At 72.4% G+C, this 55,979-nt stretch carries 54 protein-coding genes, 1 tRNA gene and 1 riboswitch (2 of these 56 only partly in view); of the genes, 32 read left to right on the top strand and 23 right to left on the bottom strand.

The genetic code is table 11. The features are described from left to right. The 5 genes in view from ACFQGU_RS07115 to ACFQGU_RS07135 are tightly spaced (at most 6 nt apart) and all read right to left on the bottom strand, a layout consistent with a single transcriptional unit that may run on beyond the window. Positions 1-225, bottom strand: the 5' end (the start) of a protein-coding gene (locus ACFQGU_RS07115) for an ABC transporter ATP-binding protein (RefSeq protein ID WP_386765128.1). Its footprint begins 777 nt before the window's first position; the window shows 225 of its 1,002 coding nt (coding positions 1-225); it begins with the start codon at positions 223-225; its stop codon lies beyond the left edge, outside the window. Continuing rightward, positions 222-1,199, bottom strand: coding sequence for an ABC transporter ATP-binding protein (locus tag ACFQGU_RS07120; protein ID WP_386765130.1), 978 nt, complete (start codon positions 1,197-1,199; stop codon positions 222-224). Before ACFQGU_RS07120 ends, ACFQGU_RS07115 begins: the two co-directional genes overlap by 4 nt. Continuing rightward, entirely contained in the window at positions 1,199-2,110 is a 912-nt protein-coding gene (locus ACFQGU_RS07125) for an ABC transporter permease (RefSeq protein WP_386765132.1), read from the bottom strand. The genes ACFQGU_RS07120 and ACFQGU_RS07125 overlap by 1 nt, the downstream gene beginning before the upstream one ends. Next, a complete protein-coding gene (locus ACFQGU_RS07130) occupies positions 2,107-3,144 on the bottom strand; it encodes an ABC transporter permease (protein ID WP_386765134.1) in 1,038 nt (345 codons plus the stop codon). The genes ACFQGU_RS07125 and ACFQGU_RS07130 overlap by 4 nt, the downstream gene beginning before the upstream one ends. Before the next feature lie 6 nt (positions 3,145-3,150). Then, positions 3,151-5,031: an ABC transporter substrate-binding protein gene (locus tag ACFQGU_RS07135; protein ID WP_386765136.1), complete on the bottom strand. Its 1,881-nt coding sequence runs from the start codon at positions 5,029-5,031 to the stop codon at positions 3,151-3,153. 193 nt (positions 5,032-5,224) lie between these two features. Here ACFQGU_RS07135 and ACFQGU_RS07140 point away from each other — a divergent pair, with 193 nt between their 5' ends. Continuing rightward, on the top strand, positions 5,225-7,321 hold the full coding sequence (locus ACFQGU_RS07140; protein ID WP_386765138.1) for a prolyl oligopeptidase family serine peptidase: 2,097 nt from the start codon (positions 5,225-5,227) through the stop codon (positions 7,319-7,321). Here the strand turns inward: ACFQGU_RS07140 and ACFQGU_RS07145 are convergent. Next, entirely contained in the window at positions 7,318-7,740 is a 423-nt protein-coding gene (locus tag ACFQGU_RS07145; RefSeq protein ID WP_386765140.1) for a DUF3052 domain-containing protein, read from the bottom strand. The two genes, ACFQGU_RS07140 and ACFQGU_RS07145, sit on opposite strands and share 4 nt — an antisense overlap. Before the next feature lie 63 nt (positions 7,741-7,803). Between ACFQGU_RS07145 and ACFQGU_RS07150 the strand changes: the two genes are divergently transcribed. From ACFQGU_RS07150 to ACFQGU_RS07160, 3 genes are all read left to right on the top strand, one after another. After that, a complete protein-coding gene (locus ACFQGU_RS07150) occupies positions 7,804-7,962 on the top strand; it encodes a hypothetical protein (RefSeq protein ID WP_386765142.1) in 159 nt (52 codons plus the stop codon). Positions 7,963-8,063: 101 nt separating this feature from the next. Then, positions 8,064-8,963 (top strand): phenylalanine 4-monooxygenase, encoded by a 900-nt coding sequence (locus tag ACFQGU_RS07155; protein WP_386765144.1) that lies wholly within the window; start codon positions 8,064-8,066, stop codon positions 8,961-8,963. Between the two features lie 29 nt (positions 8,964-8,992). Continuing rightward, positions 8,993-9,208, top strand: a complete 216-nt coding sequence (locus ACFQGU_RS07160; RefSeq protein WP_386765146.1) for a hypothetical protein — start codon at positions 8,993-8,995, stop codon at positions 9,206-9,208. 6 nt (positions 9,209-9,214) lie between these two features. Here ACFQGU_RS07160 and ACFQGU_RS07165 read toward each other — a convergent pair whose 3' ends face one another. The 10 genes from ACFQGU_RS07165 to ACFQGU_RS07210 all read right to left on the bottom strand — a co-directional run bounded on the left by ACFQGU_RS07165 (position 9,215) and on the right by ACFQGU_RS07210 (position 19,662). Continuing rightward, complete coding sequence (locus tag ACFQGU_RS07165; RefSeq protein ID WP_386765148.1) at positions 9,215-10,120, bottom strand: hypothetical protein; 906 nt, start codon at positions 10,118-10,120, stop codon at positions 9,215-9,217. A gap of 137 nt (positions 10,121-10,257) precedes the next feature. Further along, positions 10,258-10,890 (bottom strand): sirohydrochlorin chelatase, encoded by a 633-nt coding sequence (locus tag ACFQGU_RS07170; RefSeq protein WP_386765150.1) that lies wholly within the window; start codon positions 10,888-10,890, stop codon positions 10,258-10,260. Positions 10,891-10,915: 25 nt separating this feature from the next. Further along, positions 10,916-12,151 carry a uroporphyrinogen-III C-methyltransferase gene (gene cobA, locus ACFQGU_RS07175; protein ID WP_386765152.1) on the bottom strand — a complete coding sequence of 412 codons (1,236 nt, stop codon included), beginning with the start codon at positions 12,149-12,151 and terminating at the stop codon, positions 10,916-10,918. Next, positions 12,151-13,035 carry an ABC transporter permease gene (locus ACFQGU_RS07180; RefSeq protein ID WP_386765154.1) on the bottom strand — a complete coding sequence of 295 codons (885 nt, stop codon included), beginning with the start codon at positions 13,033-13,035 and terminating at the stop codon, positions 12,151-12,153. Before ACFQGU_RS07180 ends, cobA begins: the two co-directional genes overlap by 1 nt. After that, positions 13,032-13,874 carry an ABC transporter ATP-binding protein gene (locus ACFQGU_RS07185; RefSeq protein ID WP_386765156.1) on the bottom strand — a complete coding sequence of 281 codons (843 nt, stop codon included), beginning with the start codon at positions 13,872-13,874 and terminating at the stop codon, positions 13,032-13,034. The genes ACFQGU_RS07180 and ACFQGU_RS07185 overlap by 4 nt, the downstream gene beginning before the upstream one ends. A 7-nt stretch (positions 13,875-13,881) precedes the next feature. After that, entirely contained in the window at positions 13,882-14,979 is a 1,098-nt protein-coding gene (locus ACFQGU_RS07190; RefSeq protein WP_386765158.1) for an ABC transporter substrate-binding protein, read from the bottom strand. A gap of 54 nt (positions 14,980-15,033) precedes the next feature. Beyond that, positions 15,034-16,356: a sulfate adenylyltransferase subunit 1 gene (locus ACFQGU_RS07195; RefSeq protein ID WP_386765160.1), complete on the bottom strand. Its 1,323-nt coding sequence runs from the start codon at positions 16,354-16,356 to the stop codon at positions 15,034-15,036. A gap of 2 nt (positions 16,357-16,358) precedes the next feature. Continuing rightward, positions 16,359-17,270: a sulfate adenylyltransferase subunit CysD gene (gene cysD, locus ACFQGU_RS07200; protein WP_386765163.1), complete on the bottom strand. Its 912-nt coding sequence runs from the start codon at positions 17,268-17,270 to the stop codon at positions 16,359-16,361. Then, positions 17,267-17,980, bottom strand: coding sequence for a phosphoadenylyl-sulfate reductase (locus ACFQGU_RS07205; protein WP_386765165.1), 714 nt, complete (start codon positions 17,978-17,980; stop codon positions 17,267-17,269). The genes cysD and ACFQGU_RS07205 overlap by 4 nt, the downstream gene beginning before the upstream one ends. Then, positions 17,977-19,662: a nitrite/sulfite reductase gene (locus ACFQGU_RS07210; RefSeq protein WP_386765167.1), complete on the bottom strand. Its 1,686-nt coding sequence runs from the start codon at positions 19,660-19,662 to the stop codon at positions 17,977-17,979. The genes ACFQGU_RS07205 and ACFQGU_RS07210 overlap by 4 nt, the downstream gene beginning before the upstream one ends. 409 nt (positions 19,663-20,071) lie before the next feature. On the opposite strand from ACFQGU_RS07210, the gene ACFQGU_RS07215 reads away from it, so the two are divergent. Continuing rightward, the gene (locus tag ACFQGU_RS07215; RefSeq protein ID WP_386765169.1) at positions 20,072-21,526 is read left to right on the top strand and encodes an aldehyde dehydrogenase family protein; all 1,455 of its coding nucleotides are present in this window, start codon (positions 20,072-20,074) and stop codon (positions 21,524-21,526) included. Between the two features lie 82 nt (positions 21,527-21,608). Here the strand turns inward: ACFQGU_RS07215 and ACFQGU_RS07220 are convergent, their stop codons facing one another. After that, a complete protein-coding gene (locus tag ACFQGU_RS07220) occupies positions 21,609-22,271 on the bottom strand; it encodes a nitroreductase family protein (RefSeq protein ID WP_386765171.1) in 663 nt (220 codons plus the stop codon). Between the two features lie 221 nt (positions 22,272-22,492). On the opposite strand from ACFQGU_RS07220, the gene ACFQGU_RS07225 reads away from it, so the two are divergent. Together ACFQGU_RS07225 and ACFQGU_RS07230 are read left to right on the top strand one after the other, a co-directional pair. Continuing rightward, complete coding sequence (locus ACFQGU_RS07225) at positions 22,493-23,383, top strand: L,D-transpeptidase (protein ID WP_386765173.1); 891 nt, start codon at positions 22,493-22,495, stop codon at positions 23,381-23,383. A 188-nt stretch (positions 23,384-23,571) separates the two neighbouring features. Beyond that, positions 23,572-24,561, top strand: a complete 990-nt coding sequence (locus ACFQGU_RS07230) for a L,D-transpeptidase (protein WP_386765175.1) — start codon at positions 23,572-23,574, stop codon at positions 24,559-24,561. Positions 24,562-24,579: 18 nt separating this feature from the next. Here ACFQGU_RS07230 and ACFQGU_RS07235 read toward each other — a convergent pair whose 3' ends face one another. From ACFQGU_RS07235 to ACFQGU_RS07245, 3 genes are all read right to left on the bottom strand, one after another. Then, entirely contained in the window at positions 24,580-26,571 is a 1,992-nt protein-coding gene (locus tag ACFQGU_RS07235) for a putative bifunctional diguanylate cyclase/phosphodiesterase (protein ID WP_386765177.1), read from the bottom strand. 100 nt (positions 26,572-26,671) lie between these two features. Continuing rightward, entirely contained in the window at positions 26,672-27,583 is a 912-nt protein-coding gene (locus tag ACFQGU_RS07240) for a diacylglycerol/lipid kinase family protein (protein ID WP_386765179.1), read from the bottom strand. A 140-nt stretch (positions 27,584-27,723) separates the two neighbouring features. Next, on the bottom strand, positions 27,724-27,915 hold the full coding sequence (locus ACFQGU_RS07245; protein ID WP_386765181.1) for a hypothetical protein: 192 nt from the start codon (positions 27,913-27,915) through the stop codon (positions 27,724-27,726). 112 nt (positions 27,916-28,027) lie between these two features. On the opposite strand from ACFQGU_RS07245, the gene ACFQGU_RS07250 reads away from it, so the two are divergent. After that, positions 28,028-28,846 carry a hypothetical protein gene (locus ACFQGU_RS07250; RefSeq protein ID WP_386765183.1) on the top strand — a complete coding sequence of 273 codons (819 nt, stop codon included), beginning with the start codon at positions 28,028-28,030 and terminating at the stop codon, positions 28,844-28,846. A gap of 3 nt (positions 28,847-28,849) precedes the next feature. Here ACFQGU_RS07250 and ACFQGU_RS07255 read toward each other — a convergent pair whose 3' ends face one another. Next, entirely contained in the window at positions 28,850-29,569 is a 720-nt protein-coding gene (locus tag ACFQGU_RS07255) for a dienelactone hydrolase family protein (RefSeq protein WP_386765185.1), read from the bottom strand. A 406-nt stretch (positions 29,570-29,975) separates the two neighbouring features. Then, positions 29,976-30,150: riboswitch (cyclic di-AMP (ydaO/yuaA leader) on the top strand. On the opposite strand from ACFQGU_RS07255, the gene ACFQGU_RS07260 reads away from it, so the two are divergent. Then, a complete protein-coding gene (locus ACFQGU_RS07260) occupies positions 30,151-31,047 on the top strand; it encodes a transglycosylase family protein (RefSeq protein WP_386765187.1) in 897 nt (298 codons plus the stop codon). Between the two features lie 58 nt (positions 31,048-31,105). Here ACFQGU_RS07260 and trmB read toward each other — a convergent pair whose 3' ends face one another. Together trmB and ACFQGU_RS07270 are read right to left on the bottom strand one after the other, a co-directional pair. Continuing rightward, on the bottom strand, positions 31,106-31,780 hold the full coding sequence (gene trmB, locus ACFQGU_RS07265; RefSeq protein ID WP_386765189.1) for a tRNA (guanosine(46)-N7)-methyltransferase TrmB: 675 nt from the start codon (positions 31,778-31,780) through the stop codon (positions 31,106-31,108). Between the two features lie 261 nt (positions 31,781-32,041). After that, a tRNA-Arg gene (locus ACFQGU_RS07270) sits at positions 32,042-32,113 on the bottom strand. A gap of 121 nt (positions 32,114-32,234) precedes the next feature. On the opposite strand from ACFQGU_RS07270, the gene argS reads away from it, so the two are divergent. From argS to atpD, 23 genes are all read left to right on the top strand, one after another. After that, positions 32,235-33,902: an arginine--tRNA ligase gene (argS, locus tag ACFQGU_RS07275; RefSeq protein ID WP_386765191.1), complete on the top strand. Its 1,668-nt coding sequence runs from the start codon at positions 32,235-32,237 to the stop codon at positions 33,900-33,902. Between the two features lie 135 nt (positions 33,903-34,037). Continuing rightward, positions 34,038-35,480 (top strand): diaminopimelate decarboxylase, encoded by a 1,443-nt coding sequence (lysA, locus tag ACFQGU_RS07280; protein WP_386765193.1) that lies wholly within the window; start codon positions 34,038-34,040, stop codon positions 35,478-35,480. Between the two features lie 85 nt (positions 35,481-35,565). Beyond that, positions 35,566-36,876: a homoserine dehydrogenase gene (locus ACFQGU_RS07285; protein ID WP_386765195.1), complete on the top strand. Its 1,311-nt coding sequence runs from the start codon at positions 35,566-35,568 to the stop codon at positions 36,874-36,876. After that, the gene (thrC, locus tag ACFQGU_RS07290) at positions 36,873-37,955 is read left to right on the top strand and encodes a threonine synthase (RefSeq protein WP_386765197.1); all 1,083 of its coding nucleotides are present in this window, start codon (positions 36,873-36,875) and stop codon (positions 37,953-37,955) included. Before ACFQGU_RS07285 ends, thrC begins: the two co-directional genes overlap by 4 nt. Beyond that, a complete protein-coding gene (thrB, locus tag ACFQGU_RS07295; RefSeq protein WP_386765199.1) occupies positions 37,952-38,896 on the top strand; it encodes a homoserine kinase in 945 nt (314 codons plus the stop codon). Before thrC ends, thrB begins: the two co-directional genes overlap by 4 nt. A gap of 322 nt (positions 38,897-39,218) precedes the next feature. Beyond that, positions 39,219-41,036, top strand: a complete 1,818-nt coding sequence (rho, locus tag ACFQGU_RS07300; RefSeq protein ID WP_386768189.1) for a transcription termination factor Rho — start codon at positions 39,219-39,221, stop codon at positions 41,034-41,036. 224 nt (positions 41,037-41,260) lie between these two features. Further along, a complete protein-coding gene (locus tag ACFQGU_RS07305) occupies positions 41,261-41,902 on the top strand; it encodes a hypothetical protein (RefSeq protein WP_386765201.1) in 642 nt (213 codons plus the stop codon). A gap of 219 nt (positions 41,903-42,121) precedes the next feature. Continuing rightward, the gene (locus ACFQGU_RS07310) at positions 42,122-43,705 is read left to right on the top strand and encodes a LamG-like jellyroll fold domain-containing protein (RefSeq protein ID WP_386765203.1); all 1,584 of its coding nucleotides are present in this window, start codon (positions 42,122-42,124) and stop codon (positions 43,703-43,705) included. Positions 43,706-43,895: 190 nt separating this feature from the next. Then, positions 43,896-44,111, top strand: coding sequence for a 50S ribosomal protein L31 (gene rpmE / locus ACFQGU_RS07315; RefSeq protein WP_386765205.1), 216 nt, complete (start codon positions 43,896-43,898; stop codon positions 44,109-44,111). A 93-nt stretch (positions 44,112-44,204) separates the two neighbouring features. Beyond that, the gene (prfA, locus tag ACFQGU_RS07320) at positions 44,205-45,284 is read left to right on the top strand and encodes a peptide chain release factor 1 (protein WP_386765207.1); all 1,080 of its coding nucleotides are present in this window, start codon (positions 44,205-44,207) and stop codon (positions 45,282-45,284) included. 20 nt (positions 45,285-45,304) lie between these two features. After that, positions 45,305-46,201, top strand: a complete 897-nt coding sequence (prmC, locus tag ACFQGU_RS07325; protein WP_386765209.1) for a peptide chain release factor N(5)-glutamine methyltransferase — start codon at positions 45,305-45,307, stop codon at positions 46,199-46,201. 15 nt (positions 46,202-46,216) lie between these two features. Next, positions 46,217-46,861 (top strand): L-threonylcarbamoyladenylate synthase, encoded by a 645-nt coding sequence (locus tag ACFQGU_RS07330; RefSeq protein WP_386765211.1) that lies wholly within the window; start codon positions 46,217-46,219, stop codon positions 46,859-46,861. An 11-nt stretch (positions 46,862-46,872) separates the two neighbouring features. Next, the gene (locus ACFQGU_RS07335; RefSeq protein ID WP_386765213.1) at positions 46,873-48,138 is read left to right on the top strand and encodes a serine hydroxymethyltransferase; all 1,266 of its coding nucleotides are present in this window, start codon (positions 46,873-46,875) and stop codon (positions 48,136-48,138) included. Positions 48,139-48,153: 15 nt separating this feature from the next. Continuing rightward, positions 48,154-49,251 carry a glycosyltransferase family 4 protein gene (locus tag ACFQGU_RS07340; protein ID WP_386765215.1) on the top strand — a complete coding sequence of 366 codons (1,098 nt, stop codon included), beginning with the start codon at positions 48,154-48,156 and terminating at the stop codon, positions 49,249-49,251. Between the two features lie 68 nt (positions 49,252-49,319). Further along, positions 49,320-49,796, top strand: coding sequence for a hypothetical protein (locus tag ACFQGU_RS07345; protein WP_386765216.1), 477 nt, complete (start codon positions 49,320-49,322; stop codon positions 49,794-49,796). After that, positions 49,793-50,146 carry a hypothetical protein gene (locus tag ACFQGU_RS07350; protein WP_386765218.1) on the top strand — a complete coding sequence of 118 codons (354 nt, stop codon included), beginning with the start codon at positions 49,793-49,795 and terminating at the stop codon, positions 50,144-50,146. Before ACFQGU_RS07345 ends, ACFQGU_RS07350 begins: the two co-directional genes overlap by 4 nt. A 69-nt stretch (positions 50,147-50,215) precedes the next feature. Beyond that, on the top strand, positions 50,216-51,067 hold the full coding sequence (atpB, locus tag ACFQGU_RS07355; protein ID WP_386765220.1) for a F0F1 ATP synthase subunit A: 852 nt from the start codon (positions 50,216-50,218) through the stop codon (positions 51,065-51,067). 96 nt (positions 51,068-51,163) lie between these two features. Next, entirely contained in the window at positions 51,164-51,394 is a 231-nt protein-coding gene (gene atpE, locus ACFQGU_RS07360) for an ATP synthase F0 subunit C (protein WP_386765222.1), read from the top strand. 46 nt (positions 51,395-51,440) lie between these two features. Further along, entirely contained in the window at positions 51,441-51,983 is a 543-nt protein-coding gene (locus tag ACFQGU_RS07365) for a F0F1 ATP synthase subunit B (protein WP_386765224.1), read from the top strand. Continuing rightward, positions 51,983-52,792, top strand: coding sequence for a F0F1 ATP synthase subunit delta (locus tag ACFQGU_RS07370; RefSeq protein ID WP_386765226.1), 810 nt, complete (start codon positions 51,983-51,985; stop codon positions 52,790-52,792). The genes ACFQGU_RS07365 and ACFQGU_RS07370 overlap by 1 nt, the downstream gene beginning before the upstream one ends. Before the next feature lie 80 nt (positions 52,793-52,872). After that, positions 52,873-54,507: a F0F1 ATP synthase subunit alpha gene (gene atpA, locus ACFQGU_RS07375; RefSeq protein WP_386765228.1), complete on the top strand. Its 1,635-nt coding sequence runs from the start codon at positions 52,873-52,875 to the stop codon at positions 54,505-54,507. A gap of 12 nt (positions 54,508-54,519) precedes the next feature. Next, positions 54,520-55,431: a F0F1 ATP synthase subunit gamma gene (locus ACFQGU_RS07380; protein WP_386765230.1), complete on the top strand. Its 912-nt coding sequence runs from the start codon at positions 54,520-54,522 to the stop codon at positions 55,429-55,431. A 15-nt stretch (positions 55,432-55,446) separates the two neighbouring features. After that, positions 55,447-55,979, top strand: the 5' end (the start) of a protein-coding gene (gene atpD, locus ACFQGU_RS07385; protein WP_386765232.1) for a F0F1 ATP synthase subunit beta. Its footprint extends 904 nt past the window's final position; only the first 533 of its 1,437 coding nucleotides appear in the window; its start codon is at positions 55,447-55,449; its stop codon lies off the right edge, out of view.

Raw genomic sequence — 55,979 nt, forward strand, 5'->3', positions numbered from 1 at the left:
GCCGTCGACGAGGACGTCGCCGGCCGTCGACTTCTGCAGGGCCAGGATCGTGCGCGCGAGGGTCGTCTTGCCGCAGCCGCTCTCGCCGACGAGCGCCACGATCTCGCCGCGGCCGAGCACGAGGTCGACGCCGTCCACGGCACGGGCTGCCGCTCCGCTGCCGCGCCCGCGGAAGCTCACCTCGAGGCCGCGCGTCTCGAGCGCCGCGGGTGCGTCCGGGGTCATGCCCGCACCTCCGCGAGGTGGCACGCGGCCCGGCGGTCCGCGCCGGGCCGCGTGAGCTGCAGCAGCGCGGGCTCCTCGGCCCGGCACCGGTCGATCGCACGGGGGCAGCGCGGATGGAACGAGCAGCCGTCGGGGACCTCGCCCGGGAACGGCGGGTCGCCGGGCAGCCCGGACGGCGCATAGCGGAAGCGCGCGTCGCCGATGCGCGGGAACGCGCCCGCGAGCGCGCCGGAGTAGGGATGGGCCGGGGAGTCGAAGACCTGCGTGGCCGGGCCCTCCTCGACGATCTGCCCGGCGTACATCACCGCGATGCGGTCGCAGGCGGACGACAGAACGGACAGGTCGTGGCTGATGAGCACCATCGCGAGGCCGAGGTCCTTGACCAGCGACGCCATGAGGTCGAGCACCTGCGCCTGCACCATCACGTCGAGCGCGGTGGTCGGCTCGTCCGCGACCACGAGCTGCGGGCCGCAGGCGAGCGCCATCGCGATCATGACGCGCTGCTTCTGACCGCCGGAGAGCTGGTGCGGGTAGGCGTCGGCCCGGCGGGCGGGCAGTCCCACCATCTCGAGCAGCTCACCCACCCGCTTGTCCGCGGACGCGTGGGTGGCCTTCTTGTCGTGCAGGAGGATCGGCTCGGCGATCTGCACGCCGATCTTCTGCACCGGGTTGAGCGCGTGCATCGCACCCTGGAACACCATCGAGGCCTGGGCCCAGCGCAGCGCACGGACCTTGCCCCACGTCATGGTGGTGACGTCCTTGCCGTCGACGAGCACCTCGCCCGTGACCGTGGCGCTCTTCGGCTGCATGCGCAGCACGGTGCTCGTGAGCGTCGACTTCCCGCAGCCGGACTCGCCCGCGATCCCGAGGGTCTCGCCGGAGTCGACCGACAGCGTGACCCCCCGGACGGCCGGCACGTCGAGACCTCCGGTGCGGTAGGTGACGCTGACGTCGCGCATCTCGAGGAGGGCCATCACTCACCCTCCCCGCGCGGGTCGAGGATCGACTCGACAGCGCGGCCGACGAGGTTGAACGACAGCACCACGAGCACGACGCAGAGGCCGGGCGGGGCCAGCACCCACCACGCGCCCTGCGAGATGGCTCCCGAGGCGAAGCCCTCCTCGAGGATCGAGCCCCAGGAGACGGTGAGCGGGTCGCTGAGGCCGAGGAACGACAGCGTGGTCTCGGCCAGGATCGACAGCGACACCGCCAGCGTGGTGTTGGCCAGCACGAGCGGCATGACGTTCGGCAGCACGTGCTTGGTCATCTGGTGCACGTGGCCGCCGCCGAGCGCGCGGGCCCGCTCGAGGTAGGGCCGGCCCTCGATCGCGAGCGTCTGCGCGCGGATGAGGCGCGCGGTGGCCGGCCACGAGGTCACGCCGATCACGATGATGATGTTGAGCATCGACTTGCCCAGCACGGTCGCGAGGACGATTGCCAGCGGCAGGTAGGGGATGACGAGGAACCAGTCGGTGACGCGGTCGAGCGTGCCGCCGAAGACGCCGCGGTAGTGCCCCGACGCGATGCCCACGGCGGTGCCGATCACCATCGCGATGACCGTGGCGGCCAGGCCGACGGTCAGCGAGACGCGGGCGCCCCAGGCGACGAGCGCGAGGACGCTGCGACCTGTGTCGTCGGTGCCGAGCGGGAACGTCAAGGAGGGCGGCTCGAACGAGTCGCCGGTGGCCTGCGTGACCTCGAGCATCGACCGCGGGAACAGCAGGGGTGCGGTGATGGCCACCAGGGCGAAGAACGCGAGGATCGCGACGCCGGCCATCCCGCTGCGGCTGCGGGCGAACGACCGGCCGAACCGGCGTACGGAGGCACGGCGCCGGTCGCGCGCGACCCGGCGACCGCTGACCGCGGCCGAGGCGCCGGCGCTCATGAGCGCACCCGCGGGTCGAAGTAGCCGTAGAGCAGGTCGGCGACGAGGTTGGCGAAGATGACGGCGCCGGAGAACAGCAGGAAGAGCGCCTGCAGCAGGGGCACGTCAGGACCGGTGAGCGCGTCGACCGTCAGCGACCCGAGGCCGTTGATGGAGAAGACCTTCTCGATCGTGATCGCGCCGCCGACGACGAATCCGAGGTTGAGGAAGACCAGGGTCATGGTGGGGAGCAGCGCGTTGGGAACGGCGTGGCGGCGTCGGACCATCTTGTCCATGAGGCCCTTGGCGCGTGCGGTGCGCACGTAGTCCTGGCCTGTCTCCTCGATGAGCGAGGCGCGCATGACCAGGGAGTACTCCGCGAGGTAGATCACCGCGAGGGTCGTGACCGGTAGGACCAGATGCCACGCGACGTCGAGCACGCCCAGGAGCGACGTCGAGTCCACCCCGGGCGTCGAGAGACCGCCGATCGGGAAGACGCCGGGGAACGGTCCGATGCCGACGGCGAAGACGATCAGCACGATCATGCCGAACCAGAACTCCGGCATGGAGTAGAGGAACAGCGTGATGCTGGTGGCCCGACGGTCGAACTTCCCCCCGCGGTTCCAGCCGGCCCGGATGCCGAGCCACACGCCGATGGTGGTGGCGAGCAGCGTCGCCGTACCCACGAGGAGGAGCGTCGGCCACACGCGGGGGAGGATCACGTCCCACACCGGGGCGCTGTACTTCACCGACGGGCCGTTCCCCGTGAACGGGTTGGCCAGGTAGGCGAGGAACTGCTCGCCCAGCGGCTTGTTGAGCGCTGCCCGCAGCTTCGCGATCTGCTCGGGGTCGACGTTGCGGCCGCGGGTGTAGAGCGCGATCGGGTCGCCCGGCATCACCCGGAACAGGAAGAAGTTGAACACCAGGACGAACAGGAACGTGCCGAACGCCGACAGCGTGCGGCCGAGCCCGTAGCGCACCGTCGGGTTGGACGGGCCCCACGATCCCGAACGTCGGGACCGTGGGGCCGTGCCGACCTCATGGAGGATCGCCACGAGGCGCTACTCCTTGTCGTCGTCCGATGAACCGCCGCCGCCGCGGCGGCCCACTGCGACGCCGATGCCGAGGACGACGAGCAGCGCCACGACGCCTCCGATGATCAGCGGCAGGTTGGACGAGCCGCCGTCGCTGTCGCCCGAGCCCGTTCCGGGGCTCGCCGACGCCGACCCGCTCGGGGTCTCGTCGGAGACCGGCTTCACGTTCTCGTACGACCAGGTGCCGTACTGGAACAGGAGCGAGCCGGTCTCGGCCGGCTGCGGCACGAAGCCGGTGAACCGGTCGGAGCGGTACGCCTCGAGGTTGTCGTAGTAGTAGGTGACGATGTACGGCGCGTCGTCGTACAGCTTCTGCTGCATCTGCTTGACCAGGTCGGCACGCTTGGCCGAATCGGTCTCGGCACCCTGCTGGTCGAAGAGCGCGTCGTAGGCCTCGTCGCAGTAGAACGAGTCGGACAGGTTGGCGAGGATCGAGTCGCCGTCCTTGTACGACCGGTTCGCGCAGGTGAAGGTCGAGAGCTGGTAGTTGGGGTCGGGCTCGACGACCCAGCCCCACTCGAACATGTCGAAGTTGCCCTGGCCGATGATCTCGGTGAGCGCGTCGGACGACACGGCCTTGACCTCGGTCTCGACACCGACGGCCGCGAGGTAGCCCTTGATGAACTCGACGCTCTTCACGGAGTTGTCGGAGTCGCTGCGGGCGAACAGGCGGAACGAGAGGCGGTTGCCCTCAGCGTCCTGGCGGATGCCGTCGTCGCCGACCGTGTAGCCGGCCGCGTCGAGCAGCTGCTTGGCCTTCTCCGGGTCGTACGTGACGGGGTTGGCCGGGTCGAGGTGGAGGGTCGAGTAGATCGGCGGGATGATCGTCGAGCCGACGCTGCCGCTGCCGCCGAGGACGCGGTCGACGAGGGCCTGCCGGTCGATCGACCAGCCGAGGGCCTGGCGCAGCTTGACGTCCTTGAGCAACGGGCTGCCGTCACCGATCGGCGTGCCGTCGTCGAGGGCTGCACCGGTGTTGAACGCCAGCTGGTTGAAGCCCGAGTAGGTGGCCGAGACCTTGGTGATGCCGGGCTCGCCCTCGAGCGACTCCCAGACGTTGGCCTCCATCGAGTCGGCGAAGTCGATCTCACCCTTCTTCAGCGCCTGCCCGAGCGCGTCGGCGTTGCCGTAGATCCGGAAGACGACCTCGTCCACCGCGGGACGTCCGCCGAAGAAGGAATCGTTGGCCTTGAGGCGGATGAACTGCCCCACCTGGCGCTCGACCATCACGAAGGGACCGGCTCCGACCGTGGGCTCGGCCTCGGTGCCCTCGTTCTTGAACGACTGCACCTCCTTCTCGTCGATGTCCTTCCAGATGTGCTCCGGGAGGATGTAGACGGCGAGGCGCTCCATGATCGGGGACGGCGTGCCGACGGTCATGACCACCGTGGTGTCGTCGGTGGCCTCGACCTTGGTGATGTTGGCCGTGTACGAGCCGAAGTTGGTCTGCTCGTACTCGCCGTCGATGATGCGGTTGAAGGTGTAGGCGACGTCCTTGGCCGTCAGCGGCGCCCCGTCGCTCCACGTGAGACCGGCCCGGATCTTGTAGGTCCAGGTCTTCCTGTCGGCCGACTCCTCCCACGACTCGGCGAGGCCCGCGACGGGGGTGAAGTCCTCGGCCGAGGACGACAGCAGCGTCGGGTACTGGAGCTGGTAGATCTCGTAGGCCTCGGCGACGATGCCGGTGAACGGGTTCGCCGAGTCGATGTCCTGGGTGATGCCGATGGTGAGCACGACGGGGTCGTCGGCGGCGGAGGCTCCGGCGCTGGCGCCCGAGCCGATCGTGACTCCGAGCGCGAGGGCGGCCGCGCCCGCTGCCGCCAGGATCCGGGTACGACGAGTCGTCACGTGATGCCCCTTCGGTCGACGCCGGCCGCGGCCCACCCCGCGGACGTCCTGACCGGTCAGTCAGGTCGGCGTGGCGCATTCCTACCCCACCGATGCGCGAATCGGGACATTTGTGACCTGATCGTTTCAGGCGCGACATCTTCCGGCACGGACCGCGCGACGACGGAGCCCCTGCGTCGGTTAGCGTCCCGGCATGCTCCAGCCTCCTGCGGCCGCCGTACGCCCCCGCACCACCGTGCTCCACGGCGAGGAGCGGGTGGACCCGTACGCCTGGATCGCCGACCCTGAGGACCCCGAGGTGCTCGCGTACCTCGAGTCGGAGCGGGCGTACTACGACGCCCGGGTGGCGGGCCTGGCCTCGGCCCGTGAGGTGCTGTCGGCCGAGATGCGCTCCCGCCTGCCCGAGGTGGAGCCGAGCGCGCCGTGGGAGGCGGGCGGCTGGCGATACCGGCACGTGACGCCCGAGGGATCGGAGTACGAGCGGCTCGTGCGCCGGCCGGAAGCCTCACCGGACGAGCCCGAGGGGGTGCTGCTCGACCTGCAGGCGGTGCACGACCTCGGGGGGACGGGGTACGCCCGCGACGGCGTGCTCGAGGTGAGCCCCGACGGCCGGTGGCTCGCCTGGTCCGTAGACCTCGACGGCGACGAGGTCTACGCCCTGCGCTTCCGCGACCTCTCGACCGGAGCCGACCTCGACGAGGTCGTGCCGCGCACCTACTACGGCGGCGCGTGGTCCGCGGACTCGTCGGCGTTCCTCTACACCGTGCACGACGACACGTACCGCCCGTTCCAGGTGTGGCGGCACGTGCTCGGTACCCCGGTCACGGACGACGTGCTCGTGCTCGAGGACCTCGATGAGCGGCTCGAGATCGAGCTGCATGCGTCACGGTCCGGGGAGTACGCCGTGATCTCGTTGCTGGGCAGGAGCTTCCGTGAGGAGCACCTGCTGCGCCTCGACTCGCCGAGCGCGACGCCGGTGCTCGTGCGGGCGCGCGAGGTCGGCGTCGAGTACGAGCTCGAGCACGCCCCGGGCCTCGGCCCCGACGGCGGCGACGGCTTCCTCGTCACCACCAACCTCGGGGCGCCGGAGTTCCGCGTGATGTGGGCGCCGGCGTCGGACCCCACGACGTGGACGCCGCTGATCGACGAGGAGCCGACCGTCCGCGTGTGGGGCGCCGACGCGTTCGCCGACGGCTTCGTGCTGTCCCTGCGCCGCGACGGCGAGGCGATGCTCCGCTTCGTGCCGCGTGAGGGGCAGCCGTTCGACGTGCTGCCGGACGACGCCGGCGGCATGGTGCGGATCGGGCGCACCGAGGACCACTCGGCCTCGGCCGTGACCGTCGTGGTCGACTCGTTCATCCGCCCGACCGTCTGGACCGACGTGACGTGGAGCGGCGCGCGCACGCAGCGGCACGTGCGCTCGACGGTCGGTGTCGACGCCGACGACTACGTGACCGAGCGGCGGCTCGCTCCGAGCGCCGACGGCACGCCTGTGCCCGTGATCCTGGTGCGGCACAAGGACACTCCGCTCGATGGAACTGCGCCGTGCCTGCTCTACGGGTACGGCTCGTACGAGGTGTGCCTCGATCCCGACTGGGACTTCGAGCGGCCGCTGCCCTCGCTGCTCGACCGCGGCGTGGTCTACGCGCTCGGCCACCCGCGCGGTGGCGGCGAGATGGGCCGGCGCTGGTGGGAGGACGGGCACCTCGCGGCGAAGCAGAACACGTTCACCGACTTCGGCGCGGTGGCGGCGTACCTCCGCGACGGCGTGGTGTCGTCGGTGGTCACGCGGGGCCTGTCGGCGGGCGGTCTGCTGCAGGGTGCGATGTACGCGCAGTTCCCCCGGCTGTTCGCCGGGGTCGTGGCCGAGGTGCCGTTCGTCGATGTCGTGACGTCGATGCTCGACGCGTCGCTGCCGCTGACCGCGCAGGAGTGGCTCGAGTGGGGCGATCCGCGCGACCCGGTGCAGTGCGAATGGCTCGCGGCGTACGCGCCGATGGGCAACCTGCCGGCGCTGGCCGACCGCCCGCCGCTGCTCGTGACCGGGGCCGTGCACGACCCGCGCGTGCTCGTGCGCGAGCCGGCCCGCTGGGTGGCGAGGCTGCGCGCGTCGGACCCTGCGGCTGGTGCCGGCGACGACCCGTCGTCGCCGGTGTCGGCGCGCACGGTGCTGTTCCGGCCGGAGACGGGGGCGGGCGCCCACGGCGGGCCGAGCGGGCGCTTCGCCGAGCTCGACTACGAGGCCGAGGTCTACGCCTGGGTGCTGGCGGCGCTGGGCGTGCCGGTCTAGCGGTCGGCGACCCGGCGGACGAACGCGAGGCCGCTCCAGGTCTCGTCGATGGCGCAGACCTTGATGTCGACGACGCCGGCGCCGAGGCCCTCCTCGCGGACGACGTCGCCGGTGAGGTCGGTGGCGACGCCGCTCGCCTTCTTCGGCCACGCGAGCCAGAGCCGACCGGGTGTGGTGGTGCGGGCGATGTCGCGGGGGAGGTGCTTGATCAGCGTGCGCGCGTCGGTGCGGAAGGCGACGACCACGTCGTACGGCGCCCTCCCGGCACGGCGGTGGATCTCGACGCCGTCGGGGAGAGGCGCGAGGTGCGTGCTCTCGAACCCCTCGGGCGCACCGTCGAGCAGCACCCGGCTGCCCGGCCTGATGCCGAGCTTGTCCGGCAGCGGCGTGCCGGAGTAGCCAGCCGGCGGAGTCGTCACCTTCGGGACGCTAGCGCGGCGAAAGGCCTGCGCGCCGGTGCTCGGAGGTGCACACTCCCGCGCATGGATCCGGCCCACCCCGTCACCGCGCCCCTCGCGGACCTCTGCGACGGCGACCCGCTCGACCTCGAGGCCGATCCCCGGCTGCGGCTCGAGCGGCCCGCGCCGCCGGAGCCGTGCGGCCCCCTCTGCACCCCGTGGTGCCTGGCGTCGCACGCCTGAGCCTGGGCAGATCGACGCTCCTGCTCCGACGTGACTGGACAACATGTCCAGTGCGGCGATCCGTGGTTGAGCATCCGGCCGGTCGGTGCTGCCCTAGGGCGATGTTCACCGAGGCCCAGCTCTACGCCCCCGTGGTGACCCGCGCCGACGGCGACGTCGTCGTCGAGCTCGGCGCCGACCACCCCGGCGTCGGCGACCCGGCGTACCGCGCCCGGCGCAACGCCATCGCGGCGCTCGCGCTCGACTGGCGCCCGGGGGAGCCCGTGCCGGCGGCGCCGTACACCGCCGAGGAGCACGAGGTGTGGCGGGTGGTGAGCGCCGAGCTCGAGCGCAAGCACGAGCGGCTCGCCTGCGCCGCCGCGCGCGAGGGGCGCGCACGGCTCGCGCTGCCGGTCGACCACATCCCGCAGCTCACCGACGTCACGGCAGCCCTCGCCCCGCTCACCGGGTTCACCTACCTCCCGGCCGCGGGTCTCGTGCCGCTGCGCGAGTTCTACGGGTCGCTGGCCGACCGCTGCTTCTGGTCGACGCAGTACATCCGGCACCACTCCGTGCCGCTCTACACGCCTGAGCCGGACGTCGTCCACGAGGTGATCGGCCACGCGATCACGCTCGCGGAGCCGTCGTACGCCGCGCTCTACGTCGCCGCCGGTCGCGCGGCGCGACGGGTCGAGTCGGCCGAGGCGCTCGAGCTGGTGTCGAAGGTGTTCTGGTTCTCCCTGGAGTTCGGCGTCGTGCGCGAGGGTGGCGAGCCCCGGGCGTACGGCGCGGGCCTGCTGTCGTCGTACGGCGAGATCGAGGAGTTCGCGCACGCCGACCTGCGCCCGCTCGACGTGGCGCGGATGGGTACGCAGACGTACGACATCACGCACTACCAGCCCGTGCTGTTCGCGGCCGAGTCGTGGCAGCAGGTGCACGACGTGGTCGGCGGCTTCTTCGACACCGTCGACGACGACCTCGCCGAGCGGCTGCTGCGCGAGGCCTCGACCGCCGCACGCTGACCGGCGTACCGTCGACGCAGGAGGCTCGCATGAACAGCTGGGGCTGGGTGCTGCCGCTCGTGCTGCTCGGGATCGGATCCGGCATCGCGTGGGCGTTCTTCTACGCATCGGTCGGCAGGCGCGGTGACGCGCTGCGCAAGGACGACCCGACGGCGGCCGGCGTGCACGATGCGGCGTTCATGCAGATGGCGAACCCGGCCGTGCTGCCGATGCGCGACCGCTCGTTCGACAAGCCCAAGCACTGACCGGCGTCAGGCCCCCTCGGCGAGCAGTGCGGCGCGCTCGGCGTCGGCTGCCGCCTTCTCCTCCTGCACTCGCGTGCGCACCTCGGTGAGCTTCACGGCCATGCGGCCGAGGTCCGCGCGCAGGCGGCGAACGCCGTCGAGGCTGTCGGCGATGCGGCTCTGGGTGGCCCAGTCCGACCAGAAGTTGTCGAACCAGATGTCGAAGGTGCGCCAGTCGTCGGTGCGCGCGAGGGCCGGGTTGGCGAGCGCCAGCTTCACGTCGGCGAGCTCGGCATGCGCGTGCTCGAGCGCGCGAGAGACGCGGGCCATCGCGCCCTTCGCGTCGTCGATGCGGTCGTGCTTGATGGCGCTGCTGATCATGCCGCCGCCGAAGAACGTGTCGTAGGTGCCCCAGTCCTTCGCCGAGGTCAGGCGCGTCTCGGCGAGGCGCACCTCCTCGGACGCCGCCGACACCGCGACGCTTGCCTCGTAGAGCTCGACGAGCTGCTGGTCGGCGGCGGCGATGCGCGCGTCGCAGGCATCGATCTGCGCGGCACGGGGATCGCCGGCAGCGCGCCAGGCCTCGTGCCGGGAGCGCTGCGCTGCGGCCAGCTCCTCCGCGCGGTCGGCGTACGCCCGCTCGAGCTGTACGCGGACGCCGTCGCGGTCGGAGAGCGTGCGGTCGATGCGGACGTGCGCGTCGCGCAGCCGGGTCGCGGCCAGCTCGAGCTCGGCCGCAGCGGCCTCGCGCCGTGCCCGGCGACCTCCGCTGAGCAGCGCCTTGAACGCAGTCCAGCGCGGCAGCTCGAGCGACTGCGCGGTCTCCTGCGCCTCGGCGTACCTCGCGGCAGCGGCGTCGTACGCCGCGTCGTCGGCCGCCACCTGCGCGTCGAGCCTTCGTGCGGTGCCGAGCAGGTCGTCGATCTCGTTCATGGTTCCCCCGGTGTGCTCGCGCCCATCCTGCCGAGCGCTTCGGGCGTTGGGGGTCGACACGCGCTCTCTGCGACGCGTATCGACCCCAGCTCCGCCCGATTCGGTAGTGGAATCTCGCGGCGGAGCGCGAGATTCCACTACCGAATCAGGCGGGCGGCGATGGCGTCGAGCATCGTGGGCTCGTCGAGGAGGGGGCCGCCGGCGACGGCGTACGGCGACTCCGCAGCGGCGGCGAGCACCGAGTCGAGCAGCCGCCCGGGCGCGAGCAGCCACGGAACGACCACGGTGCCCGGAGCCGACTCGGCGAGCCGCGCGCCCGGGCCGGTCGCGAACGCCGCGGATGCCGGCACGCCGGTGCGCGCCGACGCCACAGCGACCGCGTCGGCGAACGCCGCGCGCTCGTCGTCGACCTTCGTGCCCGCCGCAACCACTACGCATGAGGCGCCGGCCCGCAGCAGCGCGGCGTCGAGCACCTCCGGCGGATGGCCGAGCGGGTCGAGCAGCGTCACCGGTCGGGGGAGCGCAGCCACCGCAGCGGGGACGTCGACCCGCGCGTGGAACGCGGCCGACAGCAGCAGCGGCAGCACCACGACCTCGTCGTCGGCGCCGGCCGAAGCGACCGCGTCGTCCAGGCGCGGGAAGTCGTGGTCGAGGAACGCGCCGACCACGGGGAACCCCGCGCGGTCCGAGGCGCCGGCGGCCGCGCACGCCACCCAGCGCGCCGACCGCGGGTCGGGCGAGCCGTGCGCGAGCAGCACTCCGAGGGTCATCGCATCACCGTGCCACAGAGCACGATCAGTCGAGCTCTGGGGAGAACGGGCCGAGCCGGGAGCGGAGGGCGACGACGTCGCCCACCACGACGACCGCGGGCGACTCGACGCCGCGCGCCTCGGCGAGGTCGGCGATGTCGGCCAGCGTGCCGACCGTGGTGCGCTGCGACGCCGTCCAGCCCCGCTCGACGATCGCGACCGGCGTCGAGGCAGGGCGTCCTGCCTCGATCAGCGCGGCGCAGGACGAGCGCAGCAGCCGCACTCCCATGAGCAGCACGAGAGTGGTCGACACCGAGTGCGAGCGAGCAGCCTCGACCACAGGGTCGATTCCGTCATGCGCCGACACCAGAGCGAACGACGTCGTCACGCCGCGATGCGTCACCGGGATCCCGGCCGCGGCGGGCACCGAGACCACCGACGTCACGCCAGGCACGACGGTGACGGGCACACCGGCCGCGTGGCAGTAGAGCGCCTCCTCGCCGCCGCGGCCCAGCACGAACGGGTCGCCGCCCTTGAGCCGTACGACGGTCAGCCCCTGCCGCGCGCGGTCGACCAGCACCTCGTTGATCTGGTCCTGCGTGAGCTGGTGGTGGCCGGGGGTCTTGCCGCAGTCGATCACCTCGACGTCGGCCGCGAGCGAAGCCAGCACCGACCGCGGCGCGAGCCGGTCGACCACGACCACGTCGGCCTGCGCCAGCAGGCGACGGCCTCGCACGGTCAGCAGCTCCTCGTCGCCGGGTCCGCCGCCCACGAGATGCACGACGCCGACGGCGGGAGCAGCGGCTGCGCGGGTACGCCGTACCGGCAGCGTGCCGGCGTCGAGCGCGGCGGCAACGGCGTCGCGCACGGCACGCGCACGTCCGGGATCGCCGCCGCCCGAGACCGCGAGCACCACGCCGTCGGCGCCGCGGGCGACCGCCGGAGTCCAGGCGGCAGAACGGGATGCGTCGTCAGCGCGCACGCACCAGACCCGCGCGGCCTCGGCGTCGGCGGCCACGGCGTCGTCAACCAGCCGGTCGCCGGTCGCGGTGTGCACGAACCAGGCGCCGTCCAGATCACCGGCGGCGTACTCGCGCGCGTGCCACTCCACCCGGCGGTCGGCCACGAGCAGCGCGAGGTCCTCGCACAGCCACGGCGCCACGACTTCGACCAGTGCACCCGACTCGACGAGCGAAGCAGCACGACGCGCCGCGACGGGACCACCGCCGACCACCAGCGTGCGGCGACCGGCGAGGTCGAGGAAGACCGGGTACGTCGCCATCAGCGCTGCCCGGTCGTGAGGCCGCGCGAGCGCAGCAGCCGGCGCTCGATCGGGGAGAACACCAGCAGCTCGATGCCCACGCCGACGATGAGGATCATGAGGATCGCCGCGAACACCAGGCTCATGTCGGAGAGCTCGCGGCCGATCTGCAGCACCTGACCGAGCGACGTGCCGAGCGCGGGGGAGAACGTGATGAGCTCGGCGGCCATCAGCGAGCGCCAGGCGAAGGCCCAGCCCTGGCGCAGGCCCGCGAGGTAGCCGGGCATCGCAGCCGGGAGCACGACGTACCGGATCGAGGCCCAGCCCCTCGCGCCGAGCACTCGCCCGACCCGCAGGTAGAGCGGAGGCACCTGCGAGACGCCGGCGAGCAGGCCGTTGGCGATCGACGGCACCGCGCCGAGCAGCACCACCATGTAGATCGCGGCGTCGGTGAGGCCGAACCAGATGATCGCAGCGGGCACCCAGGCCACCGAAGGGAGCGACTGCAGGCCCGACACGAGCGGCCCGATCGCCGTGCGCACGAAGCGGAACTGCGCGAGCAGCAGGCCGAGCGCGGTGCCGATCACGACCGACGCAGCGAAGCCCACGAACGCGCGGCGCAGCGAGTTCCACACCGCTTCCTGGACGGCCCCCTGCTGCCAGTAGGTGAGGAACGTGTCCCACACCATCTCCGGCGACGGGACGACGTACGTCGGCCTCACGTTCAACGCGACGACCACCGCCCACACCGCGACGAAGAACAGCACCGCCACGATGGGCGGGAGCACCGAGCGGCCGAGGCGCTTCCCGAGCGGGTCGCGGGCCTGGGTGGGGGTGTCGAGGGCGTCGAGGCCGGCCTCGAGCGAGGCGACGTCGTCGCGGTCGTCGATCGTGCCCTGGCTCATGACCGCACCTCCGAGGACGGGGTCGGGACGGCGTGGCGACGGATCTCGCGGCGCAGGTCGTCGGTGATCTCCTTGGAGAGCTCGGACACCCCGGCCGACTCGATGCGTCGCGGGCCCTCGATCTCGACCTCCCAGCGACGCACGAAGCGGCCCGGGCGCGACGACATGAGCTCGACCCGCTGGCCCAGGCGCACCGCTTCCCGGACGTTGTGGGTCACGAACACCACCGACAGCCCGGTGGCCTCCCACACACGGATGAGCTCCTCGTGCAGCACGTCGCGCGTGATGGCATCGAGGGACGCGAACGGCTCGTCCATGAGGAGGATGCGGGCGTCCTGCCCGAGCGCGCGAGCGAGCGCGACGCGCTGGCGCATGCCGCCCGACAGCTCGTGCACCCGGGACTTGTGCTGGCCGGCGAGGTGGACGACGTCGAGCAGCCTCTCGGCCTCGTCGCGGCGCTCGGCGCGCGGGACGCCGCGCAGCTTCAGCGCCAGCTCGATGTTCTGCCCGGCGGTGAGCCACGGGAACAGCGCCGACTCCTGGAACATGAGCGCCGCGTGGCCGCCGGGGGTGGCGACCGTGCCGCTCGTCGGGGCCTCGAGACCCGCGACGAGCGCCAGCAGCGTCGACTTCCCGCAGCCCGAGGCTCCGAGCAGCGAGACGAACTCCCCCTCCGCCACGGTGAGCGACACGTCCTGCAGCACCGCGGGGCGTGAGCCGTCGCGGTCGAAGCGCTTCGTGACGCGGTCCAGGACGATCGCGGCCTGCACCGTGGGCGGGGGCACATCGGCCCTCGCCCACGGCTCATGCCGCTCGTCGCCCACCGTGGCAGGGGTCATGACGTGATCACTCCGTCCCGAGACCTGCGGCCGAGACCGCTGCACCGCCGCGCGCCTTGAGCACGGCGTTGAGCAGGGCCAGGTCGTAGATGCCGTTGAGGTCGGCCTTGGTGGTGGTGCCGACCTCGACACCGTGGTCGGCGGAGACCTGCAGCGTCGAGGCGATCGGGTCGAGCGTGAGGGTGAGGTTCTCCCACGCCCGGTCGAGCACCTCGGGCTTGAGCTGCTTGCCGGTGAGCTCGAGCAGTGCGGCGTTCGCCGACTCCTTGGCCTTCGCGGCGTCCTTGGTCACGGCGTCGAGGGTGTCGGCCTCGGCCGTGAGCAGCTTCGTGATCGTGCCGGGGTACTTCTTCAGGTACTCGGTCGAGACGATGAGGTGCGTGGTGACGAAGGCGCCGTCCGGCCACAGGTCCTTCTCGTCCACGAGCACCTTGCCGCCGCCCTCGAGCACGAGGCGCGACGCCCACGGCTCCGGCACCCAGGCACCGGCGATGTCGCCCGCCTTGAACAGGTCGAGGGTCTGGGCGTTCTCCTGCGGCGCCACGGTCACGTCGCCGGCACCCTGCACCGGGGCCGACAGGCCCTGCTGCTTCAGCCAGTAGCGCAGGGCGACGTCCTGCGTGCCGCCGAGCTGCGGGGTGGCGACCGTCTTGCCCTTGAGGTCGGCCGCGCTCGTGATGTCCGGCTGGACGACGAGCTGGGCGCCGCCGCTCGAGGCTCCCGCGACGATGCGGACGGCCTCGCCGTTGCTCTTCACGAAGGCGTTGATGGCCGGGTTGGGGCCGATGTACGTCGCGTCGAGGGCGCCGGCGAACAGCGCCTCGACGGCAGCCGGGCCCGCGTTGAAGATCTGGGTCTCGAGCTTGGTGGAGCCGAGAGCCTTCGCGTATGTGCCGTCCTGGACGCCGACGAGCGGCAGGGCGTGCGTGATGTTCGCGAAGTAGCCGAGGCGCAGCGTCTCGGCCTCACCGTTCCCGCTCACCGCGACGTCGTCGGCGCTCGACGTGCCGCAGGCGGCGAGGCCCACGGCGACGAGCAGGGCGGCGGCGGACGCGGCGAGCGTGCGTCGGAGACGGGACCCCGGAGTTCTGGTGGTGCTGGTCATCTGGATCGAACCTTTCGTACGGACGGATGGGATGTCGTGCGCGAAGAGGACCTGTCAGTCCTCGGTACATCGCGCGACGACGGCCATGCCGGCCGCGAGGGTCGAGCCCTCCTGGTCGTCGACGAGCAGGAAGGCGCCCGTACGACGGAGCCGCGAGTAGTCGTCCGCGGCGACCGGCTCGGCGAGCCGGAGGGTGATGCGTCCGATGTCGTTCAGCACCAGCGCCTGGTCGTACGGCGAGGCCTGCAGGGTCTCGAGGTCGAGGCGCGACACGACCGACTGCACCCGGGCCCGCACGGTGCGGGTGCCGTGGCGCAGCAGCACACGGTCGCCTGCGGCGATCGCACGCTCGGACAGCACGCAGACGTCGCCCTCGAGGTCCGGCGACGCCGTGGCGGCGTCGTCGGACGCGGCGATGAGGTCGCCGCGCGAGATGTCGACGTCGTCGGTGAGGCGCAGCGACACCGACTGCGGCGCGAACGCCTCGAGGAGAGGTCCGTCGAGCCCGTCGATGGCGGCCACGGTGGTGGTCCGCCCCGACGGCAGGACGACGACGGGATCTCCGACGCGCACGACCCCGTGCGCCACGCGGCCCGCATAGCCGCGGTGGTCGGGGTGCTCCTCGGTCTGAGGACGGATGACGTACTGGACCGGGAAGCGGAAGGGCTCTGCCGCAGGGTCCTCGCCGACCGGGACGGCCTCGAGGTGCTGGAGCAGCGTCGGGCCGTCGTACCAGGGGGTGCGCCCCGAGCGGTCGACCACGTTGTCGCCCTGGAGCGCCGAGAGCGGGATGGCGACGACGTCCTGCACCCCGAGGGTGGCGGCCAGGGCGACGAACTCGTCGCGGATCGCGGTGAACACGGCCTCGTCGAAGCCGACGAGGTCCATCTTGTTCACCGCGAGCGCGACGTGCCGCACCCCGAGGAGTGCGGCGGCGGCGGCGTGCCGGCGGGTCTGCTCGACGACGCCGTGCCGCGCGTCGACGAGCACGAGCGCGAGCTCGGCGGTCGAGGCACCCGTGACCATGTTGCGCGTGTACTGCACGTGCCCCGGGGTGTCGGCGAGGATGAACGACCGCGTCGCCGTCGTGAAGTAGCGGTAGGCGACGTCGATCGTGATGCCCTGCTCGCGCTCGGCGCGGAGGCCGTCGGTGAGCAGCGCGAGGTCGGCGCCGTCGAAGCCCTTGGCCAGCGACGCGCGCTCGACCGCGGCGAGGGTGTCGGCGAGCACCGACTTCGTGTCGTGCAGCAGCCGGCCGACGAGGGTCGACTTGCCGTCGTCGACCGAGCCGGCGGTGGCGAACCGCAGGAGCTCGTGCGGAGCGTCGCCGGCCCCGTGGCTGAGCAGGTCGGCCGCGTTCTCGTGGAGTGCGGTCATGGCTAGAAGTACCCCTCGCGCTTGCGGTCTTCCATGGCTGCCTCGGTGAGGCGGTCGTCGGCGCGGGTGGCGCCGCGCTCGGTGATGGTGCTGACGGCGACCTCGGCGATCACCTCGGCGACGCTGGACGCCGTCGAGTCGACCGCGCCCGTGCAGGACATGTCGCCGACCGTGCGGTAGCGGATCGTGCGGCGCTGCACGACCTCGTCGCCCTGGGGGCCGCCCCACCCGCCGGCGGTGAGCCACATGCCGTCGCGCAGGAACACGTCGCGCTCGTGCGCGTAGTAGATCGACGGCAGCTCGATGCCCTCGCGGAGCACGTACTCCCAGATGTCGACCTCGGTCCAGTTCGACAGCGGGAAGACGCGCACGTGCTCCCCGGCGCGGTGGCGGCCGTTGTAGAGGTCCCACAGCTCGGGGCGCTGGCGGCGCGGGTCCCACTGGCCGAACTCATCGCGCAGGGAGAACACGCGCTCCTTGGCGCGCGCCTTCTCCTCGTCGCGCCGCCCGCCGCCGAAGACGGAGTCGAACTTCCCGCCCTCGATCGCGTCGAGCAGCGGCACGGTCTGCAGGGGGTTGCGCGTGCCGTCCGGGCGCTCGCGCAGCTTCCCGTTGTCGATGTAGTCCTGCACCGACTGCACGATCAGGCGCACGCCGTAGCGCTCGACGGCCTCGTCGCGGAAGGCGATGACCTCGGGGAAGTTGTGGCCGGTGTCGACGTGCAGCACCGGGAACGGCACCGCCGCGGGCGCGAACGCCTTCGCCGCGAGATGCAGCATCACGACCGAGTCCTTGCCGCCGCTGAACAGCAGCACCGGTCGCTCGAGCTCGCCCGCGACCTCGCGGATGATGTGCACCGCCTCGGCCTCGAGGGTGTCGAGCTGGCTGAGGCGGCGCGTCGACGTCGCGCTCACGTGTGCAGCCCGCACTCGGTCTTGCCGGTGCCGCTCCAGCGGCCCGCGCGGGGGTCCTCGCCCTCGGCCACGGGCCGGGTGCACGGTGCGCAGCCGATCGACGCGTAGCCGATCTGGCGCAGCGGGTTCATGAGCACGCCGTTCGCCGCGGCGTACGCGTCGACGTCGTCCTGCGTCCAGGCGGCGAGCGGGTTGAGCTTCACCTTGTCGCGGCGCGCATCCCAGCCCACGACGTCGATGTCCTTGCGGGTCGGGGCGTCCTCGCGGCGCATGCCCGTGACCCAGGCGTCGTACGGCGACAGCCCGCGCTCGAGCGGCTCGACCTTGCGGATCGCGCAGCACGCGTCGGGGTCGCGCGCGAACAGGTCCTCGCCGTGCAGGCGGGCCTGCTGCTCGATGCTCAGCAGCGGCAGGATCGTCTTCACGTGGATGTCGTAGACCGCGTCGACGGCGTCGCGCGTGCCGATCGTCTCCGGAAAGTGGTACCCCGTGTCGAGGAACAGGACGTCGACTCCGGGCGCGTCGACCGACGCGAGGTGCACGAGCACCTCGTCGCCCATCGAGCTCGCGACGACGAGGTTGTCGCCGAAGGTCTGGCGCGCCCAGCGCAGCGACACCTTCGCCTGCTCGACGACGTCGTCGCCGACCGCGGCGACCAGCGCGGCGCCGTCCTGCACCTGCGAGCGCAGCGTCTCGGTGGGAGCGGTCATGCCAGTGCCTCCTCGTCGGCACGGCGGGCCCACGAGCCGAACGACTCGTCGCCCTCGCGCTGCTCGGTGAAGCGGCCCACCACGCGCTCGACGTAGTCGGGCAGCTCGGCCGCGCTCACCTTGAGGCCGCGGGGCTTGCGGCCGAGACCGGCGTCGGGCCCGAGCTCGCCGCCGAGGTGCACCTGGAAGCCCTCGGCCTGGTTGCCGTCGGCGTCGGTGACGAGCATCCCCTTGAGGCCGATGTCGGCCACCTGGATGCGGGCGCACGAGTTGGGGCAGCCGTTCACGTGGATCGACAGGGGCGAGTCGAAGGTGGGCAGCCGGTCCTCGAGCTGTGCGACGAGAGAGGCCGCGTTGCCCTTGGTCTCGACGATCGCGAGCTTGCAGAACTCGATGCCGGTGCAGGCCATCGTGCCGCGGCGGAACTCGCTCGGGCGCACCTCGAGCCCGAGCTCGTGGAGCCCGGCAACGAGCGGCTCGACCTCGGCCTCGGGGACGTCGAGCACCACGAGCTTCTGCTGCGCGGTGAGGCGGATGCGTCCGGTCCCGTGCGCCTCGGCGAGGTCGGCGATGCGGTGCAGCACGGTGCCGCTGACGCGGCCGACCGTGGGTGCGGCGCCGACGTACGACAGGCCGTCCTGCTGCGGGTAGACGCCGACGTGGTCGCGGCGGCCCGGGTACGGCGCGGCAGCGGGCCCGTCGAGCAGCGTGCGCTTCAGGTACTGCGTCTCGATGACCTCGCGCACCTTCGCGGCGCCCCAGTCCGAGACGAGGAACTTCAGGCGGGCACGGGTGCGCAGTCGGCGGTAGCCGTAGTCGCGGAAGACCGAGATCACGGCCTCCCACACGTCGGCGACCTCCTCGAGCGGGACCCACACGCCGAGGCGCTGGGCGAGCAACGGGTTGGTCGAGAGCCCGCCGCCGACGTACACGTCGAACCCGGGGCCGTGCTCGGGGTGGACGACACCGATGAACGAGACGTCGTTGATCTCGTGCGCGACGTCCTGGCGCGGCGATCCCGAGACCGCCGACTTGAACTTGCGCGGGAGGTTCGAGAAGCGCGGGTCGCCGACGTACCGGCGCACGATCTCCTCGATCGCGGGGGTGCCGTCGATGATCTCGTCGGCCGCGACGCCGGCCACGGGGGAGCCGAGGACCACGCGAGGCGTGTCGCCGCACGCCTCGCTGGTGGTGAGGCCGACGCCCTCGAGCCGCTGCCAGATCGCGGGCACGTCCTCGATGCGCACCCAGTGCAGCTGCACGTTCTGGCGGTCGGTGATGTCGGCGGTGTCGCGTGCGTAGGTCTGCGACACGTCCGCGATGGCGCGCAGCTGCTCGGGGGAGAGGATGCCGCCGTCGCTGCGGATGCGGAGCATGAAGTACTCGTCGTCGAGCTCGTCCGGCTCGAGCGAGGCCGTCCTGCCGCCGTCGATCCCGGGCTTGCGCTGGGTGTAGAGCCCCCACCAGCGCATCCGCCCGCGCAGGTCGCTCGGGTCGATCGAGGCGAACCCGGCGTCGGCGTAGGTGCCCTCGATGCGGGCGCGCACGTTGAGGCCGTCGTCCTCGCGCTTGAACGTCTCGTTCGCGTTCAGGGGCGCGGTCTCGCCGAGGCCCCACTGGCCGTGACCGCCCTCGGGGCGGGCCTTCGGCGTACGGGCGGGTGCGGTGGGCTCAGGGGCCACGGGATCTCCTCGATGGGGACGAGGAGGACGTCGCGGAGCAGCAGGGGTCGGCGCGTCGTGGGAGGACGGCTACCCGGGCCCGGACGGCATCGCTCGTCCAGTGCCAGGGCAGGCGGGGACGGTCAGCCGACGGGCAGACACATCGCGCTGGCAACACGCATGTGGTCGACATGACGTCGAACCACGAGGGCGTTGTGCGCGGACATGGGACCCACAGTGAGGGTCGCCTCACCTGCGATCAACTCCCGGACGGCTTCGTCTCGCACTCCGGACCGGTGCTGGCCGTCGGCGTCAGGTGCGAAGACTTCGCAGGACCGCAGCCAGGGTGTCCCGGGCGGCGAGCAGGTGTGAGGAGACCTTCCGTGCGGGCGGGTCCCGCACCCTCGACACGGGCGCTAGGTTCGCCGCCATGAGCACTCCCACCATCCCCGGCATCGACGCCGGCACCGTCACCCCTGTCCCGATCGACGGCGAGCTCGTCGCCGGCACCGAGGCGATCGAGGTGCGCGCGCCGTACGACGGCACGCTGCTCGGCTCGGTCCCGGCCCTCGGCGCCGAGGAGGTCGACCGCGCGGTCGCCGCGGCGAAGAAGGCCCTGCACGAGAACCCGCTGCCTCAGTGGAAGCGGGCGGAGATCCTGGACAAGGCGGCGCTGCTGCTCGCCGAGCGCGAGGAGGAGTTCGCCCGCTGCATCGCGCTCGAGGCGGCCAAGCCGATCCGCACGGCGCGCGCCGAGGCGCAACGGGCGGTGTCGACGCTGCAGTTCTCCGCGGCGGTCGCGCGCACCCTCGCCGGCGAGGTCGTGCCGATGGAGGCGTCGGCCGCGGGCATGGGGAAGCTCGCGTTCATCCTGCGCGTGCCGGTGGGCGTGGTGGGGGCGATCGCGCCGTTCAACTTCCCGCTGAACCTCGTGGCCCACAAGCTCGGTCCGGCGATCGCGGCGGGCTGCCCGGTGGTGCTCAAGCCGGCGAGCCAGACGCCGTTCTCCTCGATCCTGCTGGCGCGGGTGCTGTTCGAGGCGGGCCTTCCCGCGGGCTACCTGCACGTGGTCACCGGCGGCGGATCCAAGGTCGGCAACCCGATCGTCGACCACGAGGACATCGCGCTCATCACGTTCACGGGCTCGCCCGAGGTGGGCTGGGGCATCCGGGCCCGGGCGCCGCGCAAGCGGGTCGGGCTGGAGCTGGGCAACAACGCGCCGCTGATCCTGGAGGCGGACGGCGACTGGCGCACGGCGGTGGCGAAGGTGAAGGTCGCGGGGTTCAGCCACGCGGGGCAGTCGTGCATCTCCACCCAGCGCCTGTTCGTGCACGAGTCGATCGCCGACGAGGTCGTGTCCGAGCTCGCGGCCGCGGTGAGGACGATCGTGGTGGGCGACCCGCTCGACGAGGCCACCGACGTGTCGGCGCTGATCAACACCGGTGAGCGCGACCGCGTGGCCGGCTGGGTCAAGGAGGCGGCCGAGCAGGGCGCCACCGTGGCGGCGGGCGGGGAGATCGGCGCCGACGGCGTCCTGCTCCCCACGCTGGTCGACGGCGCGACTCCGGACATGAAGGTCTGCTCGCAGGAGGTCTTCGGCCCGGTCGTCGCCGTCATCCGGTACAGCGACTTCGACGACGCCCTGCGTCAGGCCAACGACACCCGCTACGGCCTGCAGGCCGGGGTGTTCACGTCGGACATCACCAAGGGCCTGCGCGCCGCGCGCACCCTGGACTTCGGCGGAGTCGTCATCAACGAGGTGCCGACCTTCCGCGCCGACCAGCAGCCCTACGGCGGCCTGCGCGACTCCGGCAACACCAAGGAGGGCCCGGCCTGGTCCGTCCGGGAGATGACCGAGGAACGCCTCATCATCCTCAACGGCTGAGGCACCACCGAGCGCGTCGAAGGGCCGGCACCCGTCACGGGTGCCGGCCCTTCGCACGTCGGTGCGGGCACGGGCGGCGGGCTCAGGCGGCGGCGCTGCCGGCGTCCTCGCTGCCGAGGCCGTCGAAGGCCTGGCCGAAGCGGCCCGCGAATGCGAGCTCCTCGAGGCCGAGGCGGCTGCGTGCGGCACCCTCGCGGGCCCGGGCCCAGCCGGGGAGGCCCGCGGCATCGCCGAGACGGCCCACGGCGAGGACGGCGACGGGCCGGTAGCCCACGGGCACCTCGAACGCGTCGACCACGGCCTCGGCGTCGAAGCCGCCGATCTGGTGGACGTGCAGACCCAGCGACTCCGCCTGCACCGTCAGCTGCGCGACGGCGAGGCCGAGCTCGTACGGCCCGACGGCGCGAGCGCTGCCGTCGTCCTCGACGACTCGGGTGAGCGCGGCAACGAGCACCGGCGCGCGATGGGCCCAGGCCCGGTTCGGCGGGGCCAGCGTGCCGAGCAGCCCGGTGTGGGTCGCGTCCGGGCCGTCCTCGGTGGTGCGGCCGACGAGGAACCGCCACGGCTGGGCATTCATCGCGCTCGGCGCCCAGCGGGCAGCCTCGAGAAGGGACACGACCTCGGCGTCGGGAAGCGGAGCGGCGTCGAAGGCGCGCGGGCTCCACCGGTCGGCGACGAGCGGGTGCACCGCGGTGGCGCCGGTGCGTCCGTGCGCGGTTCCGGGTCGGGTGCTGGTCGTGCTCACGGTGCCCTCCAGGGTCTGTGATCTAGTTGAACGCTCAACAACTGGAGGCGTCGACGCATTCCCGCGGGTCGGCGGCGTGTCGGCGCGGCCGTTGCGGGGCTGCGCGGCACACTCGACCTGTCGATCGGCAGCGGGCCCTCGGGTGCCGCTGCGGGGAAGCGCTCGGCCCGGCCGCCTGGACAGGCGGGCGGCGCCGCATGCCCGCTTCCCTGGAGCCCTCTGTGCCCCTCGACCTCGAGGACCTCGCCGCTCTGCGCGACCTCACCGCGTCCGCCGAGCCGCGTCCGCTGCCGCGCCCCGACCGGGGATCCGGCGACGGCGACGGCGAGGCCCAGCGCGAGACGGACGCCGCCCCGGCAGGCGCCCTCTCCCGTCGGCGGCTCGCCTCCCTCGCTGCCGCGGCCGCAGCGGCCGGCCTGCTCTGCGGCCTCGTCGGGCCGAGCCCCTCCGCCCTCGCCCAGCCCCTGACCAGCGCCGTCCGCGGGACCCTGTTCGCCAGCGCGTCCCCCGTGGCCGCGCCGACGCCCGCACCGGCGCCCTCCGAGCCGACCGCGCACACCGAGGCCCAGCCGTCCTCCGCGGCCGAGGCGATCGCCGCGGTCGCCGTGGCGCTCCCTCTCGGGCTCGGCCCCGGCGACCTCGCGGCACCCCGACCCGGTGCCGCGCCGAGCCCTGCGGTGAAGAAGGCCTGGGTCCCGACCCGCAGCCTCCCGAAGAACAGCGGGACCGGCCGGCGGATCGTGTACGCGGAGCAGGCGGCGCACCTGTGGATCGTGGCCGCCGACGGCAGGGTGCTGCGCGACTACAAGGTGACGGGCCGGCCCGGGCGCCCGGGGCCGGGCACCTACCGCGTGTTCTCGAAGTCGCCGACGGCGGTGAACCCAGGGCAGAAGCTGCGCTTCGAGCTCATGGTGCGGTTCACCCACGGCGTGACCGGTGCGGCGATCGGCTTCCACACGATCCCGGAGACCTACCAGGGCGTGCCGATCCAGAAGGCGTCCGACCTCGGCAAGGCGATCGGGTCGGGCGGCTGCGTGAGGCAGAAGCGCGAGGACGCGCGCTGGCTCTACCGCTGGGTCAAGGTCGGCGACACCGTGGTCGTCCTGCGCTGACCCGGACGGGTGGCCGGACCGATCACGCAGCGTCCACGGACGGGTCCGCACGGGCGACCTGTGTCCCGCGGAGCGGACATCGTGAGGGCACCGGTGCGGCGGATCCGGCCCCGGCCGACGTACAGTCGTCCCTGGCGGCTGCCGCGCACGTGCGGCGTCGCCCTTCCCCGCCAGCAGGAGGTACCGCCGTGGACGTGCGGCGCGCGCATCCCCGCCGCGCCTCGACGCGCGCCGTCGTCGCTGCGAGCACCCTCGGTCTCGTGCTCGGCCTGGTCGCCGCTGTGCCCGCGCGCGCCGAGAGCGGCTCGACCGGCGGCACCACTCCCGGCGGCATCACGACCACCCCGATCGCGCCGCCCCCGGCGTCCAAGCCCACGACGGCGATCACGGCCACCGCGAGCCCCTACCAGGGTGCGGTCATGGGCATCGCTCAGCCGATCTTCGTGCGGTTCTCGAGCCCCGTCGCCTTCAAGGCGCGAGCCGAGAAGAACATGCGCGTGTACGTCTCGGGCGTCCTGTCGAGCGGTGCGTGGCACTGGAAGGACTCGCAGACCGCGGTCTTCCGGCCGCAGACGTTCTGGAAGTCGCGCAGCACCATCGCGATCAAGATGACGATGAAGGGCGTGGTGCTCGCCGAGTCGTCGAGCCGCACGTTCGTCGGGGCGACCACCAAGGTGCACTGGTTCAAGACCAGCCGCTCGTTCGTCGCGAAGGTCGACGACGCGACGCACCGCATGAAGGTCTACCTCGACGGCAAGGTCGTGCGGACCATCCCGGTGTCACTGGGCAAGCCCGGGTTCGAGACGCGGTCGGGCGTCAAGGTCGTGCAGGAGAAGTACGAGACCCGACGCATGACCAGCGTGGGCGCGGGGATCACCGACCCCAACGACCAGTACGACGTGACGGCCACGTGGGCGGTGCGCATCACGCCCACCGGCGAGTTCGTGCACGGCGCGCCGTGGGCCGCCGGACGCATCGGCCGGTACAACGGCTCGCACGGCTGCACCAACGTGCTCGAGGTCGACGGCAAGTGGTTCTACGACCGCGTCCTGCCGGGCGACCCCGTCGTGACGGTCGGGACCGGCCGCGCGATGGAGTACTGGAACGGCCCGGGCGGCCCGTGGAACATGCCGTGGAAGTTCTGGCTGGCCAAGTCCGCCACGGGCCCCCAGCGCTGACCGGGCAGGAACGCCGGCTCAGTCGAGCAGGACGGCCGGCGTGAGCATCCCGTACGTCGCGAGAACGTCCGGGAGCTCCGAGGCCGGCACCGGCCGCGCGTAGAGGAACCCCTGTGCGATGTCGCAGCCGAGCAGACGCAGCCGCTCCGCGGTCTCGGGCAGCTCGACGCCCTCGGCGACCGCGACCATCGAGAACTCGTGCGCGAGGTCGGTGACCACCTTCACGAGGACCTCGTTGCCGTTCGTCATGTCGCTGATGAACGAGCGGTCGATCTTCAGGGTGTCGATCGGGAGGTCGCGCAGCTGCGAGATCGAGGTGTTGCCGATCCCGAAGTCGTCGAGCGCGATGGTGGATCCCATGGCTGCGATGCGCCGCAGCGTCTCCGCGGCGCGCTCGGGGTCCTGCATGATCGCCGACTCGGTGATCTCGAACTCGAGCAGGCGCGCGGGGACGTCGTACTCCTCGAGCAGGCGGGCGATGCGCCGGTCGAGCTCGGGCTCGGCGAGGTTGAGCGCGGACAGGTTCACGGCGACGGGGATCTCGAGCCCCTCGTCGATCCAGGCCCGCTGCTGGGTCAGGACCATGCGCATCACGCGGTCGGTGACCGTGTGCACCAGGCCCGTCTGCTCCGCGAGAGGGATGAACTCGCTCGGGGGCACCATGCCGCGCAGCGGGTGGTTCCACCGGAGCAGGGCCTCGAGGCCGACGACGGTCTTGGACTCCAGGTCGAGCTTGGCCTGGTAGTGGACCGAGAGCTGGTCGCCCGAGTCGAGCGCCCGGCGCAGGTCGCCCAGCAGGATCAGGCGTGCGGGCGAGTTGGTGTCGCCGTCCGCCTCGTACACGCTCATGCCGCGTCGGCCCGCCTTCGCGATGTACATCGCGACGTCCGCGAGCTTGAGCAGCGACTGCATGTCGTCGGCGTGGTCCGGGAAGAGCGCGAGGCCGATCGAGGTCTCGACGTGCAGCACCAGGCCGTCGATCTCGTACGGCGCGTCGAACACCTCGAGCACCCGCTCGGCGAACATCACGCCGTCCGCGACGCTGCGGACCGTCTTGAGCAGGATCGCGAACTCGTCGCCGCCGAGCCGCGCGACGGTGTCGGTCTCGCGGACGATCGCGCGCAGCCTGTCGGCGGCCTGCACGAGCAGCTGGTCGCCCCGGTCGTGGCCGAGCGAGTCGTTGATCTCCTTGAACCGGTCGATGTCGAGCAGGAGGAGGCCGACGTGCTTGCCGTCGCGCAGGGCGTCCGACACGGCCGTCTCGAGCCGCTCGTTGAGCAGTCGACGGTTGGGCAGGCCGGTGAGCGGGTCGAGGAGGGCGAGCCGCGCGTTCTCCTCGGACGACGCGCGCAGGCGCCGGCTCGCGTTGTGCACCGTGCGGAACAGCAGCGCCCACACGAGCCCGAGGCCGAGGATCGTGATGATCCCGATCGTGACGACGGCATCACGCGTGGCGGCGAGGGTCGGCGAGTAGTCGAGCACCACCTCGGCCGCGCCGACCGGCTGGTACTTCGCAGCGGGATCGACGCGCATCGCGGTGTCGTAGATCGGCACGTAGACGCTCAGCACCTGCTCGAGGCCCATCGAGGTCGAGGGCACGACGCCGGCGAAGTCGCCGCTCGCCACGAGCTCGGTGCTCAGCTGCCCGTCCACGGTGGCGGCGGCCAGCCGGGCGTGGTTCGGCTCGTCGTCGGTGCTCGCGTCGCTGTCGAAGAGGTTCGTGGCGTCGTGCGTCCAGAGCTGGAGGCGGATCATCGTCGCGTCGGGGTGCAGGTTCTTGCGCAACGACGTGACCACGGGCGGGTCGATCTGTCCCGTCTGCCAGTTGGCCAGGGACACGCGCTCGCCGACACCGGCCGACACGTACGCCTGCGCGGTGCGGACGGCGTGCTCGAGCGCCTGCCGCTGCAGGAGCTGGGCCATGGACGCTACGAGGGCGGCGCCGAGCACGGCGAGGGCCACCAGGCTGACGGCCGCGAAGGTGGCGGTCAGCGACAGCCGTCGGCGCATCTCGTCATCCCTCCCATTCCGGCGAGAAGCACCGTCCCCCGACGGCACCCATCCGGGCGTCTCCAGAGGTCATCGGCACGTCCCCGCGCCGCTTGAGGGATCAGCCGCCGCTGGTGCCCGGGACCCGCACGGTGAGCGACCCGGGCCGCACCCGTGCCTCGAGCTTGCGGCCCTCCGCGACGACGTCGCCGTCCACCTGCCGCGGTGCCGTGGTCTGCGAGACGACCCAGGCCGAGCGGCCCGACAGGTGGATCCGGGAGTCATCCTGGCGGGGCCGCCGCCGCACCAGGTGGGCCGCCGTGCGGGCCCAGTCCAGGGGCCTGTCGAGCGGCAGGACGATCACGTGCAGGAGCCCGTCGGAGGCGTCCGACTCGGGCGCGACGTCGAGCCCGGCGATGAGGCCGCCCACGTTGGCGACGAGCACGCTGCGGGCGGTGTACCAGCGAGGCTGACCCCCGTCCATGGCGACGGCGACCCGCATGGACTCGCTGGTGAGCAGCTTCACGGAGTTGGCGACGTACGCGGCCGGGCCGATCGCGTTCTTCAGCTCCTCCGGCGCGTCGATGAGCGATGCGTCGAGGCCCATGCCGGCGATCACCGTACTGACCATGACCGATCCACCGAGACCGATCTCGACGACGTCGATCCTGCGGTCCTGGCCCGTGAGCGCGACGCGCGCTGCGCCGTCGAGGTCGAGCGGTATGCCGAGGTTGCGGGCGAGGAGGTTGCCCGTGCCGCCGGGGATGATGCCGAGCGCCGTGCCGCTGCCGAGAAGGCCCGTGGCGATCGCGTTGAGGGTGCCGTCACCGCCCCACGACAGGACGAGGTCGGCGCCCGCCTCGACGGCCTCGCGCGCCTGCGCCGTGCCGGGCTGCTCGGCCGTGGTGGGGACGAGGTGCGGCGTCGGTACGCCGGCGGCGTGGGCCCAGCCGGCCAGCCGTTCGGCTGCCTCGCCGAGATCGCCGGCCTTGCCGGGATGGACGATCGCCACCGTCTCGGCGGAGCCCGTCATCGTGCCTCCTGGTGGGCGGTGTCACTGAGCAGGGACGACGTCCCACGCGAGGTCGCCCGTGTCGCCGGTCACCGGAGGACGGTAGCGCGCGCAGGCGGGCGCCCGCCCCGGGTCGGGGTCGCCGGTCCGCCGGAGGCGCGTCAGGACGCGGTGGCGTAGCGGTGGTCGGAGGCGGCGCGCTCGCACTCGCGCACCGTGTGGAACCCGGACTCGTACCGGCAGTCGTGGCACACGGCGATGGAGGCGCTGCCCAGGTGCACGACCTCGACGCTGTGCGGGCTGCAGCTGCGGTCCGCATGCGCGTGGTCGCGCCGGTGCACCGCTGCGAGCATGGCCCGCACGATGGGTTCCGGACTGTTGGGCGTCATGCCGTGGTTATCGGTCGCGCAGATCCGGACCTGAGGATCTCGGGTGGGCAATCCGCGACTTCTATAGGGTCCCCGCATGAGTCCGGTGTCTCGCCGGCGTCCCGGTGCCGGCCGCCCTGCTCCCGTAGCGTCCGCTCTGCGCGCGAACGAGGCGCGCAAGATGCGCGGCGAGATGCCGCTCGATGCGCTCACCTCGCGCATCCGCAAGCTCGACGTCCACTCCGACGGGTTCGCCGCCGAGGCGGTGGTGTCGTGGGTGTTCGAGGTGCTCGGATCGCGGGGCCCCGACGCCGACGAGGTGCTCGCACGGTTCTGCCGCGCCGCGGTCTCCGACCCCCGAGCGGGGACGACGGCCCTCGGGCTCCAGGCGATGGCGGTGCTGGCCCTGCACGGGCACCGCAGCGTTCGGGGCGAGGCCTCCCATCTCGTTGCGGGGGCGGACGAGGAGCTGCGCGCGTCCCTGCCGTCCTGGGTCGCGCACGTCGGTGCCGTTCGGGTCGTGGAGACGGGTGTGCTCGCGACCGCGGACGGCACCGAGACGGTCCTGCACCTGCTGCTCGACCACGTGGATCCGGCGGCGGGCCCCCGGCACCTGGTGACGCTCGCGGTGCATCACGGCGACAGCCGGGTGCACCTGCTCGACGTCCGTGCCCGTCGCGACGACGAGGTGCTCGCGCCGATGGGCGAGAAGTACGCCGGATCCAGCGATCCCGTGTGGTCGTGGGGCGACGCCGACGCCGTACGGGCTGCCGCCGTCCCCGCCCTGGGGGTGACCGCGGAGCACGCGCCGACGCAGTGGCCGGTGCTCGGGGTCGAGGGCGGCGAGACGCTCACCTGGACCCTCGGCGTCCACCGCCTCGGGCAGGCCGCCGGTCTGGACCTCCTGCAGCCGTAGGGGTCAGCCGCGCAGCGCCGTGCTGAACAGGGCGTCGATGCGCGCCCAGCTGTCCTCTGCCGCGGTGTCGACGTAGCCGACGTGCAGGACGCGGCGCGACACCGGACGCAGCCACGCCGGCGCGTCCTTCTCCGAGTGCGTCATGAAGGAGTGCCCGGCGTCCGGGTACTCCTTCACGTCGTGCTCGACCCCGGCGGCGGACAGCGCCCGCTCGAGCTTGGCCGCCGCGCCGCGCAGGCTGCGGTCCTTCCCGCCGTACGACGCCACCACGGGGCACGCGCCGTCGAAGACCGACTCGAGCCGCTGGGGCAGCTGCCCGTACATCGCGGCGCTGGCCTCGAAGCCCTGGGTGGCCATGAGCATGGCGAAGGCGCCGCCGAGGCAGAAGCCGGCGATGCCGACGCGGCCGGTCGAGTCCTCGCGCTCGGCGATCCACTGCCGGGCGGCGTGGATCTCGTCGTACACGCGCCCCTCGCCCGAGTTCATCGAGCGGGCGATGGCCACGAGGCAGCGGGCGCTGCCGGCGTACGACATCAGGTCGGGTGCGACCGCGTTGTAGCCGCGTGCGGCGAGGTGGTCGGCAGCCTCGCGCATCGCGTCGGTGAGACCGAACGCCTCGTGGATGACGACGACCCCGGGCGCGGGGCCGTCGACCCCCTGCGCGGGGGAGTAGTAGGCGGGGATCGTGCCGAAGCCCGTCACCTCGATGCTCAGATCCGGCATGCCGTCCCGTCCTGTCCGGCCACCGGTCGGTGGCGGCCCCAGGGTAGGGCGGCTCGGGTCCCGCCGCCGGTCGCCTCATGTCACGTCCCGGAGGCCCTGGGCGGGCCATGCACGGACCGCGCCCGCAACCTCCACCCGACATCGAGGCTCAACCCGAGGTCGAGGGTTGTGGCGCGGCGCCGCGGGACCGGGTTCGCGCGGCCGCGTCGGCAGGGTCCGAGGGCCTCGCCGACCGCCTCCGACGGCGAGAGTCACATCACACGATCCGCCGCGTGGCGGGGCGGAACACGGGCACGGCCCACGCACGGGACGTGGCCTGGCGCACGTCCCGCGCTGTGGGCAGCCGGTCGACAGGCACGCGGGCGTCCGGATAGCGTCGTGACGTCCTGCGGGGAAGCAGGGCACCACGACCGGACCGCCGAGTCCCGTCCACGGCCGTGGTCATCCGCACTTGGACGGGAGCGGGGGACCCACTTCGCCGGCCTGCACGTCGGGCCGGCTCGGGGTGAAGCCACGAGAGTGGCCGGCCTTCCTCGGGCCGAACCCGACAGCTCACCTCGCAGGCGGCGGAGGAACACGACATGACCACCGTCATGCCGACCCATGCCCGCACGGGCATGGAGCGCACCAGGGCACGAGTCACGTTCGGCGTGCTCTCGGCCGCCCTCGGGCTGTCGCTCCTGACCCCTGCCCCGGCTGGTGCCGCCCCGCTCGCACCCACCCACCTCGTCGGTGGCGGCGCGTCCGCCTTCGTCGACGACACGGCGTTCCCCGACACGCTGCCGGCCACCGGCACCACGTCCGCGGCACCGGCGCGCGTCGTCTCGACCGAGGTCCTGCGCGGCGGGCACAACGGCGCGAAGGTGCGCTGGGTCCAGCGCATCCTCGGCCTGCCGCAGACGGGCTTCTTCGGCCCCGCCACGCGCGACGCCGTCATCCGCTTCCAGGAGGCGCTCGGCGCGACGAAGGGCACCGGCATCGTCGGCCCGATCACGCGACGCCAGCTCCAGGAGTTCGGCGAGCAGCAGGCGGCCAAGGCCGTGCGCAAGGCCGCCGCGGCCAAGAGGGCCGCCGCCGCTGCCGAGGCCGCCCGCAAGGCCGCTGCGCGCAAGGCCGCGGAGCAGGCGGCCACCCGGGGCACCACCCGGTCGGCGCCGGCTCCCTCGGCGTCCAACGGCGACCCGACCATGACCGCGGCCGCCCGCGGCTCGCGTGCCGCGCGCCAGGCCGTGCCGTTCGCGGTGTGGCGCAGCTCCGCCCACGCCCGCATGATCGTGGCGCGCGAGTCCGGTGGCAGCTGCACCGCGGTGTCGCCCACCGGCGCCTACCGCGGCGCGTGGCAGATGGGCGCCCCGTTCTGGCGCTCGTTCGGCGGCCTCACGTTCGCGCCCACGCCCGACCAGGCCACCTGCGGCGAGCAGGACTACGTCGCCTACCGCGGCTGGATCGCCGCGTGGTGGTCGCCCTGGGGCGGCTGAGCCTCCGCTCGACCCTCCGGCGCCGCCGGTCCTCCGGGACCGGCGGCGCCGTCGTCGTTCAGACGCGGGTGCGGACCAGGTCGCGGACGACGTGGCCCTTCTCGACGCCCTGCCGCTCGAACTTCGTGAGCGGCCGCTCGAGCCGCGGTGCCCAGCCGTCGTAGGGATCGAGGAGCAGCGGCTCGGCGTCGAGCACCTCGCGCATCGCCTCGGCGTACGGCTCCCAGTCGGTCGCGCAGTGCAGGACTCCGCCCGGCGCAAGGCGCGTGGCCATGAGGTGCACCAGGTCGGGCCGGACGATGCGGCGCTTGTGGTGCCGGGCCTTGGGCCACGGGTCGGGGAAGAAGACGCGGATCGCGGCGAGCGAGCCCTCGGCCACCCTGTCCGTGAGCAGGTCGACCGCATCGCCGAGCTCGACCCGCACGGTGGTGAGGCCCCGGCGCTCGATCTCGGCGAGCAGGCGTGCGACGCCCGGGGTGTGGACGTCGACGGCGACGATCCCGGTGCCGGGGTCCTCGAGCGCCATCTCGACCGTCGCGTGCCCGAGCCCGAACCCGATCTCCAGCGCCACGGGCAGGCCGCCGAACAGAGTGCCGGTGTCGAGCGGCCCCGGGGGGAGGCCGTGGCGGGGGAGCAGCGTGGTGACGGCGTCGCGCTGCGCGTCGGTCATCCGCCCCCGCCGCGGATGGAACGTGAGGATGTGCCGGTGCTCCTCGGCCACGTCCTCCTCCACGCCCAGAGCCTAGGTCCGCCGCTGCGCGGCGCGTGCAGGCATCGTGACGACGTACCGCGCCCCCGGCAGGAGCCGTCTCAGGCCGGCGCGCGGGGGTTCCTCCCGAATCAGCGGAGGGGGTCACTCGCAGAGGGAGGCCCTTCGGGCCTGGAGATCACGTGCCCCCGGCAGGAGCCGTCTCGGGCCGGCGCGCGGGGGTTCCTCCCGAATCAGCGGAGGGGGTCACTCGCAGAGGGAGGCCCTTCGGGCCTGGAGATCACGTGCCCCCGGCAGGATTCGAACCTGCGCGCATGCCTCCGGAGGGCACCGCTCTATCCCCTGAGCTACGGGGGCCAGGGCAGGCACCGACACTACCAGCGGCCGACGGTGCGCTCGACACGGCCGCTGCGGGCGACCGGGCGCGGGCCGGATACGTCGTGAAGCCGCGCGGACCTGCGCCGATAGGCTCCCGCGCATGACGCCCGACCAGATCGCCGCCGAGGTCCGCGCAGCAGTGCTCGCTGCCGTGGCCGACGGCGAGCTCGCCCTCGACCCCGCGCTCGTCCCGGCCGAGGTCACCGTCGAGCGTCCGCGCAACGCCGACCACGGCGACTACGCCACCAACATCGCGCTGCAGCTGGCCAAGCCGGCCGGCACCAACCCGCGCGCGGTGGCCGAGCTCGTGGCCGCCCGCCTGCGGGCCCTCGACGGCGTCGCGAGCGTCGACATCGCCGGCCCCGGGTTCCTCAACATCACCCTCGACGCCGCCTCGCTCGGCGAGACGGCGCGCACGGTGGTCGTCGCCGGCGACCAGTACGGCCGGATCGACCGGTACGCCGGCATGCGCTTCAACGTCGAATTCATCTCGGCCAACCCCACGGGCCCGCTGCACCTCGGCCACACCCGCTGGGCCGCTGTGGGCGATGCGATCGCGCGGGTCCTCGAGGCGGCCGGCGCCGACGCCGAGCGCGAGTTCTACGTCAACGACCGCGGCGTCCAGATGGACAAGTTCGGCATGTCGCTGGAGGCTCGGGCGCTCGGCACCGACGTGCCCGAGGGCGGCTACCAGGGCGCGTACGTCGACGACCTCGCGCAACAGATCGTGGCGGCCGACCCGGGCATCGTGGGCCTGCCCGCCGACGAGCGGATGGTCGCCTTCCGCGAGGCGGGGTACGCCCTGCAGCTGCAGCAGCAGAAGGACACGCTCGACGGCTTCAACACGCACTTCGACGTCTGGTACTCCGAGCGCACGCTGCACTCCAGCGGCGCCGTCGACCGCGGCTTCGACAAGCTGCGCGAGCAGGGCCACATGTACGAGGCCGACGGCGCGGTGTGGCTGCGCACCACCGACTTCGACGACGACAAGGACCGCGTGCTCGTCAAGGCCGACGGCGAGCTCACGTACTTCGCCAGCGACACGGCGTACTACCTCGACAAGCGCGCCCGCGGTTTCGACGTCTGCATCTACCTGCTCGGCGCCGACCACCACGGCTACGTCAACCGGCTGCGCGCCGTCGCGGCCTGCGCGGGCGACGACCCCGACCTCAACATCGAGGTGCTCATCGGGCAGCTCGTGAAGATGTACAAGGGCGGCGAGGAGGTTCGGCTCTCCAAGCGCGCCGGCAACATCATCACGCTCGAGGACCTCGTCGAGGAGGTCGGTGTCGACGCCGCCCGCTACTCGCTCATCCGCTACCCCGTCGACAGCCCGCTGACGCTCGACCTCGACCTGCTCGTGCAGCGCAGCAACGACAACCCGGTGTTCTACGTGCAGTACGCGCACGCCCGGATCAGCTCCGTCCTGCGCGGCGCGGCCGACCTCGGCATCGACTGGCGTGCCGCCGAGCCCGACCTCTCGCTGCTCGACCACGAGCGCGAGACGGCGCTGCTCGGCGCCATCGGCGAGCTGCCGCGCATCGTCGGGTCGGCGGCCGAGCTGCGCGAGCCGCACCGCGTCGCGCGCTACCTCGAGGAGCTGGCGACGTCGTACCACAAGTTCTACGACGTCTGCCGCGTGCTGCCGATGAGCGACGCCGAGGTCGAGCCGATCAACGTCGCGCGCCTGTGGCTGTGCGGCGCAGCGCGGCAGACCCTCGCGAACGGCCTCGACATGCTCGGAGTCAGCGCTCCCGACCGCATGTAGGGATCCGAGTTACTGCCACAGTGGGGTGATAGAACGCGCCAACACCCCGCTGTGGGCAGTAGCTCGAGGCACGTGGGGTGTCCAGGGGCTGGAACTCCCGGGGGCGGGGGTGAGGCGCGTCGGTAGCCTTGCCCCATGCGCGCACACCCCGCCGGGCCACGCTTCGGCGAGATCCTCGCCCCTGCCGGTGCCCCTGCGGCTCCGGCCGACGTCGAGGCGATGCACGCGCTCGACCCCGTCGTGTGGCCGAGCACCGCGGTGCGCTCCGGCGGCGACGCCCTAGAGCAGCGGGCGGTGACCATCGCGGGCATCGACGTCCGCGACCTCGCCGCCGAGCACGGCACCCCGCTCTACGTCCTCGACGAGGTCGACTTCCGGGCTCGGGCGGCGGCCTTCCGCGACGCGTACGCCGACCCCGACGTGCCGGCCGATGTCTTCTACGCGGGCAAGGCCTTCCTCTCGACGATCGTGGCGCGCTGGGTGCAGGAGGAGGGTCTCGGCCTCGACGTCTGCACCGGAGGCGAGATCCTCACCGCCGTCCGTGCCGGCTTCCCCACCGCCCGCATGGCCTTCCACGGCAACAACAAGTCGGTGGCCGAGCTCGATCTGGCGCTCGAGCACGGCATCGGCCGGTACGTCGTCGACTCGTTCGAGGAGATCGTCCGGCTCGCCGCCGCCGCCGAGGCCCGCGGCGTGGTGGCCAAGGTCCTCGTGCGCGTCACCGTCGGCGTCGAGGCGCACACCCACGAGTTCATCGCCACCGCGCACGAGGACCAGAAGTTCGGGCTCTCGCTCTCGGGCGGTCAGGCCGAGGAGGCCGTACGCCGGATCCTGAAGCTGCCGTCGCTGCGGCTCGTCGGCCTGCACTCGCACATCGGCTCGCAGATCTTCGACACCGCCGGGTTCGAGGTGTCGGCCCACCGTCTCGTCGCGCTCGCGGGCAAGGTCCGCGACGAGCACGGCATCGAGGTGGCCGAGCTCGACCTCGGCGGCGGCATGGGCATCGCCTACGGCTCGGACGACGACCCCATGACGCCGAAGGAGATGGCCGAGCTCCTGCGCGGCATCGTCGTCCGCGAGTGCCGGGCCCTGGGTCTCGACGTCCCGCGCATCGCCGTCGAGCCCGGACGGGCGATCGTCGGGCCGTCGATGGTCACCGTCTACGAGGTCGGCACGGTGAAGCAGGTCGACCTCGGCAACGGCCACGTGCGCCAGTACGTGAGCGTCGACGGCGGCATGAGCGACAACATCCGCACCGCGCTGTACGACGCCGAGTACACCGTGCGGCTCGTCTCCCGCGTGTCCGAGGCCGCTCCGGTCCTCGCGCGCGTCGTCGGGAAGCACTGCGAGAGCGGCGACATCGTCGTCCGCGACTGCTGGCTGCCCGGCGACCTCGCCCCCGGCGACCTGCTCGGCGTTGCCGCGACCGGCGCCTACTGCCGGGCGATGGCCTCCAACTACAACCACGTGCCCCGACCTCCGGTGGTCTCGGTCCGCGACGGCGTGAGCCGCGTGGTCGTGCGCCGCGAGACGCCCGACGACCTGCTGGCGCTCGACGCCGGCCTCGAGTCCGACTGACCAGGCAGTAGCCGCGCCCGGACCTGCGCGGCGCCGCCCCCGGCGGGGGTGGCACGCTAGGCCGGACACCCCCGGAGGGAACCCCATGACGACGCCCGACGCGCCGCCCCGCGAGCTCACCGTCGCACTCCTCGGCGGCGGCACCGTCGGCAGCCAGGTCGCCCGCCTTCTCCGCGAGTCCGCCGACGATCTCGCCGCCCGTGCCGGCGCCGCTCTGCGACTCACGGGCGTCGGCGTGCGCGACGCCGCGAAGCCCCGCGAGGGCATCGCTCCCGAGCTCCTGACCGACGACCTCGAGGGGCTCGCGTCGTCCGGCGCCGACATCGTCGTCGAGGTCATGGGCGGCATCGAGCCGGCGCGCTCGCTGATCCTCGCCGCGATGGCGGCCGGCTCCTCGGTCGTCACCGCCAACAAGGCGCTCCTCGCCGAGGACGGCGGCACCCTCCACGCCGCGGCCGAGAAGCACGGCGTCGACCTCTACTACGAGGCCTCGGTCGCCGGCGCCATCCCGCTGCTGCGACCGCTGCGCGAGAGCCTCGCCGGCGACAAGGTCCGCCGCGTGCTCGGCATCGTCAACGGCACCACGAACTTCATCCTCACCAAGATGGACGAGGACGGCGCCGACTACGCCGACGTGCTCGCCGAGGCCCAGGCCCTCGGGTACGCCGAGGCCGACCCGACCGCCGACGTCGAGGGCTACGACGCCGCAGCCAAGGCCGCGATCCTCGCGGGCCTCGCGTTCCACACCCGGGTGCGGGGCGACGACGTGCACCGCGAGGGCATCACGAGCGTGTCCGCGCAGGACGTCGCGGCCGCTCGCGACATGGGATTCGTCATCAAGCTCCTCGCCGTCGCCGAGCTGGTCGACGACGAGAAGGGCGTGGTCGTCCGCGTCCACCCCGCGATGGTCCCGAGGACGCACCCGCTCGCGGGCGTGCGCGGCGCGTTCAACGCGGTCTTCGTCGAGGCCGAGTCGGCCGGCGACATGATGTTCTACGGCCGTGGCGCCGGCGGAGCGCCCACGGCGTCCGCCGTCCTCGGCGACATCGTGGCCGTGGCGCGGCATCGGCTCGCCGGCTCGCGCGGCCCGGGGGAGTCGACCTACGCGCACCTCGACGTGCTGCCGATCGGCGACGCCACCACGCGCTACTACGTCAACCTCGACGTCGCCGACCGCCCGGGCGTCCTTGCGGCGGTGGCCCAGGCGTTCGCCGACAACGGAGTCAGCATCCAGAACGTGCGCCAGGACGGGCACGGCGACGACGCCCGGCTCGTCGTGCGCACGCACACCGCCGCCGACTCCGCGCTCGCCGCGACGATCGAGCGGCTCCGGTCGAACGACGCCGTGCGCAACGTCGTCGGCGTCATGCGGGTCGAGGGCGAGGACGAGCGATGAGCGCCACCACCGCCGAGGGCACCAGCCGCCAGTGGCGTGGCCTCATCGAGGAGTACCGCTCGCGGCTCCCGGTCAGCGACAAGACCCCTGTCGTGACGCTGCGCGAGGGCGGCACGCCGCTCGTGTACGCCTGCGTGCTCTCGGAGATGACCGGCTGCGAGGTCTGGATCAAGGTCGAGGGCGCCAACCCGACCGGGTCGTTCAAGGACCGCGGCATGACGATGGCGATCTCCAAGGCCGCGGAGGAGGGCGCCAAGGCTGTCATCTGCGCGTCCACCGGCAACACCTCCGCCTCGGCCGCGGCGTACGCCGTCAAGGCGGGCATGGTCTGCGCGGTGCTCGTGCCCAGCGGCAAGATCGCGCTCGGCAAGATGGCGCAGGCCCTCGTGCACGGCGCGAAGATCCTGCAGGTCGACGGCAACTTCGACGACTGCCTCACCCTCGCGCGCAAGCTCTCCGAGAGCTACCCCGTCTCGCTCGTGAACTCGGTCAACCCCTTCCGCATCGAGGGCCAGAAGACGGGTGCGTTCGAGATCGTCGACTTCCTCGGCGACGCGCCGGACATCCACTGCCTCCCCGTGGGCAACGCCGGCAACATCACCGCCTACTGGAAGGGCTTCGTGGAGTACGCCACCGACGGCGTCGCCACCAAGCGCCCGCGCGAGTGGGGGTTCCAGGCGGCCGGCGCCGCGCCGATCGTGAACGGCGCGCCCGTCATGCACCCGTCGACCATCGCCACGGCGATCCGCATCGGCAACCCCGCGTCGTGGGAGCAGGCCGTCGCCGCGCGCGACGAGTCCGGCGGCCTCATCGACGCCGTGACCGACCGCGAGATCCTCTCGGCCTACCGTCTCCTCGCGGCGAAGGAGGCGGTATTCGTCGAGCCCGCATCCGCCGCGTCGGTGGCGGGGCTGCTGAAGAAGCACAAGGAGGGCCTCCTCGACCCGGGCCAGACCGTGGTCTGCACGGTGACGGGCAACGGGCTCAAGGACCCGGAGTGGGCGATCGCCGGTGCGCCTCAGCCCACCCATGTGGCCGTCGACGCGTACGCCGCCGCCCTCCAGCTGGGCCTCGCGTGACACCGCCGCCCTCGGGCCGCCCGGTCTTCCGCGCAGCGGCCGTCCGAGTCCGCGTGCCCGCGACGTCGGCGAACCTCGGCCCCGGGTTCGACAGCCTGGGGCTCGCCCTCGGGCTCCACGACGACGTCGTCGCGCAGGTCTCGGACGACTCCGGCGTCCGCGTCGACGTGCACGGCGAGGGTGCGGACTCCGTCCCGCGCGACCACCGGCACCTCGTCGCGAAGTCGATGCTCAAGGCGTTCGACGCACTCGGTGGGCGGCCGCGTGGCCTGGATCTGGTGTGCGCCAACAGGATCCCGCACAGCCGCGGACTCGGGTCGTCGGCTGCGGCCATCGTCTCCGGGCTCGTCCTCGCGCGCGCGCTCGTCGTCGGCGGCGACGAGCGGATGCCCGACGACGCGCTGCTCGAGCTCGCGTCGTCGATCGAGGGTCACCCCGACAACGTCGCCGCGTGCCTGCACGGCGGCGCCACGATCGCCTGGACCCGGGGCACCGTTCCCGCGTCCACGGGAGTGCTCGACCTCGTGCCGGCTGCGTCGATCGTGCCGGTGGTGTGCGTGCCGTCGTCCGCCGTGGCCACGAAGAAGGCGCGTGCGCTGCTCCCCGAGACCGTTCCGCATGCCGATGCGGCATGGAACGCCGCGCGCGCGGCGCTGCTCGTGCAGGCCCTCACGGTGCGCCCCGACCTGCTGCTCGAGGCCACCGACGACCGCCTGCACCAGCCCTACCGCCGGCCGGCGTACCCGCGCACCACCGACCTGGTCGCCAAGCTGCGGGCTGCCGGGATCCCGGCAGCCGTCAGCGGTGCGGGGCCGACCGTGCTCGCGCTCGCCGACTCCACGAGCGCCCCGCGGGTGGCCGGGCTGGCCGGCGCACGGTTCGCGACGTCCGTGCTCGAGGTCGACCGCGAGGGTGCACGGGTCCTTCCCCTCGAGGGCTGAACGGCGCGCCGACCTCCCTCGTACGGGTGGTGTTGGACGTGGACCCGCCCCCGGGTGTTACCCTCGTCGTATCCGGGGCCCGCACCGTCCGTCGTTCTGACGGGTGGACGCCCGTCGGGGCCTCTCGCGACATCCCACCGCAGTCGCCCCTCTGCGCCGCCCCCGGACACCCGTGCTGCCGTTCGCTTCCTCACGAACCTTGCCGCGGCACGTCCGCCCGTCCGTCTCCCGACGGACGACCTCTCGATGCAGAACGAGGCACTCGGTGACCGAGACCACCCAGACCACCCCGTCCGCCCGCAAGGGCGGCGGACTCAGCTCGATGCTCCTGCCGGAGCTCAAGGCCCTCGCCGGCCAGCTCGGCATCAGCGGGGCGTCGGGCATGCGCAAGGCCGACCTCGTGAGCGCCATCGGCGCCCGCCAGGTCGGTGGCTCCGGCGGCGCCGCCAAGGCCGACCGCCCGGCCCGCGAGGACCGTGCCCCCCGCGAGGAGCGTGCCCCCCGCGAGGAGCGCGCCGAGGCTCCCGCCGACGGCGGCGACCGCCCGGCTCGCGAGGACCGCCCCGCGCGCGAGGACCGCGGCGACCGCGGACCGCGTCAGGACCGACAGGACCGCGGACCGCGCCAGGACCGTCAGGACCGTGGCGACCGCCCGGAGCGCGAGGACCGCGGCGACCGCCAGCAGGGCCAGAACCGCGACCAGAACCGGGACCATAACCAGGGCGAGCGCGCCGCCGGCCAGGGCAGCCAGAACCAGGGCAGCCAGAACCAGGGCGGCAACCAGAACCGCGACCAGAACCAGGGCAACCAGGGCGGCGACTTCGACGACGAGCGCGGCGGCCGCAGCAGCCGTCGGCGCCGCCGGGGCCGCGACCGCGACCGTCCCGGGTTCGACCGCGACGACCGCGGCCCGCGCAACGACCGGCAGGGGCGCAACAACCGCGGCCCGCGCGGGTTCGAGGGCGATGTCGAGGTCACCGAGGACGACGTGCTCCTGCCCGTCGCCGGAATCCTCGACATCATGGACAGCTACGCGTTCGTGCGCACGAGCGGCTACCTGCCCGGCCACAACGACGTGTACGTCTCGCTCCAGATGGCCAAGCGCTACGGCCTGCGCAAGGGCGACGCGGTCACCGGTGTCGTGCGCCAGCCCCGCGACGGCGAGAAGGCCCAGAAGTTCAACCCGCTCGTGCGGGTCGAGACCGTCAACGGCGCCGACCCCGAGCTGTCCCGCAACCGCATCGAGTTCGGCAAGCTGACGCCGCTCTACCCGCAGGAGCGCCTGCGGCTCGAGACCGACGGGTCCAACCTCGTCACCCGCGTGATCGACCTCGTCGCCCCGATCGGCAAGGGCCAGCGCGGCCTCATCGTGTCGCCGCCGAAGGCGGGCAAGACGATGGTGCTCCAGGCCATCGCCAACGCGATCACCCAGAACAACCCCGAGGTCCACCTCATGGTCGTGCTCGTCGACGAGCGGCCCGAGGAGGTCACCGACATGCAGCGCTCGGTGAAGGGCGAGGTCATCGCCTCGACCTTCGACCGGCCGGCGGAGGACCACACCACCGTCGCCGAGCTCGCCATCGAGCGGGCCAAGCGCCTCGTGGAGCTCGGGCACGACGTCGTGGTCCTGCTCGACTCGATGACGCGTCTCGGCCGTGCCTACAACCTCGCGGCGCCGGCCTCCGGCCGCATCCTCTCCGGCGGTGTCGACTCGGCCGCCCTCTACCCGCCGAAGCGGTTCTTCGGTGCCGCCCGCAACATCGAGAACGGCGGGTCGCTCACGATCCTCGCGACCGCCCTCGTCGAGACCGGGTCCCGCATGGACGAGGTCATCTTCGAGGAGTTCAAGGGCACCGGAAACATGGAGCTCAAGCTCGACCGCAAGCTCGCGGACAAGCGCATCTTCCCCGCGGTCGACGTCGACGCCTCCGGCACGCGCAAGGAGGAGATCCTCATGGCGCCGGACGAGCTCAAGACCGTCTGGAAGCTGCGCCGGGTGCTGCACGCGCTCGACCAGCAGCAGGCCATCGAGCTCCTGCTCGGCAAGCTGCGCGAGACCAAGAGCAACTTCGAGTTCCTGCTGCAGGTGCAGAAGACCACCCCCATGGCGGTCGGCTCCTCCAGCGACGACGACGACTGACCGCCCGGTCGTCCCCGGCCCGACGCAGAAGGCCCGCCCCCTCCGGGGCGGGCCTTCTGCCTGTCTTGAGCCTCGGCGTCGTTTCGGAGCGTGTTTCACCCGTTCGGCTCGCGGATCCGGCCGATCTTTTCCTCTCGATGGGCTCAAGGAGTGACGTCAGGGGCCGATGACTGCTCTGCACGGGGGTGTGTGTCATCGCAGTTATTTCCTGGAGGGGAACCATCATGAGCACCACCACCCGTAAGCGCGCCGTCCGCGCCGTGGCGCCGGTCGCCGGCCTCCTGGCCGCCGGCCTCCTGGTCTGGCAGGGCAGCTACGCCGCCTTCAGCGCCACCACCGACAACACCGACGACGCCTGGTCCACCGGCACCATGGCCCTGACCAACAACGGCGGCGGCACCGCGTTCGCCGGCAGCACCACCGCGCTGTTCACCGAGGACGACCTCAACTTCGGCGACTTCGCCGAGAAGTGCATCACCGTGGAGAGCAACGGCTCGCTCGGCGGCGACCTCGCCCTCTACCGCGGCACCGTCACCGGGGCAGCCGCCAACGGCGACCCGTCGGTCGTCCTCGGCAACCAGCTGCGCCTCACCGTCGACGCCGCCCCGCTCGCGTCGGCGACCGACAACGTCGCGGCCGACTGCACCGGCTTCCCGGCCCTCGCCACGACGGTCGTGAACAACGTGACGCTCAACGCCTTCCCGTCGGCGTACGGCCCGGCTGCGAAGGTCGCTGTCTCTGACGGCGCCACCACGCGCGTCGCCTACCGCATCTCCTGGACGCTCCAGTCGACCGGGTCGGCGCTGACCGACAACCCGCTGCAGGGCTACTCGGTCGTCGCGGACCTCAACTGGGAGCTCCAGTAGTCGTCGACGTCACCGGGGGCGTCGCCTGAGGGCGACGAGACCGTGACGTGACACGCCGTCGGTGTGCCCCCTGCGGGGGGCATGGGGCACACCGGCGGGCTCCGTCGACGACGGGGCCGTCCGGTGGGGGCCGGACGGTGCCGTGGCTGACGGGCCGCATCTCAGAAACCTGATGCACGGGGAACCCGAACCACGGATCGCGTGGGCAGGAGGATCGACATGGCCATCCCGGCCTGGGCACCCATGCCCGGTGACGAGGCGCCGTCGACCCCCCGCACGCCCCGCCGCTCCTCGACCCCGATGTTCCTGCTCGGCATCCTCAGCCGGACCTGGCTCTGGTTCGTCGCGGGCTGCGTGCTGGTCACGATCGTGCCCATGCTGTTCGGCTGGCGCCCGTACGTCGTCCAGAGCGGGTCGATGATGCCGCGCATCGCCGTGGGCGACGTCGTCCTCGCCTCGCCGGTGGACGACCCGGCGCTGCTCCTCGGCCGCGTGACGGTCTTCCGCGACCCCAGCACGCCCGCCATCACCAAGACCCACCGCGTGATGAGCATCGACGGCGACGGGCGGATGATCACCAAGGGCGACGCCAACACGTCGGTCGACTCGACCCCGATCACCATCGCCGACGTCGAGGGCATGGGACGTCTCCTCGTGCAGTTCGTCGGCCTCCCGCTGATCTGGGTCAGCACCCAGCAGTGGGTCTACCTCGGGGCGCTCGTGCTGAGCCTCCTCCTGGCCGCGTGGGTCACCGCGCGGGACCGCGACGAGGACGTGGACGAGGACGAGGACGACCCCGACGGCGGCGGACCACCGGGCGGGGACCTCCTGCCGCTTCCGCGGCCGGCCGGGGGCTCCGGTGCCACCGCCGTCGCCGCCAGCACCCCGATGGATCCCCGGCTCCGCCGCGAGGCCGGCAAGCGCTGGGCGCAGCGGGCCGGCTACGGCGTGGTGCTCACCGGCGCCCTGACCCTGCCCACCGTCAACGCCGCCTTCGCCGCCACCACCGCCACGACCGCCAACAGCTGGCGCGTGGCGGCTCCGTCGTACTCGGACGTGGTCACCGGCCTGCGCCCGTGGATGTGGTGGAAGCTCGACGAGACCGGCACGGGCAGCACCGCGGCCGACTCCTCGGGCAACGGCCGGGCGGGCAGCTTCGTCACCGACGGATCCTCGACGTACGTCACGAAGGGCGTCGTCGGCGCCATCCCGAGCGAGACGCCCAACCGAGCCGTGACGCTGACCAACGCGGACTCCTGCGTCGTGACCACATCGACCAGCGGGACCTCCTCGCCCGGCAACCTCACCGCGGTCGCCTGGTTCCGCACCACGACCACGTCCGGCGGCACGCTGCTGGGCTTCGAGTCGCCGCGCACCGGCGTGACGGCCTATGCCTCCGGCGGGCGCTACGGGCGCCAGCTGTACATGGACGCGCGGGGCACCGTGTGGTTCGGCACGTCCACCAACCAGACGATCCGCGGGCTGCAGTCGCCCACCGCGCTCAACGACGGCCAGTGGCACATGGCCGCCGGCGTGCTGTCGTCGGCGGGCATGCGGCTCTACATCGACGGCGCCCTCGTGGGCTCCAACACCGTCTCGAGCGTGAGCAGCTACACCGGCTGGTGGCGGGCGGGCTGCGGCAACCTGTCCGGCTGGGGCTCGCTCTGGGACGGCGGAAGCTCCCCGTCGGCGTCGTGGAACCAGCCGCGCAACTTCCCGTTCGCGGGGTCCCTGGACGAGGTCTCGGTGTGGAACCAGCCCCTCACGGCCACGGACATCGCCGCTCTGTGGGCGGCCCGCTGACCGGCTGACCTGCGGCGCGGCACCCGGGGGAATGCGGGGGAGCACCCGCCGGTTTGGAGGGTGCGTCGATCGGGTGGCAGACTGGACCGCTGGTACCCCGGCTTCCCGGTCGGAGCAGTCCCACCCACGGTGTCCGGTTCACGTGCCGCCCCGCGCGAGCACGACCCGGTCACGACACGAGGAGAGCGACATGAAGGCCGACATCCACCCGGCGTACGGCGAGACCACGGTGCACTGCGCCTGCGGGTCCACGTTCACCACGCGCAGCACCGCCAAGAACGGCGTCATCCACGCCGAGGTCTGCAGCCAGTGCCACCCGTTCTACACGGGCAAGCAGAAGATCCTCGACACCGGCGGCCGCGTCGCCAAGTTCGAGAAGCGTTTCGGCAAGAAGGCCGACGCCTAGCACTCCCGTCGAGGGCGCTCCTGCACCGCTGCACGCGGTCGCGGGGGCGCCCTCAGCGCATGTCAGGCAGCCGCAGCGATCAGGGAGAACCCGATGTTCGAGTCCGTCGAGGCCCTCGAGGCCGAGTACGCCGACCTCGAGCGCCGGCTCGCCGACCCCGACATCCACGGCGACCAGGCGGCCGCCCGCAAGGTCGGACGCCGGTACGCCGAGCTCCGCCCCGTCGTCGCCACCTACCGCGAGTGGAAGGCCACGGGCGACGACCTCGAGGCCGCGCTCGAGCTGGCGGGCGACGACTCCGCGTTCCGCATCGAGGCGGAGCAGCTCGAGGCGCACCGCGCCGAGCTCGCCGACCGGCTGCAGGTGCTGCTCATCCCGCGCGACCCGCTCGACGACTCGGACGTGATCCTCGAGATCAAGGCGGGCGAGGGCGGCGAGGAGTCGGCGCTGTTCGCCGGCGACCTCCTGCGGATGTACCTCCGGTACGCCGAGCGCCGGGGATGGAAGGCCGAGGTGCTCGAGGCCGAGCAGTCCGACCTCGGGGGCTACAAGGACGTCACGGTCGCGGTGAAGGCGCGCGGCTCGGTGGAGCCCGGCGAGGCGCCGTACGCCCGGCTGAAGTTCGAGGGCGGCGTCCACCGCGTGCAGCGGGTGCCGGCGACGGAGTCTCAGGGCCGCATCCACACCAGCGCCGCCGGTGTGCTCGTGCTTCCCGAGACCGAGGACGTCGAGGTCGAGATCGACGCCAACGACCTGCGCATCGACGTCTACCGCTCGAGCGGCCCGGGCGGGCAGAGCGTCAACACCACCGACTCCGCCGTGCGCATCACGCACATCCCCACCGGCGTCGTGGTCAGCTGCCAGAACGAGAAGAGCCAGCTGCAGAACAAGGAGTCGGCGATGCGCATCCTGCGCGCCCGGCTCGTCGCCCTCGCGGAGGAGGCCGCCGCGAAGGAGGCCTCCGACGTACGCCGCTCGCAGGTGCGCACGGTCGACCGCTCCGAGCGCATCCGCACGTACAACTTCCCCGAGAACCGCATCAGCGACCACCGGGTCGGCTTCAAGGCGTACAACCTCGACGCCGTGCTCGACGGCGAGATCGAGACGCTCGTGCAGGCCTGCGTCGACGCCGACCTCGCGGCTCGCATGGCCTCGCTCGGGACCGAGTCCTGATGGCGCGGTATACCGCTCCCGTGCGCACGCTGCGCGACGTCCTCGTGGACGCCGAGCGCCGGCTCGCCATCGCCGACGTCCCGTCGCCGCGCGTCGACGCCGAGCTCCTGCTCGCGCACGTGCTCGACGTGCCACGCGGCCGCATGTTCCTGTCGGACCCGGCCGACCCCTCCGACGTCCTGCGGTTCGAGGCGCTGCTCGTGAAGCGCGTCGCCCGCGTGCCGCTCCAGCACCTGCTGGGCGAGGCCCCGTTCCGCCACCTGACCCTCGCCGTCGGCCGGGGCGTGTTCGTCCCGCGGCCCGAGACCGAGAGCGTGGCCGAGCTCGCCATCCGCATGCTGCGCGATGTCACCGAGGGCTCGCGCGTCGCCGTCGACCTCTGCACCGGCTCGGGCGCCATCGCCCTGGCGGTGGCCACCGAGGTGCCCGGCACCGTGGTGCACGCCGTCGAGCTCGACGAGGCGGCCGCCGCGTGGGCGCGCCGCAACGTCGAGGAGAACGCCGCGGCCGTCGCCGCGGTCGGCTCGTCCCTCGAGCTGCATATCGGCGACGCGACGGTGGCCCACCTCGGCGCCCTGGCGCCGCTGGTCGGCCTCGTCGACGTCGTCGTGACCAACCCGCCGTACATCCCGGACGCCGCGGTGCCGCGCGATCCCGAGGTGGCGCAGCACGACCCGCCGCGCGCGCTCTTCGGCGGACCGGACGGCCTCGACGTCGTCCGGGGCCTCGCCGTCGCCGCGGCCGCGCTGCTGCGCCCCGGAGGCGTCCTCGTCGTCGAGCACGGCGACGAGCAGGGCGAGCGCGGGGGAGCGGCCGGAGTGCCGCACGTGCTGCGCGAGCACGGTGCCTTCCGCGACGTCGACGACCACGTCGACCTCGGCGGACGCGACCGCGCCACGACCGCCGTCCGGGTCTGAGGGAGGATCGGCCGCGTGAGCCTCGAGTTCGACATGGCCGACCCGGCCGCGCGCCCGCGCGGTCTGGATGCCGCCGCCAGCGCCGCCCGGCGCGGCGACCTCGTCGTCCTGCCGACCGACACGGTCTACGGGCTGGCCACCGACGCCTTCAACCCGCGCGGGGTCGCTGCCATCCGTGCCGCCAAGGGCCGCGGGCGCGACCTCCCCCTGCAGGTGCTCGTCGGCAGCCCCGACACGGTCGAGGGCCTCGGCTACGGGCTCACCAAGGCCGCGCGCGAGCTCGTCCAGGGCTTCTGGCCCGGCGGCCTCACCCTCGTCGTGCGCCAGCAGCCCACGCTCGCGTGGGACCTCGGCGACTCCTCCGGCACGGTCGCGCTCCGGATGCCGCTGCACCCGGTGGCGATCGAGCTGCTCCGCATCACCGGCCCGCTCGCGGTGTCCGGCGCGAACGCCGCAGGCGGTGCCCCGGCCGCCTCGCTGTCCGAGGCCCGGGAGCAGCTCGGCGACCTCGTGGCCATCTACCTCGACGGCGGCCCGAGCCTGGACGCCGTCCCGAGCACCGTCGTGGACGTCTCCGGCCAGGTGCCCCGGCTCCTGCGGCCCGGCGCCATCGACCTCGACACCCTCCGCACCGTCTGCCCGGAGATCCTTCCCGGCTAGGCTCACGTGCCATGACCTCTGCCACGCCCTTCGGCGCCGACTTCGGCGCGCTCGAGGCCACCGACCCCGAGATCGCCCGGATCCTCCTGGCCGAGCGCGACCGCCTGAACGACGGCCTGCAGCTCATCGCCAGCGAGAACTTCACCTCGCCCGCGGTGCTCGCCGCGCTCGGCTCGACGCTGTCGAACAAGTACGCCGAGGGCTACCCCGGCCGCCGCTACTACGGCGGCTGCGAGGTCGTCGACCAGGCCGAGACCCTCGGCATCGAGCGGGCGAAGGCGCTCTTCGGCGCCGATCACGCCAACCTCCAGCCGCACAGCGGCGCCAGCGCCAACCTCGCGGTGTACGGAGCGTTCCTGCAGCCGGGCGACACGCTGCTGGCCATGAGCCTGCCGCACGGCGGCCATCTGACCCACGGCACGAAGGTCTCGTTCTCCGGCAAGTGGTTCAACGCCGTGCACTACGGCGTCAGCCAGGAGACCGAGGACATCGACTACGACCAGATGCGCAGCCTGGCCCGCGAGCACCGCCCGAAGATGATCATCTGCGGCGGCTCGGCGATCCCGCGCCTCATCGACTTCGCGGCGTTCCGCGAGGTGGCCGACGAGGTCGGCGCGATCCTGTTCGTCGACGCCGCCCACTTCATCGGTCTCGTCGCCGGCAAGGCGATCCCGAGCCCGGTGCCGTACGCCGACGTCGTCACGTTCACCACGCACAAGGTCCTGCGCGGGCCCCGCGGCGGCATGCTCGTGTGCAAGGCCGAGCACGCGGCCGCGCTCGACAAGGCTGTGTTCCCGATGATGCAGGGCGGTCCGCTCATGCACGCCGTGGCCGCCAAGGCCGTCGCCCTCAAGGAGTGCGCGACGCCGGAGTACCAGGCCTACGCGAAGCAGGTCATCGCCAACTCCCAGGCGCTGACGGCGGCGCTCGCGGAGGAGGGGATGCGCCCGATCACCGGCGGCACCGACACGCACCTGTCGCTGCTCGACCTCCAGGGCATCGGCGTCACGGGTGCCGAGGCCGAGGCCCGCGCCGGCGCCGCGAGGATCGTGCTCAACAAGAACGCGATCCCCTACGACCCGCAGCCGCCGAGCATCGCGTCCGGCATCCGGGTGGGCACGCCCGCCACCACCACTCAGGGGCTCGACGAGGCCGACATGAGGGTGGTCGCCTCGCTCATCTCCCGCGCGGTGAAGGACGCCGACGGGTCCGAGACGGCCGCCGTGGCCGCCGAGGTGCACGAGCTGGTCAAGAACAAGCCGGCGTACGCCTCCTGAGGGCGCTGGCCTCCCGTGCGCGAATACCTCCTCTGCCTCACCATCGCGGCGGCGGTGACCTACCTGGTCACCCCGCTCGCGCGGCGCTTCGCGCTGCGGTGGGGCGCGATGGCGGAGGTGCGCGACCGGGACGTGCATGACGAGCCGACCCCGCGCCTCGGCGGGCTCGGGATGCTGGGCGGCCTCCTGGCCGCGATGCTCGTCGCGAGCCAGCTGCCGCTCATGCGATCGGTGTTCGAAGGGTCCAGCGAGCCGCTCGCGCTGCTGTCGGCCGCCGCGATCCTGGTCGTGCTCGGGATGCTCGACGACAAGTACGGCCTCGACGCCCCGACCAAGTTCGCCGGTCAGGCGCTCGCCGGCGCGGTGATGGCGCTGCAGGGCATCGCGATCGTCTGGCTGCCGATCGGCGGCACGCTCGTGCTCGACCCGCTCACCTCGGTGGTGCTCACCGTCCTCGTCGTGGTCGTGGCGGTGAACGCGATCAACTTCGTCGACGGCCTCGACGGCCTGGCTGCCGGGATCGTCGGCATCGGCGCGCTCGCGTTCTTCGCGTACTCCTACCTGCTGTCGTTCGAGTACGGCTTCACCCGGGCCACGATCGCGGCGCTCGTCTCGGCGATCCTCGCCGGCATGTGCGCGGGCTTCCTGCCCCACAACCTCAACCCGGCCCGGGTGTTCATGGGCGACACCGGCTCGATGCTCATCGGCCTGCTCATGGCGAGCTCGGTGATCACCCTGGTCGGCCAGCTCGACCCCAACGTCGTGCCCGGCCCCACCTTCGTGCCCGCGCTGCTCCCGATCCTGCTGCCCGCAGCGGTCATGGCCGTGCCGCTGCTCGACATGCTGCTGGCCGTCGTACGCCGGACCCGCGCCGGCCGGAGCCCGTTCTCGCCCGACAAGCAGCACCTGCACCACCGTCTGCTCGAGATCGGCCACAGCCAGCGCCGCGCCGTCCTGCTCATGTACGGCTGGACCGGTCTGCTCGCCTTCACCGCCGTCGGGCTGGCCTTCGTGCCGGCAGGCGTCGCCATGGTCTGGTTCGTCTGCGGGGCCGCGATCCTCTTCGTCGCCGTCCGGTGGCCGAGGATGCGCGAGGCCCGGCGCGGGGCGTGACGCGGATCATCGCTGGCCGGTACCGCTTTCATTTGGGCGGCTACCGTCCGTTCATCTAGGCTGCGGACATGCCCGCCGCCACCGACGGACAACCCCTCGGCCCCACTCAGGCGTCTGCCGTCGCCCTCCGCACCGCTGCGATCCCTGCGGCCCTGGTCGGCGTGGCCGCCGTGGCGCTCGGCTGGTGGTTCAAGGGGCCGAACGGCGCCCTCGGTGCGGCTCTCGGAGCCATCGTCGCCATCGCGTTCTTCGCGATCGGCCAGTACGTCCTCGGCCGCATCCTCGACGGCAACCCCGACTTCGCGCTGTCGGCGGGGCTCCTGCTGTACCTGACGCAGGTCCTCGTCCTGTTCGGCCTGATCATCCTGCTGCGCGACGCCACCTGGCTCGACGGCCGCGTCTTCGGCATGGCGGTCCTGGCCGTCACCCTCGCCTGGATCGTCGGCTCCATCATCGCCTCGCAGCGCGTCAAGATCCTCTACGTCGACCCGTCGCTGTCCAAGGACCCGGTCGTCGACACCCCGCCGGCGGGGGAGCCGTCATGAGCACCGCGCCGGTCTCGCGCAGGCGCTCCGCCGCGCCCGTACCCCCGTCGGGGCACCGTGACGCGCAGTGGTACCGTCGGGCCGCGACGAAGGCGTCCGCGGCAGAGCCGGATGCGCAGGCCACAAGCCGCGTGTCCGACGATGCCGCCTGGTCGGTCGTCAGCCACATCGCGGCGGGGATCCTCCTGTACGGCGGCCTGGGCTGGCTCCTGGGGACGTGGCTGGGCAACCGCCCTCTGTTCGTCGCTGGAGGGGTCCTCCTCGGGGTCTCTCTCGCACTCTTCATGCTGTTCCGCAAGCTCGAGTCCCTCGGACGAGAGCCCGAGACGCCGCGGGAGGACCCGTCATGACGGGCACCCGCACGGAGGTCGTCGCACCGATGCCCGTCCTGACCGGCAGCACCCCCCAGGAGTCGTCCCGTGTCCGGTGAGCTGATCGCCGCAGCCGCTGAGTCGTGCCACCTCTCCACGGGTGGTTGCGGCTTCCCCGCGCCGGGCGCGGAGATCTTCTTCTTCGACGAGATCGCCAAGTTCACGATCGGGCAGACCGAGTTCGCGGTCACGAAGCCGATGATCCTGCTCTGGCTCGCGGTCGTGGTGGTCGTCGGCTTCTTCGTCCTCGCGTTCCGCAAGGCCAAGGTCGTCCCCGGCCGGGTGCAGGGCCTCGCCGAGTACGGCTACTTCTTCGTGCGCGACGGCATCGCCCGCGACACGATCGGCAAGGAGGGCGACCGCTTCGTCCCCTTGCTGTTCTCGTTCTTCTTCTTCATCTGGATGAACAACCTCTGGGGCATCATCCCGTTCGCCCAGATCCCGGTGACGAGCAAGTTCGCCATCCCCGTGGCGTTCGCCGCGATCGTCTACCTCGCGTGGGTGCCGCTCGGCGTCAAGCGCCAGGGCCTGCTGCCGTTCTTCAAGGGCATGACAATGCCGCGCGACGTGCCCAAGGTGATGTACGTCCTGCTGATCCCGATCGAGATCCTGTCGAACTTCATCGTGCGGCCGTTCACGCACGCGGTCCGTCTGTTCGCGAACATGTTCGCGGGCCACATGCTCCTCGCGACCTTCTCGATCGCCGCCTGGTACCTCTTCCCGGTCAACCTCTTCTCCGAGCCGAGCGGCGTCGCCGTCATCGGGCTCCTCGGCTCGGCGGCCTCGACCGTGGTCACCGTGGCGCTCACCGGGTTCGAGATGGGCATCCAGGCACTTCAGGCGTACGTCTTCACCCTGCTCGCCGCCGTCTACCTGAGCGACTCGGTGAACGCGCACTAGACCAGCACCACCTGCTCCACGCTCGACCCAGGCTCGAACCACAGCTCCACTCCATGACCGGCGGATCCGCCGCCGGCCGACACGAAGGAACACGACATGTCGCTCCTCGCTGAAGGCGTCACCGGCTCGCTCGGATCGATCGGTTACGGCCTCGCGGCCATCGGCCCAGGTATCGGCGTCGGCATCATCTTCGGTCAGGGTGTGCAGGCCATCGCCCGCCAGCCCGAGGCCTACGGCGTCATCCGCCAGAACATGATCCTCGGCTTCGCCCTGACCGAGGCGCTCGCGCTCATCGGTTTCGTCGCGCCGTTCGTCTTCGGCGTCTGATCGTCGCTCTCCGAGCTGAACGACCAACCATCCGAAGGGTGAACCTGTGAACCTCCTTGCAGCCTCCGAGGCACCGAAAGTCCTCGGCGTCCCTCTCGACGAGCTGGTGCTGGGGCTCTTCGCGTTCTTCGTCGTGCTCTGGGCGCTGAACAAGTTCGCGTTCCCCGGCATCAAGAAGGCGCTCGACGAGCGCAGCGCGGCCATCGAAGGCGGCATCGCCCGCTCCGAGGAGCGCGAGGCGCAGGCTCAGGCGCTGCTCGAGCAGTACCAGGCCCAGCTGGCCGAGGCCCGCACCGAGGCCGCCCAGATCCGGGCCCAGGCGCAGGCGGACAAGACGGCCATCATCGACGAGGCCCGTCGCGAGGCCACCGAGGCGGCAGCTGCCGTCACGGCTCGCGCCGAGGCAGCCATCGCCGCGGAGCGGGCGTCCACGGTCGCGTCGCTGCGCCGCGAGGTCGGAACCCTGGCCGTGTCGCTGGCCGGCAAGGTCGTGGGGGAGTCCCTCGAGGACGACGCCCGCGCCCGCGCCACGGTCGACCGGTTCATCGCCGACCTCGAGGCTGAGGCTGCGAACGGGGCGAACGCCTGATGCTCGGTTCCTCCCGCCACTCCTTCGCCGCCCTGCGGACGTCGCTCGACGCCCGCAGCGGCGAGGCCGGCTTCGGCACGGTCGCCAGCGACCTGCTCGCGGTCGCGGGGCTGCTGGGCCACGAGAAGTCGCTGCGCCAGACGCTGGCGGACTCCGGCCAGCCGGGCGACACCCGCGGTGCCATCGTGCGCGACCTGTTCGGCGGCAAGGTGTCCGACACCTCGCTCGCCGTGCTCGACGAGGTCGTGTCGGCGCGCTGGTCGAACGACGTCGACATGGTCGACGCCGTCGAGCAGCTCGGGGCGCAGGCGGCGTTCACCGTCGCCGAGGCCGACGGCTCGCTCGACCGCGTGGAGGAGGAGCTCTTCCGCGTCGGACGCGCCGTCGACGGCTCGGCCGAGCTCCAGATGGCGATCACCGACCCGTCCCTGGCCGCCGAGCACAAGACGGCGCTCGTGCGCGACCTCATCGGTGCCTCCGCGGCGCCCACGACCACCGCCCTGGTGTCGTACGCCGCGGCCAACCTGCGCGGCCGCCAGCCGGCCGTCGCGATCGAGTCGCTCGCCACGCTCGCCGCCGACCAGCGCCAGCGCCTGCTCGCCGAGGTGCGCAGCGCTGTCCCGCTCAACCCCGAGCAGGTCGGCCGCCTCGCGGCCGCCCTCTCGACGCTGCAGGGCCGCGACGTGCGGCTCAACGTGATCGTCGACCCCGAGGTCGTCGGAGGCATCGTGGTCCGGGTGGGCGACGACGTCATCGACGGCAGCGTGGCGAGCCGCTTCGAGCAGGCCCGTCGCGCGGTCACCGCCTAGCACGCCCAGCACGCCCCAGGACCACAGACACCCGACAGCAGGCGCCGAGCCCGGCGCGTGGAACGAGAGAGCAGGCAACCATGACGGAGCTGACGATCCGACCGGAGGACATCCGCGACGCGATCGCGCGGAACGTCGAGTCGTACGCGCCCGGGACCACTCGCGAGGAGGTCGGCCGCGTCGTCGAGACCGGTGACGGCATCGCGCGCGTCGAGGGTCTGCACTCGGCCATGACCAACGAGCTGCTCGAGTTCGAGAACGGCCTCCTCGGCCTCGCTCTCAACCTCGACGTCCGCGAGATCGGCACCGTGCTCCTCGGCGACGGCTCGCGCATCGAGGAGGGCCAGTCGGTCCGCCGCACCGGGGAGATCCTCTCGGTGCCGGTCGGCGACGGCTTCCTCGGCCGCGTCGTGGACCCGCTGGGCAACCCGATCGACGGCCAGGGCCCGATCACCGCGGAGGCCCGTCGCCCGCTCGAGCTGCAGGCGCCCACGGTCGTCCAGCGCCAGCCGGTCAAGGAGCCCATGCAGACGGGCATCAAGGCCATCGACGCCATGACCGCCATCGGCCGCGGCCAGCGCCAGCTGATCATCGGCGACCGCCAGACGGGCAAGACCGCCGTGGCCGTCGACACGATCATCAACCAGAAGCAGAACTGGGAGTCCGGCGACCCCAAGAAGCAGGTCAAGTGCATCTACGTCGCGATCGGCCAGAAGGGCTCGACCATCGCGGCGGTCAAGGGTGCGCTCGAGGAGAACGGCGCGATGGAGTACACCACCATCGTCGCGTCGCCTGCGTCTGACCCGGCCGGCTTCAAGTACCTCGCGCCGTACACCGGCTCGGCCATCGGCCAGCACTGGATGTACCAGGGCCAGCATGTCCTCATCATCTTCGACGACCTGTCCAAGCAGGCCGAGGCCTACCGCGCCGTGTCGCTGCTGCTGCGCCGCCCGCCGGGCCGCGAGGCGTACCCCGGTGACGTCTTCTACCTGCACTCGCGGCTCCTCGAGCGCTGCGCCAAGCTCTCGGACGAGCTCGGTGCCGGCTCGATGACCGGCCTGCCGATCATCGAGACCAAGGCCAACGACGTGTCGGCGTACATCCCGACCAACGTCATCTCGATCACCGACGGCCAGTGCTTCCTCGAGTCCGACCTGTTCAACTCGGGCGTCCGCCCGGCGATCAACGTCGGCATCTCGGTCTCCCGCGTCGGCGGCTCGGCCCAGCCCAAGGCCATGAAGAAGGTCGCCGGCCGCCTGCGCCTCGACCTGGCGCAGTTCCGCGAGCTCGAGGCGTTCTCGGCTTTCGGCTCGGACCTCGACGCCGCGTCCAAGGCCCAGCTGGCCCGTGGCTCGCGCCTCGTCGAGCTGCTCAAGCAGCCGCAGTACGCCCCCTTCCCGATGGAGGAGGAGGTCGTCTCGGTGTGGTCCGGTACGACGGGCAAGCTCGACGACGTCCCGCTCGAGGACATCCGTCGCTTCGAGCGCGAGTTCATCGACTACCTGAAGCGCGACCACTCCGCGGTCCTCGCCTCGATCCGTGAGACCACGGACCTCAGCGACGACTCGGTGACCCTGCTCGAGAACGCCGTCACGTCGTTCAAGCAGCAGTTCACGACCTCGGCGGGCAAGCCGCTCGTCGTGAACGAGCCGGTCGCCGAGGCCCTCGACGCAGCAGAGGTCGAGAACCTGACGATCACCAAGGTCAAGGGCTGAGGTCAGGCCCCCATGGGTGCACAGCAGAGGATCTATCGCCGACGGATCAAGACGGTCCAGTCGACGAAGAAGATCACCAAGGCGATGGAGCTCATCGCCTCGTCGCGCATCGTCAAGGCGCAGCAGCGGGTGGAGGCGGCACTGCCGTACACCCGCGAGCTGATCCGGGCGATCTCCGCGGCGGCCTCGCACACGGGCGGCGGCCACCCGCTGACCCAGACCGAGCAGCGGCTGCGCGAGCGTGCCGCGGTGCTCATCATCACCTCCGACCGCGGTCTCGCCGGCGCCTACAGCTCGGCGACGATCAAGGAGGGCGAGCAGCTCACCAGCCTCCTGCGCGAGCAGGGCGTCACCTCGGTGCCGTTCCTGGTCGGGCGCAAGGCGGTGGGCTACTACCGCTTCCGCGGCCGCGAGGTCGCCGCGTCGTGGACGGGGTTCAGCGACCAGCCGGACTACGGCCACGCCAAGGAGATCGCCGAGGCGCTGCTGCAGGCCTTCCTCACCCCGACCGAGGAGGGCGGCGTCGACGAGATCCACATCGTCTACACGCACTTCGAGAACATGGTCACCCAGACCGTGCGGGTACGGCGGGCACTGCCGCTCGAGGTCATCGAGCAGACGGCGGCGGAGGCGGCAGCTGCAGGGCAGGGGCCCTTCCCGCTGTACGAGTTCGAGCCCAGCGGTGCTGCGGTCCTCGACTCGCTGCTCCCGAAGTACATCGAGAACGTCGTGTTCTCGGCGCTGCTCCTCGGCGCCGCGTCCGAGCATGCTGCCCGTCGTCGCGCCATGAAGGCCGCGACCGACAACGCTGAGGAGCTCATCAAGACCCTCAGCCGCCAGGCGAACCAGGCGCGCCAGGCAGAGATCACCCAAGAGATCAGCGAGATCGTCGGCGGCGCCGACGCGCTGTCGGCATCGGCATAGGAGTCGAGGACAACCATGACTGCAACGACTGAGACCACGACCGGCATCGGTCGCGTGGCCCGGGTCACCGGGCCGGTCGTCGACGTGGAGTTCCCCGTCGAGGCGATGCCCGAGCTCTACAACGCCCTGCACGTGGAGGTGAGCTTCGGCGAGGGCCAGCCCGGCCGCACGCTCACCCTCGAGGTCGCCCAGCACATCGGCGACAACATGGTGCGCGCGATCTCCATGCAGCCCACCGACGGCCTCGTCCGCGGCGCCGACGTCACCGACACCGGTGACGCGATCACCGTCCCCGTCGGCGACGTGACCCTCGGCCACGTGTGGAACACCCTCGGCAAGCCGCTCGACGTCGAGGAGTCCTCGCTCAACATCACCGAGCGCCGGGGCATCCACGCACAGGCCCCGAGCTTCGACCAGCTCGAGTCCAAGACCGAGGTCTTCTGGACCGGCATCAAGGTCATCGACCTGCTCACCCCCTACGTCAAGGGCGGCAAGATCGGCCTCTTCGGCGGTGCGGGCGTCGGCAAGACGGTCCTCATCCAGGAGAT

It is taken from the genome of Longivirga aurantiaca (assembly GCF_042660085.1).
GTDB classification, from domain to species: domain Bacteria; phylum Actinomycetota; class Actinomycetes; order S36-B12; family CAIYMF01; genus Longivirga; species Longivirga aurantiaca.

What these genes read in the sequence shown, in the direction of transcription:
- atpA (WP_386765228.1), top strand. Translation starts at nt 52,873, where the DNA reads ATGACGGAGCTGACGATCCGACCGGAGGACATCCGCGACGCGATCGCG.
- ACFQGU_RS07195 (WP_386765160.1), bottom strand. Translation starts at nt 16,356, where the DNA reads ATGACCGCACTCCACGAGAACGCGGCCGACCTGCTCAGCCACGGGGCC.
- ACFQGU_RS07240 (WP_386765179.1), bottom strand. Translation starts at nt 27,583, where the DNA reads ATGACGGGCTCCGCCGAGACGGTGGCGATCGTCCATCCCGGCAAGGCC.
- ACFQGU_RS07235 (WP_386765177.1), bottom strand. Translation starts at nt 26,571, where the DNA reads ATGCGCCGACGGCTGTCGCTGACCGCCACCTTCGCGGCCGTCAGCCTG.
- ACFQGU_RS07190 (WP_386765158.1), bottom strand. Translation starts at nt 14,979, where the DNA reads ATGACCAGCACCACCAGAACTCCGGGGTCCCGTCTCCGACGCACGCTC.
- argS (WP_386765191.1), top strand. Translation starts at nt 32,235, where the DNA reads ATGACGCCCGACCAGATCGCCGCCGAGGTCCGCGCAGCAGTGCTCGCT.
- ACFQGU_RS07370 (WP_386765226.1), top strand. Translation starts at nt 51,983, where the DNA reads ATGCTCGGTTCCTCCCGCCACTCCTTCGCCGCCCTGCGGACGTCGCTC.
- ACFQGU_RS07160 (WP_386765146.1), top strand. Translation starts at nt 8,993, where the DNA reads ATGAACAGCTGGGGCTGGGTGCTGCCGCTCGTGCTGCTCGGGATCGGA.
- ACFQGU_RS07205 (WP_386765165.1), bottom strand. Translation starts at nt 17,980, where the DNA reads ATGACCGCTCCCACCGAGACGCTGCGCTCGCAGGTGCAGGACGGCGCC.
- thrC (WP_386765197.1), top strand. Translation starts at nt 36,873, where the DNA reads ATGAGCGCCACCACCGCCGAGGGCACCAGCCGCCAGTGGCGTGGCCTC.
- ACFQGU_RS07255 (WP_386765185.1), bottom strand. Translation starts at nt 29,569, where the DNA reads ATGCCGGATCTGAGCATCGAGGTGACGGGCTTCGGCACGATCCCCGCC.
- ACFQGU_RS07185 (WP_386765156.1), bottom strand. Translation starts at nt 13,874, where the DNA reads ATGACCCCTGCCACGGTGGGCGACGAGCGGCATGAGCCGTGGGCGAGG.
- ACFQGU_RS07305 (WP_386765201.1), top strand. Translation starts at nt 41,261, where the DNA reads ATGAGCACCACCACCCGTAAGCGCGCCGTCCGCGCCGTGGCGCCGGTC.
- ACFQGU_RS07165 (WP_386765148.1), bottom strand. Translation starts at nt 10,120, where the DNA reads ATGAACGAGATCGACGACCTGCTCGGCACCGCACGAAGGCTCGACGCG.
- ACFQGU_RS07155 (WP_386765144.1), top strand. Translation starts at nt 8,064, where the DNA reads ATGTTCACCGAGGCCCAGCTCTACGCCCCCGTGGTGACCCGCGCCGAC.
- ACFQGU_RS07245 (WP_386765181.1), bottom strand. Translation starts at nt 27,915, where the DNA reads ATGCTCGCAGCGGTGCACCGGCGCGACCACGCGCATGCGGACCGCAGC.
- lysA (WP_386765193.1), top strand. Translation starts at nt 34,038, where the DNA reads ATGCGCGCACACCCCGCCGGGCCACGCTTCGGCGAGATCCTCGCCCCT.
- ACFQGU_RS07250 (WP_386765183.1), top strand. Translation starts at nt 28,028, where the DNA reads ATGAGTCCGGTGTCTCGCCGGCGTCCCGGTGCCGGCCGCCCTGCTCCC.
- ACFQGU_RS07120 (WP_386765130.1), bottom strand. Translation starts at nt 1,199, where the DNA reads ATGGCCCTCCTCGAGATGCGCGACGTCAGCGTCACCTACCGCACCGGA.
- ACFQGU_RS07260 (WP_386765187.1), top strand. Translation starts at nt 30,151, where the DNA reads ATGACCACCGTCATGCCGACCCATGCCCGCACGGGCATGGAGCGCACC.
- ACFQGU_RS07140 (WP_386765138.1), top strand. Translation starts at nt 5,225, where the DNA reads ATGCTCCAGCCTCCTGCGGCCGCCGTACGCCCCCGCACCACCGTGCTC.
- ACFQGU_RS07310 (WP_386765203.1), top strand. Translation starts at nt 42,122, where the DNA reads ATGGCCATCCCGGCCTGGGCACCCATGCCCGGTGACGAGGCGCCGTCG.
- rho (WP_386768189.1), top strand. Translation starts at nt 39,219, where the DNA reads ATGCTCCTGCCGGAGCTCAAGGCCCTCGCCGGCCAGCTCGGCATCAGC.
- ACFQGU_RS07335 (WP_386765213.1), top strand. Translation starts at nt 46,873, where the DNA reads ATGACCTCTGCCACGCCCTTCGGCGCCGACTTCGGCGCGCTCGAGGCC.
- ACFQGU_RS07150 (WP_386765142.1), top strand. Translation starts at nt 7,804, where the DNA reads ATGGATCCGGCCCACCCCGTCACCGCGCCCCTCGCGGACCTCTGCGAC.
- cobA (WP_386765152.1), bottom strand. Translation starts at nt 12,151, where the DNA reads ATGGCGACGTACCCGGTCTTCCTCGACCTCGCCGGTCGCCGCACGCTG.
- ACFQGU_RS07285 (WP_386765195.1), top strand. Translation starts at nt 35,566, where the DNA reads ATGACGACGCCCGACGCGCCGCCCCGCGAGCTCACCGTCGCACTCCTC.
- rpmE (WP_386765205.1), top strand. Translation starts at nt 43,896, where the DNA reads ATGAAGGCCGACATCCACCCGGCGTACGGCGAGACCACGGTGCACTGC.
- ACFQGU_RS07170 (WP_386765150.1), bottom strand. Translation starts at nt 10,890, where the DNA reads ATGACCCTCGGAGTGCTGCTCGCGCACGGCTCGCCCGACCCGCGGTCG.
- ACFQGU_RS07350 (WP_386765218.1), top strand. Translation starts at nt 49,793, where the DNA reads ATGAGCACCGCGCCGGTCTCGCGCAGGCGCTCCGCCGCGCCCGTACCC.
- ACFQGU_RS07215 (WP_386765169.1), top strand. Translation starts at nt 20,072, where the DNA reads ATGAGCACTCCCACCATCCCCGGCATCGACGCCGGCACCGTCACCCCT.
- ACFQGU_RS07380 (WP_386765230.1), top strand. Translation starts at nt 54,520, where the DNA reads ATGGGTGCACAGCAGAGGATCTATCGCCGACGGATCAAGACGGTCCAG.
- prfA (WP_386765207.1), top strand. Translation starts at nt 44,205, where the DNA reads ATGTTCGAGTCCGTCGAGGCCCTCGAGGCCGAGTACGCCGACCTCGAG.
- ACFQGU_RS07180 (WP_386765154.1), bottom strand. Translation starts at nt 13,035, where the DNA reads ATGAGCCAGGGCACGATCGACGACCGCGACGACGTCGCCTCGCTCGAG.
- ACFQGU_RS07125 (WP_386765132.1), bottom strand. Translation starts at nt 2,110, where the DNA reads ATGAGCGCCGGCGCCTCGGCCGCGGTCAGCGGTCGCCGGGTCGCGCGC.
- atpE (WP_386765222.1), top strand. Translation starts at nt 51,164, where the DNA reads ATGTCGCTCCTCGCTGAAGGCGTCACCGGCTCGCTCGGATCGATCGGT.
- ACFQGU_RS07345 (WP_386765216.1), top strand. Translation starts at nt 49,320, where the DNA reads ATGCCCGCCGCCACCGACGGACAACCCCTCGGCCCCACTCAGGCGTCT.